Source organism: Stenotrophomonas sp. YJH_SMC_43, from assembly GCF_059372535.1.
The window spans coordinates 1,235,398-1,291,696 of the sequence record NZ_JCAFVQ010000001.1; the positions used below are offsets into that span (position 1 = coordinate 1,235,398).

The 56,299-nt window shown below is 66.4% G+C and carries 57 protein-coding genes (2 of these 57 running past the window's edge); 49 read left to right on the top strand and 8 right to left on the bottom strand.

All coding sequences use genetic code 11. The features are described 5' to 3' along the window. Both trxB and AC5QAH_RS05780 read left to right on the top strand, forming a co-directional pair. Positions 1-13 carry the 3' end of a thioredoxin-disulfide reductase gene (gene trxB, locus AC5QAH_RS05775; protein WP_014037154.1) on the top strand. Its footprint begins 959 nt before the window's first position, so 13 of the gene's 972 nt are visible here — the last part of the coding sequence; the start codon falls outside the window, past its left edge; its stop codon occupies positions 11-13. 102 nt (positions 14-115) lie between these two features. Next, on the top strand, positions 116-1,240 hold the full coding sequence (locus AC5QAH_RS05780; protein ID WP_235651724.1) for a GNAT family N-acetyltransferase: 1,125 nt from the start codon (positions 116-118) through the stop codon (positions 1,238-1,240). Positions 1,241-1,363: 123 nt separating this feature from the next. On the opposite strand, the gene AC5QAH_RS05785 is transcribed toward AC5QAH_RS05780, so the two are convergent. Then, positions 1,364-2,632 (bottom strand): hypothetical protein, encoded by a 1,269-nt coding sequence (locus AC5QAH_RS05785; RefSeq protein ID WP_495232181.1) that lies wholly within the window; start codon positions 2,630-2,632, stop codon positions 1,364-1,366. A 72-nt stretch (positions 2,633-2,704) separates the two neighbouring features. Between AC5QAH_RS05785 and aat the strand changes: the two genes are divergently transcribed. The 4 genes from aat to AC5QAH_RS05805 all read left to right on the top strand — a co-directional run bounded on the left by aat (position 2,705) and on the right by AC5QAH_RS05805 (position 4,701). Then, the gene (gene aat / locus AC5QAH_RS05790) at positions 2,705-3,445 is read left to right on the top strand and encodes a leucyl/phenylalanyl-tRNA--protein transferase (protein WP_495232195.1); all 741 of its coding nucleotides are present in this window, start codon (positions 2,705-2,707) and stop codon (positions 3,443-3,445) included. A gap of 86 nt (positions 3,446-3,531) precedes the next feature. Then, entirely contained in the window at positions 3,532-3,750 is a 219-nt protein-coding gene (gene infA, locus AC5QAH_RS05795) for a translation initiation factor IF-1 (protein WP_005409596.1), read from the top strand. A 171-nt stretch (positions 3,751-3,921) separates the two neighbouring features. After that, the gene (locus AC5QAH_RS05800; RefSeq protein ID WP_019337443.1) at positions 3,922-4,194 is read left to right on the top strand and encodes a hypothetical protein; all 273 of its coding nucleotides are present in this window, start codon (positions 3,922-3,924) and stop codon (positions 4,192-4,194) included. A 129-nt stretch (positions 4,195-4,323) separates the two neighbouring features. Then, complete coding sequence (locus AC5QAH_RS05805; RefSeq protein WP_495232196.1) at positions 4,324-4,701, top strand: hypothetical protein; 378 nt, start codon at positions 4,324-4,326, stop codon at positions 4,699-4,701. Positions 4,702-4,769: 68 nt separating this feature from the next. On the opposite strand, the gene clpA is transcribed toward AC5QAH_RS05805, so the two are convergent. Next, the gene (clpA, locus tag AC5QAH_RS05810; RefSeq protein ID WP_049481282.1) at positions 4,770-7,055 is read right to left on the bottom strand and encodes an ATP-dependent Clp protease ATP-binding subunit ClpA; all 2,286 of its coding nucleotides are present in this window, start codon (positions 7,053-7,055) and stop codon (positions 4,770-4,772) included. A 138-nt stretch (positions 7,056-7,193) separates the two neighbouring features. Here clpA and AC5QAH_RS05815 point away from each other — a divergent pair, with 138 nt between their 5' ends. Further along, the gene (locus tag AC5QAH_RS05815; protein WP_311069164.1) at positions 7,194-8,006 is read left to right on the top strand and encodes an APH(6) family putative aminoglycoside O-phosphotransferase; all 813 of its coding nucleotides are present in this window, start codon (positions 7,194-7,196) and stop codon (positions 8,004-8,006) included. Positions 8,007-8,110: 104 nt separating this feature from the next. On the opposite strand, the gene clpS is transcribed toward AC5QAH_RS05815, so the two are convergent. Continuing rightward, entirely contained in the window at positions 8,111-8,437 is a 327-nt protein-coding gene (gene clpS / locus AC5QAH_RS05820; protein WP_019337429.1) for an ATP-dependent Clp protease adapter ClpS, read from the bottom strand. A 112-nt stretch (positions 8,438-8,549) separates the two neighbouring features. Between clpS and AC5QAH_RS05825 the strand changes: the two genes are divergently transcribed. The 8 genes from AC5QAH_RS05825 (at position 8,550) to AC5QAH_RS05860 (ending at position 14,120) form a co-directional block, all read left to right on the top strand. Further along, positions 8,550-9,023: a hypothetical protein gene (locus tag AC5QAH_RS05825; protein ID WP_010485859.1), complete on the top strand. Its 474-nt coding sequence runs from the start codon at positions 8,550-8,552 to the stop codon at positions 9,021-9,023. 1 nt (position 9,024) lies between these two features. Beyond that, positions 9,025-9,486, top strand: a complete 462-nt coding sequence (locus AC5QAH_RS05830) for an NUDIX hydrolase (protein ID WP_126561112.1) — start codon at positions 9,025-9,027, stop codon at positions 9,484-9,486. Continuing rightward, the gene (gene mnmA / locus AC5QAH_RS05835; RefSeq protein WP_010485863.1) at positions 9,483-10,625 is read left to right on the top strand and encodes a tRNA 2-thiouridine(34) synthase MnmA; all 1,143 of its coding nucleotides are present in this window, start codon (positions 9,483-9,485) and stop codon (positions 10,623-10,625) included. Before AC5QAH_RS05830 ends, mnmA begins: the two co-directional genes overlap by 4 nt. Beyond that, positions 10,622-11,236 (top strand): high frequency lysogenization protein HflD, encoded by a 615-nt coding sequence (hflD, locus tag AC5QAH_RS05840; protein WP_010485865.1) that lies wholly within the window; start codon positions 10,622-10,624, stop codon positions 11,234-11,236. Before mnmA ends, hflD begins: the two co-directional genes overlap by 4 nt. A gap of 163 nt (positions 11,237-11,399) precedes the next feature. Then, entirely contained in the window at positions 11,400-12,590 is a 1,191-nt protein-coding gene (locus AC5QAH_RS05845) for a methyl-accepting chemotaxis protein (protein WP_010485867.1), read from the top strand. Between the two features lie 98 nt (positions 12,591-12,688). Next, positions 12,689-12,904, top strand: a complete 216-nt coding sequence (locus tag AC5QAH_RS05850) for a hypothetical protein (RefSeq protein ID WP_495232182.1) — start codon at positions 12,689-12,691, stop codon at positions 12,902-12,904. Between the two features lie 113 nt (positions 12,905-13,017). Continuing rightward, entirely contained in the window at positions 13,018-13,482 is a 465-nt protein-coding gene (locus tag AC5QAH_RS05855) for a hypothetical protein (RefSeq protein WP_019337427.1), read from the top strand. A 131-nt stretch (positions 13,483-13,613) separates the two neighbouring features. Next, positions 13,614-14,120, top strand: coding sequence for a hypothetical protein (locus AC5QAH_RS05860; RefSeq protein ID WP_019337426.1), 507 nt, complete (start codon positions 13,614-13,616; stop codon positions 14,118-14,120). A gap of 143 nt (positions 14,121-14,263) precedes the next feature. On the opposite strand, the gene AC5QAH_RS05865 is transcribed toward AC5QAH_RS05860, so the two are convergent. Continuing rightward, positions 14,264-17,023: a bifunctional diguanylate cyclase/phosphodiesterase gene (locus tag AC5QAH_RS05865; protein ID WP_049408904.1), complete on the bottom strand. Its 2,760-nt coding sequence runs from the start codon at positions 17,021-17,023 to the stop codon at positions 14,264-14,266. 131 nt (positions 17,024-17,154) lie between these two features. Between AC5QAH_RS05865 and AC5QAH_RS05870 the strand changes: the two genes are divergently transcribed. Together AC5QAH_RS05870 and AC5QAH_RS05875 are read left to right on the top strand one after the other, a co-directional pair. Continuing rightward, the gene (locus tag AC5QAH_RS05870; protein ID WP_191862403.1) at positions 17,155-19,257 is read left to right on the top strand and encodes a sensor histidine kinase; all 2,103 of its coding nucleotides are present in this window, start codon (positions 17,155-17,157) and stop codon (positions 19,255-19,257) included. Between the two features lie 4 nt (positions 19,258-19,261). After that, positions 19,262-21,034 (top strand): EAL domain-containing protein, encoded by a 1,773-nt coding sequence (locus AC5QAH_RS05875; protein WP_019337423.1) that lies wholly within the window; start codon positions 19,262-19,264, stop codon positions 21,032-21,034. A gap of 17 nt (positions 21,035-21,051) precedes the next feature. On the opposite strand, the gene AC5QAH_RS05880 is transcribed toward AC5QAH_RS05875, so the two are convergent. The 4 genes from AC5QAH_RS05880 to flgA all read right to left on the bottom strand — a co-directional run bounded on the left by AC5QAH_RS05880 (position 21,052) and on the right by flgA (position 23,736). Next, entirely contained in the window at positions 21,052-22,272 is a 1,221-nt protein-coding gene (locus tag AC5QAH_RS05880; protein ID WP_019337422.1) for an ATP-binding protein, read from the bottom strand. 91 nt (positions 22,273-22,363) lie between these two features. Next, positions 22,364-22,702, bottom strand: a complete 339-nt coding sequence (locus tag AC5QAH_RS05885) for a flagella protein (RefSeq protein WP_010485882.1) — start codon at positions 22,700-22,702, stop codon at positions 22,364-22,366. After that, complete coding sequence (gene flgM, locus AC5QAH_RS05890) at positions 22,699-23,004, bottom strand: flagellar biosynthesis anti-sigma factor FlgM (RefSeq protein ID WP_019337421.1); 306 nt, start codon at positions 23,002-23,004, stop codon at positions 22,699-22,701. Before flgM ends, AC5QAH_RS05885 begins: the two co-directional genes overlap by 4 nt. A gap of 75 nt (positions 23,005-23,079) precedes the next feature. Then, complete coding sequence (gene flgA / locus AC5QAH_RS05895) at positions 23,080-23,736, bottom strand: flagellar basal body P-ring formation chaperone FlgA (RefSeq protein ID WP_010485884.1); 657 nt, start codon at positions 23,734-23,736, stop codon at positions 23,080-23,082. Positions 23,737-23,916: 180 nt separating this feature from the next. Here flgA and AC5QAH_RS05900 point away from each other — a divergent pair, with 180 nt between their 5' ends. From AC5QAH_RS05900 to fliM, 32 genes are all read left to right on the top strand, one after another. Continuing rightward, complete coding sequence (locus AC5QAH_RS05900) at positions 23,917-24,861, top strand: chemotaxis protein (protein ID WP_010485887.1); 945 nt, start codon at positions 23,917-23,919, stop codon at positions 24,859-24,861. 156 nt (positions 24,862-25,017) lie between these two features. Continuing rightward, a complete protein-coding gene (gene flgB / locus AC5QAH_RS05905; protein WP_010485889.1) occupies positions 25,018-25,413 on the top strand; it encodes a flagellar basal body rod protein FlgB in 396 nt (131 codons plus the stop codon). A gap of 3 nt (positions 25,414-25,416) precedes the next feature. Continuing rightward, positions 25,417-25,824: a flagellar basal body rod protein FlgC gene (gene flgC / locus AC5QAH_RS05910; protein WP_010485892.1), complete on the top strand. Its 408-nt coding sequence runs from the start codon at positions 25,417-25,419 to the stop codon at positions 25,822-25,824. A gap of 23 nt (positions 25,825-25,847) precedes the next feature. Then, positions 25,848-26,531 carry a flagellar hook assembly protein FlgD gene (locus tag AC5QAH_RS05915; RefSeq protein ID WP_043395609.1) on the top strand — a complete coding sequence of 228 codons (684 nt, stop codon included), beginning with the start codon at positions 25,848-25,850 and terminating at the stop codon, positions 26,529-26,531. A gap of 32 nt (positions 26,532-26,563) precedes the next feature. Further along, positions 26,564-27,787 (top strand): flagellar hook protein FlgE, encoded by a 1,224-nt coding sequence (gene flgE / locus AC5QAH_RS05920; RefSeq protein WP_019337419.1) that lies wholly within the window; start codon positions 26,564-26,566, stop codon positions 27,785-27,787. 32 nt (positions 27,788-27,819) lie between these two features. After that, positions 27,820-28,569 (top strand): flagellar basal body rod protein FlgF, encoded by a 750-nt coding sequence (locus tag AC5QAH_RS05925; protein ID WP_019337418.1) that lies wholly within the window; start codon positions 27,820-27,822, stop codon positions 28,567-28,569. Positions 28,570-28,671: 102 nt separating this feature from the next. Then, a complete protein-coding gene (gene flgG / locus AC5QAH_RS05930) occupies positions 28,672-29,457 on the top strand; it encodes a flagellar basal-body rod protein FlgG (RefSeq protein WP_005409571.1) in 786 nt (261 codons plus the stop codon). A gap of 22 nt (positions 29,458-29,479) precedes the next feature. Then, positions 29,480-30,172: a flagellar basal body L-ring protein FlgH gene (flgH, locus tag AC5QAH_RS05935; RefSeq protein ID WP_019337417.1), complete on the top strand. Its 693-nt coding sequence runs from the start codon at positions 29,480-29,482 to the stop codon at positions 30,170-30,172. 2 nt (positions 30,173-30,174) lie between these two features. Continuing rightward, positions 30,175-31,317, top strand: a complete 1,143-nt coding sequence (locus AC5QAH_RS05940; protein WP_019337416.1) for a flagellar basal body P-ring protein FlgI — start codon at positions 30,175-30,177, stop codon at positions 31,315-31,317. Between the two features lies 1 nt (position 31,318). Continuing rightward, positions 31,319-32,518 carry a flagellar assembly peptidoglycan hydrolase FlgJ gene (gene flgJ / locus AC5QAH_RS05945; RefSeq protein ID WP_019337415.1) on the top strand — a complete coding sequence of 400 codons (1,200 nt, stop codon included), beginning with the start codon at positions 31,319-31,321 and terminating at the stop codon, positions 32,516-32,518. An 8-nt stretch (positions 32,519-32,526) separates the two neighbouring features. After that, on the top strand, positions 32,527-34,407 hold the full coding sequence (gene flgK / locus AC5QAH_RS05950) for a flagellar hook-associated protein FlgK (protein ID WP_019337414.1): 1,881 nt from the start codon (positions 32,527-32,529) through the stop codon (positions 34,405-34,407). Next, positions 34,404-35,606, top strand: a complete 1,203-nt coding sequence (gene flgL, locus AC5QAH_RS05955; protein ID WP_019337413.1) for a flagellar hook-associated protein FlgL — start codon at positions 34,404-34,406, stop codon at positions 35,604-35,606. The genes flgK and flgL overlap by 4 nt, the downstream gene beginning before the upstream one ends. Positions 35,607-36,002: 396 nt before the next feature. Continuing rightward, positions 36,003-37,229: a flagellin gene (locus AC5QAH_RS05960; protein WP_019337412.1), complete on the top strand. Its 1,227-nt coding sequence runs from the start codon at positions 36,003-36,005 to the stop codon at positions 37,227-37,229. A 72-nt stretch (positions 37,230-37,301) separates the two neighbouring features. Beyond that, complete coding sequence (locus AC5QAH_RS05965; RefSeq protein WP_197619338.1) at positions 37,302-38,504, top strand: flagellin; 1,203 nt, start codon at positions 37,302-37,304, stop codon at positions 38,502-38,504. Positions 38,505-38,590: 86 nt separating this feature from the next. Next, positions 38,591-39,808 (top strand): flagellin, encoded by a 1,218-nt coding sequence (locus AC5QAH_RS05970; RefSeq protein ID WP_019336595.1) that lies wholly within the window; start codon positions 38,591-38,593, stop codon positions 39,806-39,808. A gap of 439 nt (positions 39,809-40,247) precedes the next feature. Continuing rightward, positions 40,248-41,666 (top strand): flagellar filament capping protein FliD, encoded by a 1,419-nt coding sequence (fliD, locus tag AC5QAH_RS05975; protein WP_019336596.1) that lies wholly within the window; start codon positions 40,248-40,250, stop codon positions 41,664-41,666. A 128-nt stretch (positions 41,667-41,794) separates the two neighbouring features. Beyond that, the gene (gene fliS / locus AC5QAH_RS05980) at positions 41,795-42,211 is read left to right on the top strand and encodes a flagellar export chaperone FliS (RefSeq protein WP_019336597.1); all 417 of its coding nucleotides are present in this window, start codon (positions 41,795-41,797) and stop codon (positions 42,209-42,211) included. Next, positions 42,208-42,501 carry a hypothetical protein gene (locus AC5QAH_RS05985; protein ID WP_019336598.1) on the top strand — a complete coding sequence of 98 codons (294 nt, stop codon included), beginning with the start codon at positions 42,208-42,210 and terminating at the stop codon, positions 42,499-42,501. Before fliS ends, AC5QAH_RS05985 begins: the two co-directional genes overlap by 4 nt. Further along, positions 42,498-43,076, top strand: coding sequence for a PilZ domain-containing protein (locus tag AC5QAH_RS05990; RefSeq protein WP_019336599.1), 579 nt, complete (start codon positions 42,498-42,500; stop codon positions 43,074-43,076). Before AC5QAH_RS05985 ends, AC5QAH_RS05990 begins: the two co-directional genes overlap by 4 nt. A 91-nt stretch (positions 43,077-43,167) precedes the next feature. Next, on the top strand, positions 43,168-43,800 hold the full coding sequence (locus tag AC5QAH_RS05995; RefSeq protein ID WP_010485918.1) for a response regulator: 633 nt from the start codon (positions 43,168-43,170) through the stop codon (positions 43,798-43,800). Positions 43,801-44,123: 323 nt separating this feature from the next. Then, a complete protein-coding gene (rpoN, locus tag AC5QAH_RS06000; protein ID WP_019336601.1) occupies positions 44,124-45,533 on the top strand; it encodes an RNA polymerase factor sigma-54 in 1,410 nt (469 codons plus the stop codon). Between the two features lie 14 nt (positions 45,534-45,547). Then, positions 45,548-45,925: a response regulator gene (locus tag AC5QAH_RS06005; RefSeq protein ID WP_010485922.1), complete on the top strand. Its 378-nt coding sequence runs from the start codon at positions 45,548-45,550 to the stop codon at positions 45,923-45,925. Then, positions 45,922-47,427 (top strand): sigma 54-interacting transcriptional regulator, encoded by a 1,506-nt coding sequence (locus tag AC5QAH_RS06010; RefSeq protein WP_019336602.1) that lies wholly within the window; start codon positions 45,922-45,924, stop codon positions 47,425-47,427. Before AC5QAH_RS06005 ends, AC5QAH_RS06010 begins: the two co-directional genes overlap by 4 nt. A 569-nt stretch (positions 47,428-47,996) precedes the next feature. Continuing rightward, a complete protein-coding gene (gene fliE / locus AC5QAH_RS06015) occupies positions 47,997-48,362 on the top strand; it encodes a flagellar hook-basal body complex protein FliE (protein WP_005409552.1) in 366 nt (121 codons plus the stop codon). A 13-nt stretch (positions 48,363-48,375) separates the two neighbouring features. After that, positions 48,376-50,022 (top strand): flagellar basal-body MS-ring/collar protein FliF, encoded by a 1,647-nt coding sequence (gene fliF / locus AC5QAH_RS06020; RefSeq protein WP_010485928.1) that lies wholly within the window; start codon positions 48,376-48,378, stop codon positions 50,020-50,022. Between the two features lie 7 nt (positions 50,023-50,029). Further along, positions 50,030-51,016: a flagellar motor switch protein FliG gene (gene fliG / locus AC5QAH_RS06025; RefSeq protein WP_024958226.1), complete on the top strand. Its 987-nt coding sequence runs from the start codon at positions 50,030-50,032 to the stop codon at positions 51,014-51,016. Further along, on the top strand, positions 51,013-51,654 hold the full coding sequence (locus AC5QAH_RS06030) for a FliH/SctL family protein (RefSeq protein ID WP_019338565.1): 642 nt from the start codon (positions 51,013-51,015) through the stop codon (positions 51,652-51,654). Before fliG ends, AC5QAH_RS06030 begins: the two co-directional genes overlap by 4 nt. Further along, on the top strand, positions 51,651-53,036 hold the full coding sequence (locus AC5QAH_RS06035) for a FliI/YscN family ATPase (protein ID WP_010485933.1): 1,386 nt from the start codon (positions 51,651-51,653) through the stop codon (positions 53,034-53,036). Before AC5QAH_RS06030 ends, AC5QAH_RS06035 begins: the two co-directional genes overlap by 4 nt. A gap of 3 nt (positions 53,037-53,039) precedes the next feature. After that, positions 53,040-53,507, top strand: coding sequence for a flagellar export protein FliJ (gene fliJ / locus AC5QAH_RS06040; RefSeq protein WP_010485935.1), 468 nt, complete (start codon positions 53,040-53,042; stop codon positions 53,505-53,507). Beyond that, entirely contained in the window at positions 53,507-54,652 is a 1,146-nt protein-coding gene (locus tag AC5QAH_RS06045) for a flagellar hook-length control protein FliK (RefSeq protein WP_248854713.1), read from the top strand. Before fliJ ends, AC5QAH_RS06045 begins: the two co-directional genes overlap by 1 nt. A 173-nt stretch (positions 54,653-54,825) precedes the next feature. Further along, complete coding sequence (locus tag AC5QAH_RS06050) at positions 54,826-55,341, top strand: flagellar basal body-associated FliL family protein (RefSeq protein WP_019338982.1); 516 nt, start codon at positions 54,826-54,828, stop codon at positions 55,339-55,341. 10 nt (positions 55,342-55,351) lie between these two features. Continuing rightward, positions 55,352-56,299, top strand: partial view of a flagellar motor switch protein FliM gene (fliM, locus tag AC5QAH_RS06055; protein ID WP_010482429.1) — the 5' portion only. Its footprint extends 57 nt past the window's final position; only the first 948 of its 1,005 coding nucleotides appear in the window; its start codon is at positions 55,352-55,354; its stop codon lies off the right edge, out of view.

Genomic DNA, 56,299 nt, shown 5'->3' on the forward strand with positions numbered 1-56,299 from the left:
CAAGGCCAGCTGAGAGGCTGACCCGCTCCTGTAGGGTCGCGCCACGCCCGACTCCGGATGATAGGCCGACGCCAGTGCGTCGGCCTTTCTGTTTCATCTGCCCTATCCTTCCCCCATGTCTTCCCCCCGCTTCCTCGACTCCCTGCAGTCCATTGCCGCGACCGACTGGGATGCCCTGCACGACGGCCGCAACCCCTTCGTCAGCCACGCCTTCCTTTCCGGGCTTGAACAGCACGGTTGCCTGCGCGAGGACTGGGGCTGGCAGCCCCGGCACTTCACGCTGTGGGAGGGCGGCACGCTGGTCGGCGCCATTCCGGGTTACCTGAAGACCAATTCGCACGGCGAGTTCGTGTTCGACCATGCCTGGGCCAACGCGTATGCCCGTCATGGCCGCGACTACTATCCGAAGTGGCTGGGTGCAGTGCCTTACTCGCCAGTCACCGGCCCGCGGCTGCTGGCCCGTCACGATTCAGGGCGCGTCACGTTGCTGTCGGCATTGCGCGAGGCGCTGCCAACGCTGGACGTGTCCTCGGCCCATATCAACTTCCACACCGCAGTGGACGAGGCGGTGTTCGGCGATGACTGGCTGCTGCGCGAAGACGTGCAGTTCCAGTGGCAGAACCCCGGTGACTGGGCGACATTCGACCAGTTCCTCGGTGCGATGAACCACAAGCACCGCAAGAACATCCGCCAGGAACGGGCCAAGGTCACCCGCCAGGGCATCACCTTCCGCGTGGTGCACGGCGATGAAGCCAGCCGCGCAGACCTGCAGGCGATGTACCGCTTCTATCTGCAGACCTTCCTCGAATACGGCAACGCCCCGGCGCTGACCGAGGCCTTCCTGCGCCATCTGGCCATTTCACTGGGCCGCGGGCTGGTGCTGTTCCTGGCCGAACAGGACGGCGAGCCGATTGCCGGCGCGCTGTGCCTGCGTGGTGGCGATACGCTGTACGGCCGCTACTGGGGCGGCGCCACCCTGCCCGGCCTGCATTTCGAAGCCTGTTACTACCAGGGCATCGAGTACTGCCTGCGCGAAGGCCTGAGCCGTTTCGAGCCCGGCGCACAGGGCGAGCACAAGCTGGCACGTGGCTTCCTGCCGACCCTGGTGCGCAGCCGACACTGGGTGGCCGATCCGGATTTCGCAGAGGCACTGCAGGACTGGTGCCGACAGGAGCGGCAGAGTGTGCGGCGGTACCAGCAGGAGTTGCAGGGGCATGGGCCGTTCCGCGCAGAGCCGTAGCGTCGAGCTTGCTCGACTTGCGCGGTGCGGAAAAGCGTGCCAACCAAGGTTGGCACCTACCGGGGCAATGAGGCGTGCCAACCGACGTTGGCATCTATCAGAGCAATAGCGATGGCGCTGTGCTCAGGTGCACTGCCAGAAGTGCCCGCTCACCCGGCACTTCGCACACCAGAACGTGTAGAGCATGCCGCCACTGCCCCATAGCAGCGCGCCTCCACCGGTGGTCGGCAGCGTCGAATCCAGCTGCATCACGAAGGGCATCTCCTCACAGCAATCGATGCACGCCGGATACCAGGCACTCTGCACCCAGCTCGGTGCGCCGCCCACGCGCGACAGGTTCTGCCGATGATTGGACTGTCCCCAGTCCTGCTGTTCCCACCGCCTGGTGTCCATGGCGACCAGGCCGACCTCGGCCTGCATCAGATCACCACTGTCGGTCGGCGTGGCCGGCACCTCCCGATGCTGGCTGGGGTGGCAGCTGGGCAGGCCGGCGGCATCGTGGCGATAGAAACGCACGGGCGGATCTTCCCAGCCGCAGCAGTCCAGGCACAGGCCCAGCGTGATCTCACCCGCCGCGCCCGGCTGCAGCGCGGCAGCGTCGGTTCGCAGCAGGCGCTGCAGCGGTGCATGGCAGCTGCCACACAACGATTCCAGCGGCCCTCCCATCTGCCCGGCGTACTGTACCTGCCCGCCATTCCAGGTCGGGTGCAGGCGCCAGATGCGCTTGCGCCAGCTCGGTTCGTCCGCCTGCTGCGCGCGATGCTGCTCGCGGCCGAAGCGGATGTGCAGCGGCCGCTCCCCATGCAGGCGCCGCGGCTGCGGTCCGTCCGCGACGCCGGCCCAGTGCGCCCAGACCTCAGCATCCAGCGCGCCCCAGTCAGCGAGGTAGCCGCGGGCAACGGCATAGCTCTCGGGCTGCGCCGCCAGCAGCAGCGCCCTGGCCCGCGCCATCTCGCGATCGTCGTCGGCCTCAACCAGAATCTGCGCCCACTGCACGGCAATGACGGAGGGCAGGCCCTGCCATACCTGCGAAGCCAGCTGCAGCTCGTCTTCGGTGGCCAGCGCCAGCAAGGCCTCCCAGTCGTCCTGCAGCACCTGCGGCGCCTGGTAGCTGGTGAATTCGATCACGCTGGCCAGCAGTTCGCCGCGCTCGCCATCCCGATAGCGGCGCCAGGCCTCGGCACAGACCGGCACAATCGCTTCATCGGGCAGCAGATCCAGCGCCATGTCGAGAAAGGCCGAGCTGGGTGAACGCCGGGCAAGGGCCAGCAGCATCAGCGCACCGAGCTGGCCGGGCTGTTCAGTGGCCAGCGCCAGCAGCATGCCCTGGCTGTCGTTGCGCGTGCGCGGGATATCGTGCACATCGAGGATGGCGGTGATCGCGTCACTCATGCGTGGGCTCCTTGCCGTTGGACGCTGATGGTGCCAGACATCAGCGATCGCCACGACGAATACAATGGCGGCATGACCCGCCAGCTGCCCTGGCGCCTGGCCGATGCGCCGGACGCTCCCTTCCCTCCAGCTGAAACCGCACTGCGCCAGCCCGACGGCCTGCTCGCGGTGGGCGGCGACCTGCATCCGGTGCGCCTGCTCAATGCCTACGCCGGCGGTATCTTTCCTTGGTTCAGCGAGGGCGAGCCAATCCTGTGGTGGTCGCCGGACCCGCGCATGGTATTCCGTACCGAGGGCGTGCACCTGTCCAGCCGCTTCCGCCGCCAATCGCGCGGCAGCACGTGGGAGATCACCGCCGACACCGCTTTCAGTCGTGTGATGCGTGCCTGCGCCGCGGCACCGCGACCGGGCCAGGACGGTACGTGGATCAGCCCGGCGATGGTCGAGGCTTACAGCCAGCTGCACGACCTGGGGTTTGCCCACTCCTTCGAGGTCTGGGACCGGCAGACGCTGGTCGGCGGCATCTATGGGGTGGCGATCGGATCGATGTTTTTCGGCGAAAGCATGTTCAGTGGCGCCAGCGGCGGCTCCAAGATCGCCCTGGCCGCCCTCGCATCCACCCTGCGTGACTGGGGCTGGGAACTGATCGATGCCCAGGTGGAGAATCCGCACCTGCTGCGGATGGGCGCCGAACACCTGCCGCGCACGGACTTTCTGGAGCACGTCCGTCAGGCCGTACACCGTGACGGCCGTGAAGGCCCCTGGACCCAGGCGGTCGGACGCTTGCCAGCACGGCGTTTGGCCGGGGGTTAACACAAACTTTGCAAGCCGGGCCCATCACGCGTAAAATACCGCGCCTTAGGCCCAGCGTGGCCGTTTTCTGAACCGCACAGGACTACATGTCGAAAGACGATTCCATCGAGTTCGAGGGCACCGTCAGCGAGACGCTGCCGAACACCACTTTCCGCGTTCGTCTGGAAAATGGGCACGAAATCATCGCCCACATCTCCGGCCGCATGCGCAAGAACTACATCCGCATCCTCACCGGTGACCGGGTCAAGGTTGAAATGACCCCGTACGACCTGACCAAGGGCCGTATCACCTACCGCATGAAGTAAGCGGTCGGCGCAATGCGCCACTCCGACAGGGCCGGCCTCGCTGCTGGCCCTTTGTCGTGCGCGGAAGAAAATGCGCGGCACCGAGATCGTTCGATTTTCGTCCTTGTCTGAAATCCGGCATCGCGCCGGGACTCTAGACTCAACGCGTTCTTCACAGAAGGCGCTGCGCGCATGACCTACCTGATCGTCCTGGACCCGCAGTCCGTCACCAGCCGCTGCTACGCCAGCAAGGGCCCGGACGGCACTTGGTTCGGCCAGCCCTGCCTGGTCTGTACCAGCATGGACGCATCCCACCCACTGTATCTGGCCGTGCAGCGCGAGGTCCCACACATGGGCAGCACACTCAAGCAGCGACTGCACATTCCGCATGAAGCGGTCGCATTCGTCATCGAGGATGGCGGCAACCAGGGGCGCCAGCAGGGATTCCGTTCGATCGCCGCCTGATGCGCCAAAGGTCATCGTGACCGATCTCACCGTGACGTCGGTCAGCCCTGCTTGCGGCAGATTCGCATTTGCAGCGGCGGCGGCATCCTGGGATCCGATCCAGTCCGGATCGCCGCCCCCTGCCCCGCCATGAACCTCTCTTCCCTGCTCATCCCCCTGGCTTTGTCTGCCGTCACCCTGCTGGCATCATCCGCCCATGCCGCCGACATCCCACCGGCGCAGTGCGTACCACTGACCGGCGAACAGCAGATCGTTCGTGCCGGCGCCGACAAGAACATCCTGCTTCGCTCCGGCGAAGACCACTATGTCGTGCATTTCCGCAACAGCTGCCCTTCTGCCGTGCTGGCCACCCGCCTCGACTTCAAGACCGACGGCAAGGAGGCTGGCGAGCTGTGCAGCGAGGGCCGAAGCGCTCTGGACACCGGTCGCGGCAGCTGCGAGGTTGCGCGCATCGAGCCGATCGATGCCGAGCGGTTCAAGCGCGAAGCACGCCGCCGCAGCCGCTGACCCCGGACAGGACAAGGGCGGCCGAAGCCGCCCTTGTTGTTTCCAGTCTTTCACGCCAAGCCTTCAGCTCACTCCACCGTAACCGGCAGCAGCCGCTCCGGCTCAGCCTGGGTCTCGACCACCAGCTCGTCGTCGCGGACATCGATGCTGACCTTGCCACCGTTGACCAGCTTGCCGAACAGCAGCTCGTCGGCCAGCGGGCGCTTGATCTTGTCCTGGATCACGCGGGCCATCGGGCGCGCACCCATCAGTGGGTCGAAGCCGTGGTGAGCCAGCCAGTCGCGCGCGGTCGGGGTGGCCGACAGGCTGACGTGCTTGTCCTGCAGCAGCATCTCCAGCTCGATCAGGAACTTGTCGACCACGCGCAGGATGTGCTCGAAGCCCAACGCCTGGAACTGCACCACCGCGTCGAGGCGGTTGCGGAATTCCGGGGTGAAGCTGCGGCGGATGGTCTCCATCGCGTCGGTGGCATGGTCCTGCTTGGTGAAGCCGATCGAACGCCGCGAGGCCTGCGCCGCGCCGGCATTGGTGGTCATCACCAGCACCACGTTCTTGAAGTTCGCCTCACGACCATTGGTATCGGTCAGCACGCCGCGGTCCATCACCTGCAACAGGATGTTGAAGATGTCCGGGTGCGCCTTCTCGATTTCGTCCAGCAGCAGCACGCAGTGCGGCGTCTTGACGATCTTCTCGGTCAACAGGCCGCCCTGGTCGAAGCCGACGTAGCCCGGAGGGGCACCGATCAGGCGGCTGATCGAATGCGGCTCCATGTACTCGGACATGTCGAAGCGGACCAGCTCGATGCCCAGCTGCAGCGCGAGCTGCTTGGTCACCTCGGTCTTGCCGACACCGGTCGGACCGGCGAACAGGAAATTGCCGATCGGCTTTTCCGGATTGCCCAGGCCCGAGCGGGCCAGCTTGATCGCCGAGGACAGCGTCTCGATGGCCGGGTCCTGGCCGAAGATCACCATCTTCAGGTTGCGCTCCAGGTGCTGCAGCACATCCTTGTCGGTGGCACTGACCTGCTTGGCCGGGATCCGCGCCATCTTGGCCACGATTGCCTCGACCTCTTCAACGTCGATCAGCTCCTTGCGCTGCTCCTCGGGCAGCAGGCGCTGGCGGGCACCGGCCTCGTCGATCACGTCGATGGCCTTGTCCGGCAGCAGGCGGTCGCCGATGTGCTTCACCGACAGGTCCACTGCGGCCTGCAGGGCCTCGTCGGAGTAGGTCACACCGTGATGCAGCTCGTACTTGGACTTCAGGCCCTGCAGGATCTCGTAGGTCTCGCCCACCGTCGGCTCGACGATGTCGATCTTCTGGAAACGGCGGGCCAGCGCCCGGTCCTTCTCGAAGATGCCACGATATTCCTGGAAGGTGGTCGAGCCGATGCAGCGCAGCTCGCCCGACGCCAGCGCCGGCTTGATCAGGTTGGACGCATCCATGGTGCCGCCCGACGCCGAACCGGCACCGATGATGGTGTGGATCTCGTCGATGAACAGCACCGCGTTGGGCACCTTCTTCAGTGCCGTCAGCACGCTCTTCAGGCGCTTCTCGAAGTCACCACGGTACTTGGTACCAGCCACCAGTGCGCCCAGATCGAGCGAATAGATCACCGCATCGGCCAGCACCTCAGGCACCGAACCTTCGACGATGCGGCGGGCCAGGCCCTCGGCGATCGCGGTCTTGCCCACGCCGGCCTCGCCCACGTACAGCGGGTTGTTCTTGCGGCGGCGGCACAGGACCTGGATGGTGCGCTCGATTTCGTCGGCACGACCGACCAGCGGGTCAATGCGACCGGCCCGGGCCTGTTCGTTGAGGTTGCTGGCGAACTCGGTCAGGGCATCGCCCTTCGGCTCGCCCTCCCCGCCTTCAATGCGGCCTTCGCCCTCGGAGGAGGAGGACGGCTGCTCGCCTTCTTCGCCCAGCTTGGCGATGCCATGGGACAGGTAATTGACCACGTCCAGCCGGGTGACGTCCTGCTGGTTGAGGTAATAGACGGCGTGGGAGTCCTTTTCGCCGAAGATGGCGACCAGCACATTGGCGCCGGTGACCTCCTTCTTGCCCGAGGACTGCACGTGGTACACGGCCCGCTGCAGCACGCGCTGGAAGCCCAGGGTCGGCTGGGTATCGCGGCCGTCATCTTCGGCCAGGCGGGACACGGAGGCCTCGATGGCCTGCTCCAGCTCCTGGCGCAGGCGTTCGGCGTCGGCGCCACACGCCTTCAGTACGGCCTGGGCGGACGGGTTGTCGAGCAGTGCCAACAGCAGGTGTTCGACCGTCATGAACTCATGCCGGGCCTCACGGGCGCGCTTGTAGCACTGGCCGATGGTGTGTTCGAGGTCTTTGCTGAACATGGATTACTCCGGCGGCAGATGGGGACAATATGCGGCCTGACTACGCGATTTCCATCACCCTAGCGGATTGCTGCGTTCAGATGGCGTTAGCAGTACACATCGCTTGATCTTCATTCACTCCAGGACAGCCCGCCCAGCATGAGCGAACCCTACCTGAGCCGCTGGCGATTGCGGCGTGATGGCGCAGCCATCGAAACGCCCCATGCCCAGCTCTGGCCAGTGCTGACCATCGCCGGCGAGCCGGCCATGCTGAAGATCAGCAGCGAAACCGAAGAGCAGAACAGCCATCGCCTGCTGCGCTGGTGGGAGGGCGATGGCGCCGCCCGCCTGCTGGCCCACGAGGGACCGGCGATCCTGATCGAGCGTGCCGGCGGCGACTCGCTGCGGCAACGCTCGATCGAGGGCGACGATGACGCCTGCACCACGATCCTGTGCCAGGTCCTGCAGCGGCTGCACCGGCCACGGAACGCGCCGCCAGCGGAACTGGTCTGCCTCCGTAGATGGTTCGCCGACCTGCTGCAGCCAAGGGCTGCGTTGCCGCCACTGCTGGAACAGTGCAGATCACTGGCGGAGGCGTTGCTGCAGGAAGAGCGCGAGATCCGGCCGCTGCACGGCGACCTGCACCACGACAACGTGCTCGATTTCGGCGCACGTGGCTGGCTGGCGATCGACCCGAAGCGGCTGCTGGGTGATCGCGCCTTTGATTACACGACACTGTTCAGCAACCCGGACCTGTGCGGTCCGGGCATCCACATTGCGACGCAGCCTGAGCGGTTTGCCGCCCGGCTGGAACAGGTCAGTGCACTGGCGGGCCTGGAGCGCACGCGCCTGCTGCGCTGGATCGCAGCCAGCGCGGGGCTGTCGGCAGTCTGGTTCCGGGATGACGGCGCCCCCGCCGAGGTCGACGAGGCCGTGGCGCGTATGGCGCTGGAGGCGTTGGCGGAGGCCTGATCCAGCTGCAGAGCCGAGCCTGCGCTCGGCTGCTGCTGGCAGAGATCTGGATGCCTGGGTGAACAGCAGCCGAGCGTGGGCTCGGCTCTACAGGTCGGGGGCGGTCAGGCCTTTTCCATCGTGCACAGCAGCGGGTGCTGGTTCATCCGCGAATACTCGTTGACCTGGGCAACCTTGGTCTCGGCCACTTCGCGGGTGAACACCCCGCACACGCCGCGGCCGCGGGTATGGACGTGCAGCATCACCTGTGTGGCCTTGTCCAGGTCCATGTTGAAGAACTGCTGCAGTACGTCCACCACGAAATCCATCGGGGTGTAGTCGTCATTGAGCAGCATCACCTGGTAGAACGGCGGCGGCGCCACTTCCGGGCGCGCGGGTTCCACGGCAACGCCGTGCTCGTGATGGGAATCGGGGGAAGACTCGCGGGGCATCTGCTCATTATAGAGGCTCGAGCGGGCCTGCGTCGGCCCGCCGCAGATTGGACGGCACGCACGGCCGCCGTCACAATTGCATCCTCTCTCAACACTGTTTCACAGGATCTTCATGAAAAGGACCCTTCTCTCCGCCCTGCTGATCGCCCTGGCCGCCGCCGGCTCCGCCGCCGCCGAGACCCAGGCCGACAAGGCCGTGGCCCGCCACCTGGACAAGCTGGGCTACACCTACGAGGTCGACGAGGACGGCGACTACCGCATGGTGTTCGACGTCGAAGGTGACCGCACCCAGATGGTCTACGTGCGCTCGTCGGTGGAAGATTTCGGCACCCACAACATCCGCGAGATCTGGTCGCCGGCCTACAACGCCAAGACCAAGCAGTTCCCGGTGGCCGTGGCCAACCGCCTGCTGGAAGATTCGCAGGACGCCAAGATGGGCGGCTGGGTGAAGCAGGACACCACCGCCATGTTCGTGGTCAAGATCGACGCCGATGCCACGGCCGACCAGCTCAGCGACGCCATCGATGCGGCCATCCGCACCGCCGACGCCATGGAGCTGGAACTGACCAAGAAGGACGAGTTCTGAGTTGAACGCTACGCCGGACCCGCGCTGGGCACCGCACGCCACCGTCGCCACCGTGGTGGTCGACGGCGGCCGCGTGTTGCTGGTTGAAGAGACCATCGACGGCCGCCAGGTGCTGAACCAGCCGGCCGGCCACCTCGAGCCGGGCGAAAGCCTGGCCGAGGCAGCCCTGCGCGAGACCCGCGAGGAAACCGGCTGGACGGTGCAGCTGACCCACTTCATCGGCTGCTACCAGTGGACGGCCGGCGACGGCACCCCCTTCCTGCGCTTCTGCTACGCGGCGCGCCCGGTCTCGCACGACCCGGCGCAGCCACTGGACACCGGCATCGACCGCGCACTCTGGCTGACCCCGGCCGAACTGCAGGCCGCCGGCGAGCGCCAGCGCAGCCCGCTGGTCTGGCAGGTGGTGGCTGATTACCTGGGTGGCCAGCGCCATCCACTTTCCCTGGTCCGGGAGGTCGCATGAGCACTCCGCGCGTGATGGTGGGCGTCTCCGGTGGCGTCGACTCCTCGGTCGCCGCCTGGCGCCTGGTACAGCAGGGCGAGGCCGTAGCCGGTCTGTTCATGCAGAACTGGGCCGACGACGGCAGCGGCGACTGCCGTGCCGAGGACGACCGCCGCGATGCGGTGGCCGTCTGCGGCCTGCTCGGCATTCCGTTCCACTTCCGCGATTTCTCCAGCGAATACTGGCAGGGCGTGTTCGAGCACTTCCTGGCCGAGTACGCGGCCGGCCGTACGCCGAACCCGGACGTGCTGTGCAACCGCGAAGTGAAGTTCAAGCACTTCCTGGATGCCGCCCGCGAGCTGGGCGCCGAACGCATCGCCACCGGCCATTACGCACGTGTGACCCAGCGCGGCCACCAGTGGCTGCTGCTGCGCGGCGCCGACCGCTCCAAGGACCAGAGCTACTTCCTGCACCAGCTGGGCCAGGAACAGCTGGCGGCCACCCTGTTCCCGATCGGCGACCTGGAAAAGACCGACCTGCGGCGGATCGCACGTGACGTCAGCCTGCCGACCCACGCCAAGAAGGACTCCACCGGCATCTGCTTCATTGGTGAGCGCGACTTCCGTGAATTCCTCGGCCGTTACCTGCCGGCCAAGCCCGGCCAGATCCTCGACCCGGCCGACGGCAGCGTCATCGCCGAACATCCGGGCGTGTTCTATTTCACCCTGGGCCAGCGCGAAGGCCTGAACATCGGCGGCGTGCGTGGACGTCCGGCCGCGCCGTGGTACGTGGTCGGCAAGGATGTGGCCAGCAACGTGCTGTACGTGGATCAGGACCGCGACAGCAAGTGGATGCTGTCCGATCGCCTGCGCTCGGAAACCGCGCACTGGATCGCCGGCGCGCCGCCGGCACGGCGCTTTGAATGCACCGCCCAGACCCGCTACCGCCAGCCCGACGAGCCGTGTACGGTCGAGGTGCTGGACGATGGCAGCGTGCTGGTCACCTTCGCGCGCCCGCAGCGCGCCGTTACCCCCGGTCAATCACTGGTGCTGTATGACGGTGACGTGTGCCTGGGTGGCGCGGTGATCGCCGCCACCGATGCGCCGCTGGAACAGCGCCTGCGCACCACCCCCTCCCCTTTTGAGGTAATCGCTGCATGAGTTTCACTGTCGACGACCGCGTCCTGGCCCTGGCCGGCATTGCCCAGGCCCTGCAGCAGGTACGCCGCATCGCCGATACCGGCCATTCCGACGCCGCCGCCGTGCGCACCGCCGTGGACAGCGTGTTCCGTGTCGATGCGTCCTCGCCGCAGGAGGTGTTCGGTGACCGCCATGCACTGAAGGCCGGCCTGCGCCTGCTGCACAACTACTTCCGCAGCCAGGGCCAGGATCCGATCCTGCCCAAGCTGGCCCTGTCGGTGCTGCAGCTGGAGCGTCGCTTCGTGCAGGACGGCGCCACCGTGAACAAGGTCGCCTCGGGCATCGAGCGCGCCCAGCGCCAGGCCACCGAGCTGGGCGACAGCGGCCATCCGGACGTGCTGGCCAACCTGGGCGGCCTTTACGCGGACACCATCAGCCACCTCAAGCCGCGGGTGATGGTGCAGGGCAACCCGCACTATCTGGGCCAGGCTGGCGTTGTGGCCGAGATCCGCGCCCTGCTGCTGGCCGCGGTGCGCTCGGCGGTGCTGTGGCGCCAGCTGGGCGGCAGCTACTGGGACTTCCTGTTCAGCCGCAAGGCGATGATCGAGGCCGTGGACCGGCAGCTGGCCTGAGGCCATGGGGTCGGATCCCTTTCCGGCACGGAAAGGGCTCTGACCCTGAAGCCGCCAAGGCGCCGGAAAACCGGCGCATTCAGAATGCACTTCCGGGCACATCGACGTTAAAGAGAAAGGGGGTACGGCCGATACATCCTCCGTGCACCTCCCGAGAACGTCCATGTACTCACGCATTTTCATCCGTCTGGCCGCCCCCCTGGCTCTGACCCTGCTGCTCCCCTTCGCCATCGGTTTCGAATGGCCGGCCGCCCTGCGCTGGGCGATCCTGACCACGATGACGCTGAGCTGGCTCGGCTTTGCGTGGTGGACCACCCGCGCCCAGGCGCACCGTTCCCCGGAACACGCCCGTGTCCTGCGTGAGCAGGACCAGCTGCTGACCGAACTGCGCAACTTCGTCGGCAACGAGATCGACGGTTCGCGCGGCGAGGTGGAACGCGCCCGTGACCTGATCCGCCAGGCGGTCTCCAGCCTGGGCGGCAGCTTCGATGCCATGAACCGCAAGTCGCGCCAGCAGAGCCAGGCCCTGTCGCGCATCGTCGACCGCGCCGGTGATGAAGGCAATGCCGGCCTCGACGTTGCCCGTTTCGCCCAGCACGCCAGCCACCGCATGGAACAGCTGGTCGAAGCACTGGAACAGGTGAGCGGCCAGAGCAGCACCACCGTGCAGCACATCGACCAGATGGCGCAGCACCTGGATGGCATCTTCGCGCTGCTGGAAGACGTCAAATCGATCGCCGACCAGACCAACCTGCTGGCCCTGAACGCTGCAATTGAAGCAGCGCGTGCCGGTGAAGCCGGTCGTGGCTTCGCGGTGGTCGCCGACGAAGTGCGCAACCTGTCCGAGCGCTCGACCACGTTCAACGAGCAGATCCGCAAGCTGGCGCACAGCTCCAAGGACGCCATCGCCAAGGTGCGCGAGACGGTCTCGCACATGGCCTCGCGTGACATGGACCGCTCCCGCGAAGCACGCCAGGAAGCGGCGGCGATGCTCGACAACGTCGCGCAGATCAACGCTTCGCTGGGCGACGGCATGCGCGAAGTGTCCGAGTGCGCCCGTTCGATCGATGGCAGCGTGGCGGAGGCTGTGCGCGCCCTGCAGTTCGAAGACATCGCCACCCAGGCGCTGGGCGGCGTGCACACCCACCTGGACCGCCTGACCGCGATCAACCGCGAAGCAGTCGCCCTGCAGGAACTGCTGCACCGCAACGGCGGCGTGTTCGACGAAGAGATCGCCACCGCCCTGCAGCGCACCGGCAGCCGCCTGCGCGAACTGCGCAGCGAATGGGAACGCCCGCCGCACAAGCCGGTTGCCCAGCAGAGCATGGGCGCCGGCACCGTCGAGCTGTTCTGATCCTGATGTCCGCTGCCCTCGCCGGCAGCCCGCAAGGCCCCGGTTCCTCCGGGGCCTTTGCCTGTGACCCGCCGTTGGATGCATCCTGTACGCGCACCATGACCCTGATCCACGCCCTGCCCTCCCTCACCAACACCGAGCGCCCGCGCAACGCGAACGTGCGTGAGCAGCTGCAACAGCTGGAGGATGTGGCACGCGAGGAGATCCGCGAGCTGCAGCAGCTGGCCGATGCGCGGCCGGCGCCGTCCCGCGCGGACGAGGCGCTGCTGGGGCTGGCGTGGGACCTGGGGCTGGATGGGGAAGCGCTGAAGTAGATCCACGCCATGCGTGGATGAAATGGCAGCGGCCACCCACCATTTCAGATTTGTTGCATGGTCTGAATCACCGGCTCCGGGCACACTCATCGCTCTCCCTCCTTGACAGCGTCATGGCATTCAATCCGGAAGAAGCGCAAGAAGCCTTCGAACAGTTTCTGATCATCATGGACGATCAGATTGAATGGCTGATCGAGCAGGCGCAGCAGCGCGGCGTCGACCTAGACGGTAGCCTGGAGAGCCTTGATCGCCTCGAAACCCTGTACACGTTGATGGCCGCAACGTTATCGAAGGACGAGCAGGCTGCCTTGAGAGTTGTGTTTGCACGATATCTTGGGGAAACCGTGTGTCAGCATCACGGCGGCAAATGGACTCTCCCACTGGATGATCCCAAGGACATCAGTTTCAACATGCCGGTTATCGTGGGGCATTCATCCTGCCCGTGGCTGGAGTTCAATCCCATCCACACGATGCGAGCCTATTCACTTCGGCCCAAGCCCGGAATGATCCAAAGCGTCGTTGCGCACAGTGTTGCTCCACGGATTCTGGATCTTAGCGATCTGGTGGAAGAGGACTGACGCCAAGAGGCTGCTTGAGTCGCTGGGCGGCCCCACCCGCATGGTGGCTCGGACCGCCTGCCATCCACGCATGGCGTGGATCTACTGTCCGGGCAGTGGCATGATCCACCGATCCCGATCATGGAAGACCGATGGCCATCGCCCTGATCGCACTCCTGCTGATCGAGACCGTCCTTCTGATGGCCTGGGTGGCCGGTTATTTCAGCTGGGGCATCACCGTGTTCAACGAACGCATCGCGGCGTCACCGGCCATGCAGGCCCGGCTCTCGCTGGGCAGCCTGGAACGTGACCTGCCGCGGGACAAGTGGCTGCGACTGGCCTTCCATGCGCTGCCTGACGGCAGCATGGCGTTCCGCGAGAGCTTCGCGCCGAGCTTCGGCCTGCGCTACTTCCCCGTGATGCGCGGTCGCATCGTACTCAACACGCGACGGCACGAGGTGCGGGTGATCGGACTGTGCAGCTGGTTCGTGGCCATCCTGTCGCTGTTGCTGTTGCCGCTGGTGGCGATGCGCCCGATGGTGGCGCCCATGCTGCTGGTGCTGCCGCTGTTCCTGGCCAGCTATCTGGTCCAGAAGCGGCGCTATGCGGCCATCGTCGAAGCGCTGCGCATGCAGTTGAAGGCGGAGTTCCCAAGGTAGATCCACCCCATGCGTGGATGGTCGCGCGTGCAGGAGGCATTCGTGCCGACCAAGGTCAGCAGCCACCAAAACGGGTTGCGGTAGATCCACGCCATGCGTGGATAGACACAGCAGCCAAGGTCAGTTCCAACCAGTGCAGCTGATCAGCGCGCCAGCACCACTTCCCCGCTGGCATCGGTACGCAGCGAAACCGGCTGTGGCTGGCGCAGCCACTGCGCCAGGTCGCGCGGGCTGAGCGGGCGCGAGTACAGGTAGCCCTGGATCTCGTCGCAGCCCTGGCGGCGCAGCATGTCTTCTTCCTGGTGTGTTTCCACGCCCTCGGCCACCACCTTCATGCCCAGCGCGTGGCCCAGGTGCACGATGGCCTGGGTCACTTCGGCCGTGCCCGAATCATGCAGCATGCCCTGCACGAAGCTGCGGTCGATCTTCAGGCGGCCCACCGGGAAGCGGTTGAGATAATTGAGGTTGGAGAAGCCGGTACCGAAGTCATCCACCGCCAGCGGCACGCCGTGCCGTTCCAGCACATCGAAGCAATGGCGCAGGATGTCGGTGTCACGGATCAGTGCCGACTCGGTCAGTTCCAGTTCCAGTCGCTGCGGTGGCCAACCATGGGCGTGGCAGATCTCGATCACGCGCTCGGCGAAACCACGGTCACGCAGCTGCACCGCGGAGACATTCACCGCGATGCGGTCGAAGCGCAGGCCGGCGCGGTCCCAGGCGGTGGCCTGGCGGCAGGCTTCATTCAGTACCCAGTCGCCGATGCGCACGATCTCACCGCACTTCTCGGCAATCGGAATGAACTCGGCCGGGCTGCAGTAGCCGATCCCGGGCCGGTGCCAGCGCAGCAGCGCCTCGATTGCAGGTGGCTCGCCGTGGTGGGCATGCAGCAGCGGCTGGTAGGCCAGGCTGAACTCTTCGCGCTCGATGGCGCCGTGCAGGGCGTGCTCAAGCTCCAGCTTGCGCTGGATGCGGGCCAGCGCGTCCTGACTGTAGTACTGGTAGGTATTGCGCCCGGCTTCCTTGGCCGCGTACATCGCGGCGTCGGCAGCACGCAGCAGGGAATCAAAGTCGGTCTGCGCATCGCCCAGCATCGCGATGCCGACGCTGGCGCCGACCTTCAACGTGGTCTCGCCACGGCGCAGCGGCTCGGCCAACGAGGCGATCAGCTTGCGCGCCACGTGGCCGGCGTCTTCCGGCTCGGCCAGGTCGCGCAGCACCACGATGAACTCGTCACCACTGAAGCGGCCAAACAGGTCGTTGTTGCGCAGGTTCTGGTGCAGGCGCGTCGCAGCGGCCTTCAGCAGCGCATCACCGGTGGCATGACCGAAGCTGTCGTTGATGGTCTTGAAACCGTCCAGATCGATGAACAGCATCGCCAGCGAGGTGCCACGGTCGCGCGCTTCCTCGATGGCTTCTGCCGTCTGTTCGCCGAGCAGCACGCGATTGGGCAGGCCGGTGAGCAGATCGTAGTGGGCCAGCAGCTCGATGCGCTCATTCGCCTCGCGCTCGCGGGTGATGTCACGGAACAGCACCACGAAGCGCGGCGGCAGTCCGTCGCGACGGTCCAGCTCGATCAGCACCTGCACCCACACGCGCAGACCGGACTGACGGTAGAAGCACAGGTCCAGCTGTTCGGGCAGCCCGCCGCCGGCAATCCGGACCAGCGCGGCGTCGAAGGCATTGCGCGAATCTTCGGTGTACAGCGCCAGCGCCTGGTCGAGGGTGATCGGCTCCTTGCGCAGGCCGTGGATGCGATAGCACTCCTCGGTCCACTGCATGTGCCGGGTCTGCACCTCGATCTCGCAGCCGCCGATGCGGCCCAGCGCGGAGACGCGGTTGAGCAGCTCGGTACGCCAGCGGATCAGCGCATCGGTCTGGTGCTGCTCGGTGATGTTCTGCACCTGGCCGAGCAAGCGCTTGGGCTGGCCATCCATGTCCAGCAGCGGCTGCATCCACAGCCGCAGATGCTGCGACGGTTCGTGGCCGCGGGTCAGTTCCAGTTCGATGTTGGCGGCCCGGCCATCACGCCACAGACGCCGCCAGGCTGCACGCAACGCACCCCGCGAGCGCGGATGCAGCTGCTTCAGCCAGCGGCGCTGGCCGGGCGCGCTGCCCTGCTCCAGCGCCAGCATCGAGCGCAGTTCCGGCGACCACCAGAAATGACCACTGTTGGGGTCGAACGACCAGCTGCCCATGCTGGCGATGCGCTGGGCCTCGCTCAGGTGCAGCTGCTGTTCCTGAAGCAGCCCTTCCAGCTGCTTCTGTTGTTCGATATCGGTATGCGTGCCGACCATGCGCAGCGGCTGGCCATCGGCGGTGCGCGCGACCACGCGCCCGCGGTCCAGTACCCAACGCCACTGGCCATCGGCCTGGCGGAAGCGGAATTGTGCGCTGTACTGCTCGCTCAAGCCACGCAGATGCTCGTCCAGTGCGACCCGCACCTGGGCGATATCCTCGCTGTGCACGCGGGCCAGGATCTCGGTGGCGGTTTCGTCACCCAGCGCCGGGGTGCGCACCACACGGTCGCTGGGAATGTCCCAGTCCCAGAGGCTGTGCCCGGCACTGTCCAGCGCCAGCTCCCAGCGCCCACCGCCGCCAAGCGGCACCGGTTCGGGAATGCTCAGCGTGAAGGCCAGCAGATTGCCGGCGCCATCGTGCACGGCCCGCAGGTGGCCGTCGTAGTGCCCGTGCGGGCCACCCGGCAGCGTGCAGGCCACGATGCCGCCATCGGCGGCCATCAGGCGCAGATCTTCCAGCATCGGCGCATACGCAGCCACGGTAGCCGGCAAGCCGTGCTCGCGCGCAGCCGGATTGGCCGCCAGCGGGCGGCCCGTGCGGTCGACGATGACCAGCGCCGACGCAAGCGGGTGCTGCAGCAGGCTGGCGATGATCCCTTGGTCCACGCGATCTTGCTCCGGATGACACGCCCGTCAGCGGGGCACGCAGTGGTTAACGGCGCCTGCGGCGGATAATTGAGTGGTCTGGGCGCACCTGCGCGGTAAGATGGCCGGCGCCCCTTTCTTCCGCCCTGTCCATGCCCGCAGAACCGACCGGCAACGCCCCAGTTCCCGACCCGCGGATGGCGCAGGCGCTGAGCCGCGACCGGCGCCGGGTGGTGCTGAGCTACCTGGCGATGGCGCTGGCCTGGATGATCTCCACCGACAGTGCGGTGCAGGCACTGGTGCCTGACCCGCAGCAGGCGGCCTTGTGGCAGGGCCTGAAGGGCTCGTTCTTCGCCCTTGCCAGTGCGGGCCTGCTGTATCTGCTGCTGCGCCCGCTGGCCGAGCACGTGCTGCACACCCATGCACGCCAGCAGGCCTCGGAGCTGCGCCTGCGGCAGATGTTCGAAGGCAACCCCGGCCCGATCCTGGTCTATGACCTCGATACGCTGGCGATCCTCGATGCCAATCCGGCGGCCTGCACCGCCTTCGGCTGGGACCGTGACGAACTGCTGGAGCAGACCATCGACGCGTTGTGGCCGCCAGGCCAGGACCAGGCACTGCAGACCAAGCTGGAGGCGATCCGCGAGGCACCAGAGGAACTGTGCATCCTGCGTACCCAGCTGCAGCTGCGTGACGGCTCGCTGCGGCAGATGGAGCTGCGCTCCAACGCCATCAGCTACGACGGCCACAACGCCCGCTTGTTGATTGCCATCGACCGCACTGCGGAGGATCTGGCGCAACTGCGCCGCGACCAGGCGCTGGCCCGGGTGGAAGAAGCCCACGAGCTGGCCCGCATCGGCGCCTGGGAGCTGGACCCGTCCACCGGGCTCGGCCGTTATTCCAATCAGGTCTACCGCCTGCTGGGTCGCCGCCCGCCCGAGGCCCGGCGCTGGCATCGCTTCGACGAACTGCTGGTGCCGGCCGATCCGGCCACCGCTACCCAGACCGAACAGCTGCTGGCCGAACTCTGCTCCGGCGATCCCGTGCACGTGGACGTGCTGCTGCCGCTGTTGTCGATGGATGGCCGCGCCTTGATGGTGCATCTGCGTGCTGCCAGCGGCATCGACGAGGCCGGCCGCAATCGCGTGCTGGGCACGCTGCAGGACGTGACCGAGCGTGAGCAGTCGCGACGCCTGCTGCGCGAGCGTGAGGAGCAGTTCCGCGAGCTGGTACGGGTACTGCCCGATGGCGTGGTGATCCTCTCCGAAGAACACGTGTTGTACGCCAATGCCTGGGCCGCCAGCCTGTTCGGCTATGGCAGCCACACCCTGCTGGGCGAGCCGCTGTCGGCACTGGTGGGCAACGCCGATCTGTCCCGCGTGCGCAGCCAGCTGCGTGCCGGCCAGCCCCACCTGGGGCCCGGTCACAGCAGCGTGGTGGCGATGCAGCGCGCTGATGGCCGCAGCTTCCATGCCGGCCTGGCGGTAGGTGAAGTGCGTTATGGCGGACGCGACTGCAAGCTGCTGATCGTGCGCGACCTGAGCGATTCCGAGCGGACCCGCAGTGCGTTGGAAACCAGCAACCGTGAACTGCAGGCGATGGCCGGCCGCCTGTTCTCGCTGCAGGAGGATGAACGCCGCGCGATCTCGCGCGATCTGCACGACGACATCGGCCAGGCGATCACGGCGATCAAGTTGTCCGCCTACGCAGCACAGGACGAAGATGATCCGCAGCGCCGCGCCGAGGATCTGGCGCAGATCGTCAGCCTGGCCGATACCACGGTGGCCAAGCTGCGCGACATCTCTACCCTGCTGCGCCCGCCGCAGCTCGACGCGCTGGGCCTGGAAGCAGCCTTGAGCTGGCAGGCACGGGTACTGTTCCGTTCGTCGCCGGTGGAACTGCTGGCCGAGATCGAGCCCCTGCCGCACCGTCCCGACAACAGCATCGAGCAGGCCTGCTTCCGTATCGCGCAGGAAAGCCTGACCAACGTATTGCGCCACGCCCGTGCCAGCCAGGTGCAGCTGCAGCTGCGCGATGTCGGCCAGCGCGGCCTGCACCTGCAGATCCGCGACGATGGCGAGGGTTTCGACCCCGATGGTCCGCGCGGGCTGGGCCTGATCGTGATGCGTGAGCGCGCGCAGAGCGTCGGTGGCCATGTGCGGATCGAATCCGCGCACGGCGAAGGCACGCTGATCGACGTCCACCTCCCCTACCAGGCGGCCAGCATGGCCGCCGCTGAGTCACCGGAATACTGAGCCTATGTGGAATCCCAACCAGCCCCCGGTCAGCATCGATGATGCGCCTGATCGCCTTGGCGCCGGCAACCCCGAGCTGCAGGTAATGGTCGCCGAGGCGGCCTCGGGCGGCACCGCACTGATGCTGATGCATGTCGACATCGACCACTTCGCTTCGGTCAACGAAAACATGAGCGCCGAGGTGGGTGACCAGGCCCTGGCGCTGGTGGCGCAGCGGTTGCAGTCCTACCTGCGCGGGCGCGGCAAGCTGTGGCGCCACGGCAGCGATGAGTTCCTGATCGCCGTGCCACGCACGGCCGACGTGCCGCTGCCGGAGGACTTTGCCGAGGAGATCCGGCAGCAGATGGAGCTGCCCCTGTCGGTGCTGCCGTATACGTTGTTCATGACCGGCAAGCTGGGCGTGAGCCTGTGCCCGGACCATGCAAGCAGCGCCTCACGCCTGCTCGATCATGCCGAGGATGCGCTGTACCAGGCGGCCCGCGAAGGCGGCAACGCGGTGCGCATCCACGCCGTGGACACGCCGCCGAGCGCGCACAGCGAGAGCATCATCGCGCGCCAGATCGTCGACGCGATCCCCAATGGCGAGCTGAAGCTTCGCTACCAGCCGCTGGTCAGTGCCCGCGACGGCCACGTGGTGGGCATGGAGGCGCTGCTGCGCTGGCAGTCGCCGACGCTGGGCATGCTGGTGCCGGAGCGCTTCATGCGCACCGCCGAACGGCTGGGCATCATCGTGCAGATCGGCACCTGGGTGCTGGAGGGCGCGCTGAAGCAGGCCCGCCTGTGGCGCGACCAGGGCTTCGACGACTTCACCATCGCCGTGAACGTCTCCACCCTGCAGTTGCTGCGGCCCAACTTCTTCGCAGAAGTCATGGGCCTGATCCAGGCGGCGGGCGTGCCGGCGCAGATGCTGACGCTGGAGATCAACGAAAGCGCGCTGACCAACAACGTCAACTTCGTGCACGAGACGCTGGCCAACCTGCGCAACGAAGGCATCAGCCTGAGCCTGGACAATTTCGGCACCGGCGATTCCAGCCTGAGTGCGCTGGTGCGCTACCCGGTGGACAAGCTGAAGATCGACCGCAGCTTCATCAAGAGTGCGCCGGCCGGTAACCGCGAAGCGGCCATCGCCCGTGCGATCATCGCCATGGGCCACCAGCTGGGCATGACCGTGATCGCCAACGGCGTGGAATCGCAGGCGCAGCTGGGCTTCCTGCGCCGCAACGACTGCGACGTGTTCCAGGGCTACCTGTTCGGCGAACCGATGTCGGCCGATGCCGCCGGCATGACCCTGCGCCGCCGCTACCTGCGCCCGGAGGCCTTTGCCGAGACCCGTCCCGACCGCACGCTGCTGTTGCTGGACGACGAGGAGAACGTGCTGCGCTCGCTGGTGCGCCTGTTCCGTCGCGATGGCTACCGCATCCTGGCCGCCGGCAACGTGCGCGATGCGTTCGACCTGCTGGCGATCAACGACGTGCAGGTGATCCTGTCCGACCAGCGCATGAGTGACATGAGCGGCACCGAGTTCCTGGGCCGGGTGAAGATGCTGTACCCGGACACGATCCGCCTGGTGCTGTCCGGTTACACCGATCTGAACACCGTGACCGACGCGATCAACCGCGGTGCGATCTATCGCTTCCTGACCAAGCCGTGGAACGACGACGAGCTGCGCAAGCACATCCACCAGGCGTTCCGCACCTATGAGGAGCAACGCCGCAGCAACGCCGGTCCGGCGCCGGTGGAAAGCGGAGATGGCGGTGAGGATCGTCCGCTGCGGTGACCCACATGTAGAGTCGATCAGCGCGGCTGCTTCACCGGCAGCACCACGCGGAAGCGCGAGCCCACGCCCGGGGTGCTGTCCAGGTCGATGCGGCCGTGGTGCTTGTTGATGATGCTGTAGGAGATCGACAGGCCCAGGCCGGTGCCGCTGCCAACGGGCTTGGTGGTGAAGAACGGATCGAAGATGCGCTGGCGCAGTTCCGGCGAGATGCCGCCGCCGGTGTCCTCGAATTCGACCCACACGTGATCGCCATCAACGCCGGTGCGCACCGTGATCGTGCCGCGCTCGGCGATGGCATGGCCGGCGTTGAGCAGCAGGTTCATGTAGACCTGGTTCAACTCCGACGGCAGGCATTCCACCAGCGGTAGCTGGCCGAACTCCCGCACCAGGGTGACCTTGTACTTCAGCTCGTTCCAGATGATGTTGATGGTCGATTCCAGGCCTGCGTGCAGGTCGACCAGCTTCCACGATTCGTCGCGGCCGGAATACGAGAAGTCCTTCAGGTCACGCACGATGCGGGTGACCCGCTCGATGCCTTCGCGCGATTCAGCCATCAGCTGCGGCAGGTCACGGCTGATGAAATCGATGTCCAGACGGTCACGGATATCGTCGATTTCCGGAATCAACGCCTTCGGGTCCGGCGCGCGCAGGGCGCGTTCGTAGGCTTCGATCACCGTGAACAGGCTGCGTAGGTATTCCTGCAGGCTGCCCAGGTTGGAGTGCACGTAGCCGATCGGGTTGTTGATCTCGTGCGCGACGCCGGCAGCAAGCTGGCCGATCGAGGCCATCTTTTCCGACTGCAGCAGCTTTTCCTGGGTGCCGTTCAGGCGCAGGTAGGCCTGGCGCAGCTCGGCATGGCGCTGCTGCAGCTCGCGCTCGTAGTCTTCCTGCCCCTCGATATGGCGGAACAACGCCAGGAAGTGCCCCTGGCCCACCGGGCCGTGGTGATACAGATGGGCGATGACCACGCCCTCGCCCAGCGGCAGGCTGCCATTCCAGTGACCATGCTGGCGCGCCTGTTCCAGGGCATCGGGCGGCAGCAGTTCACGCAGGCGCTGCGGTGGTGGCAGACCGCCACCCTCGCCGCTGGCCAGCAGGTTCTGCGCGGCCGGATTGGCCAGCGCCACCTGCCCGTCTTCAGTGAACAGCAGCAGCCCTTCGCGCAGGCGCTCAAGCAGGGCCTGCAGCACCGGCTGTGGCGGAAGGGGGGCGGTAACCAGGGCGTTGGCAGCGGACACGGCGACTCGGGGCATTCGAACAGGCGCCCAATATACGCGGTCACGCAGCGGGCTTCAGCCCGCAGGAATGGGTTGTGCGACCGCCGTCGCGTCAGGCGACGGCGAGTGGACGGCGCGCAGTGACGGTGTGCGCCTGGCCCTTGGCATCGTAGGCCGAGGCATCTTCGGTGCGGCCGAGCTGGCGCAATGCCCAGTTGACCTCGCGGCGGCGGCGCGACAGCAGTACGCCGTTGGCGCGGTTGCGCTCGGCCAGTTCCTGCAGCTGTTCGCCCTCGCCCACCGGCGGCGCGCCTTCCAGCGCACGCAGCGCCTCCAGCTTGGCGCCGGTGGCCCGAATCAGGGCGTGCACGTCGTGCTCGACCAAGGCCTGGCGTTCAACGTCCAGGGCCTGGGCAAGGCGCTGCAGCGGCTCGCTCATCGCCGCGGTCATCCGTGCAGCTGCTGGTCCAGCTCGAGCATGCGCGATGCGATCGCGTCCGGATTGATCTTGTAGGTGCCGTTCTGCAGCGATTCGCGCACGGCGGCCACGCGCTGGGCGTCGATCGCCGGGGCGGTGGTCAGCTCACGCTCGATGGCCTGCAGATTGGTGGCCTCGCCGGTCAGGCGCAGGCTGTCGGCCGCTTCGACCGGACGTGCTGCCGCATCGGTGCTGACGCCGGGCTTGTTGGCCGGGGTCGTCACGCTGCGCAGTGCCTGGGGGACCTGCAGGTTGCCGTCGATTTTCTGGCTCATGGGGTGTCCTGGAGTTGCCGTTCACAAGGGATAACGGCCGCAGGGCCGTGATCTTTAGGGATATTTTGCGGTAAATCAACGCGCCACGATTACGTCACCGGCGGCATCGACCGTGCCTTGCACGATCCGCCGCGAGGACAGGTTCTCTACCGAGACCCGTTCGTTTTCACCGGCATCGCCCATCGCGCGACCGGCAATGCGGACCTCGACCGAGCCGCGACGCGATACCAGGGCCACATTGTCTCCCCTCTTGATGAGACGCTGCACCACCAGATCGTTGTTCGACAGCAGGGCTCCGGCCTGCAACGGACGGCGGGCGATGCGGCCGATCGCCGCGTTGGGATCGGCCAGCACTGCACCGGCAATCCGGGCGGCGTCACGCTGGGCAGTGGTGATATCGGCGGCGGTGAGGGTTTCTCCAGTGCCGATTCCACGATTGAGCACCAGCACGGTCTGGTTGCGCCGTACCTTCACCGGCACGAACAGGCGCCAGCCACCGGCATCGGGGCAGCTGACTTCGACCGTGGTGTTGGCGGTGGGCTGCACCTGCAGCGCGCCACCACACCTGGGCAGGCGCAGCGCATCGGCCACCTGGGCCTCGCCCTCGCTGCCGGCCGGCAGCGTCGACAACGCCGCGGCGCGAATGCTGGCCACCGGCTGCCAGTCGGCGGCAACCGCCCACGGCGAGGCCAAGGCCAACGCGATGGCGAAGAGAGATGTGACCCGGCGCATGGCGCCTCCTGTCGATGGGATCTGGCCCTGGTGCGTGCAAGGGGTGTGCCAGATGGGCAGAGCTGCGTTTTGTAGAGTCGAGCCTCGGTCGAACATGGCGCGACGCCACAATTGCGGTGCGGACCACGCGGGCGGCAGAGCGCCCTCAAGTTCCGCCACTGCGGCGCCGATACAGCAGCCATGTCCCATGACCTGCTCAACCGGATCGACCAGCGGACCCGACTGGCCGGCCACAATCGCCTGGCGCTGCTACTGTTCCGTCTCGGCGGACGTCAGCTTTTTGGCGTCAATGTCTTCAAGGTGCAGGAGGTCCTGCGGCGCCCGGAGCTGTTCCAGGTGCCCGGGCTGCCCAGCCAGTTCTCCGGCGTGGCCGACGTGCGCGGCCGTTCGGTGCCGGTGCTGGACCTCGGGCTGGCGATCGGCCATCCCGAGCGCGAGCCCGATGCGGACACCTCGCCCGGCTATCTGGTCGTCACCGAATTCAACCGTTCGATCCAGGGCTTCCTGGTCAGCGGCGTGGAGCGCATCGTCAACATCGCGGTGGAAGACATCCACCCGCCGCCGGAACTGGGCGCCGAATCGAGCTACCTGACCGCGGTGACCCGCTTCCAGGGCGAGCTGATCCAGGTGATCGACGTGGAAAGCGTACTGGCCGACATCGCCCAGGTCCGTGGCGAAGCGGTGCTGGACCCGACCATGGCAATGCCGGCCGACGGCCCGCAGCTGCAGGTGCTGGTGGTGGACGACTCGCGCGTAGCCCGCCAGCAGATCCGCAGCGTGCTGGACCAGCTGGGGGTGGGCGCCACCCTGCTTTCCGATGGCAAGCAGGCACTGGACCACCTGCTTCAGATCCATGCCTCCGGCGAGAACCCGGCCGAGCGCTACGCCATGGTCATCTCGGACATCGAGATGCCGGCCATGGACGGCTATACGCTGACGACGGAAATCCGGCGCCATCCGGGCCTGGCCGGCCTGTACGTGCTGCTGCACACCTCGCTGTCGGGCGTATTCAACAATGCGATGGTCGAGCGCGTCGGCGCCAACGCCTTCGTCGCCAAATACTCGCCTCACGAACTGGCTGACTTCGTGCTGGACCGCCTGCGCAAGGTCGCGATGGCGGCGTAGGGCCGCGTCACGGGTCTCCGCCGGGCATGGCCCGGCGCTACCACAACCTCCCCGACCCCTGGGCTAGCGCCGGACCATGCCCGGCGGACGCGATGTCGCGCGTGCTTTGGCACACCCCTTGCAGCTTCCCGGGCAACGTTCCCGTGGGAGTGCACCGTGCGCAACCTGATTACCGACTACCTGGGCGTCCACGCCCAGGCCATGCCGTTGCGCGAACAGCGGATGAAGCTGATCGCCAGCAACCTCGGCAATGCCGACACTCCCGGCTACAAGGCCCAGGACCTGGACTTCGATGCCGCCCTGCGCCATGCCCAGGGGCAGGATGCCAACGGCCTGATGACCACCACCAACGAGCAGCACTACGAAATCAGTAGTGGCCTGAATCCGTTCCAGATCGCGCGCGACGGCGTACAGCCCAGCCTGGACGGCAACACCGTCGATCCCGATGCCGAGCGTGCCGCCTATGGCCGCGCCGCACTCGAATACCGCGCTTCGCTCAGCTTCGTCGAGAGCAAGGTGCGTTCCATGCTGACCGCGATCACGGGGCAATAAGCCATGAGCAACCTGCCGATCTTCGATATCGCCGGCTCCGCGCTGCAGGCGCAGTCGGTGCGCATGAGCACCATCGCCTCCAACCTCTCCAACGCCGACACCGTCGCCGGTTCCGCCGACGCCGTGTACAAGCCGCTGGAGCCGATCTTCCAGGCCGTGACCAGCAAGAACGATCCGAACATCACCTCGGTGAAGGTCAAGGAGATCACCCAGAGCGAGGCCGCGCCGATCAAGCGCTATGAGCCGGGCCACCCGCTGGCCGATGGCGATGGCTACATCTACCAGCCCGACGTCGATCCGGTGGCGCAGATGGTCAACCTGATCTCGACCTCGCGTAACTACCAGGCCGGCGTGGAGATGCTGACCACCGCCAAGGAACTGGCCCTGGCCACCCTGACCATGGGCCGCTGAGGCCCGCAGTACCGGATACCGCCATGACCACCGCCGTCAACAACCAGACCAGCCAGGACGTCTACGCCGCACTCGGCCTGAACGCCCCGAACAGCAACGCTACGAAAAAGAAGAACACGCTGGACCAGGCCGACTTCCTGCGCCTGATGACCGAGCAGCTGCAGCATCAGGATCCGCTGAAGCCGATGGACAACACGCAGATGGTCGCGCAGATGGCGCAGATGTCCACCGTGCAGGGCATCACCGATCTGAACAAGACGGTGAAGGGCTTCCAGGAATCGATGGCCAGCGACCAGGTACTGCGCGGTGCCGCGCTGGTCGGTCACCAGGTGCTGGTGCCGTCGGAAAAGCTGGTATTGGAAAAGGAAGGCAGCGTCGAAGGCACGGTGGCCGCACCCTCGGCCGGCATCGTAACCGTCGACATCACTGACGCCAACGGCACCAAGGTCACCTCGCTGAGCGTAGAAGCCAAGGCCGCTGGTGAAACCGCGTTTCAGTGGGACGGCAAGGACGCCAACGGCAAGCGCATGGAACCGGGCAAGTACTCCATCGTCGCCAACCACGTCGACACCACAGGGAAGAGCACCAAGTTGTCCACCTTCGTGCAGGCCCCGGTGGAGAGCGTGACCGTCGGTTCCGACGGTCTGTACCTGAACCTCAAGGGCCTGGGCACGGCCCCGATTGACTACGTGCTCCGCGTCAGCTGAGCCGCACATTCCGCATCAACCAGGAGCATCCCATGGGCTTCAACGTCTCTCTGTCCGGCATCAATGCCGCCAACACCGACCTGAGCGTCACCGCCAACAACGTCGCCAACGTCAACACCGCCGGCTTCAAGCAATCGCGCGCCGAATTCGCCGACCTGTTCGCCTCCACCAGCTACGGCCTGTCGAAGAACCAGACCGGCTCGGGCGTCCGTGTTTCCAATGTCGCCCAGCAGTTCATCCAGGGCCACAATGAACAGACCGGCCGCAGCCTGGACATGGCGATCTCCGGTGAGGGCTTCTTCACCATGAACATGAACGGCTCGCGCGTGTACTCGCGTGCCGGCAATTTCCAGACCGATTCCGCCGGTTACGTGATCAACCCGCAGGGCGCGCGACTGCAGGTGTTCGCGCCGAATGCCGATGGCACCAACTTCGATGCAGGCCGTCTGGTCGACCTGCAGCTGCTGACCACCGACAGCCCGCCGAAGCAGACCAGCGAAGTGAAGGTCGGCTTCACCCTGCCGGCCAACGCCAAGCAGCCGACGGTCGCAAATTTCGATCCAACCGACTCCAACAGCTACAACCATTCCAGCGGTGGCATCACCGTGTACGACTCGCTGGGCGTCAGCCATATCCAGGTCTCGTACTTCGTGAAGGGCGCCAATCCAAACGAGTGGACCGTGCACAACTACGTGGACGGCCAACCGGCCGGCACCCCGACCGCGGTCGCCTTCGATAACAGCGGCAAGCTGACCACTCCGGCCAACGGCAAGGTCAGCCTCGGCACGTTCACCCCGACCACCGGCGCCGGTCAGCTCAACATGACGCTGGATATCAGCGGCTCGACCCAGTACGGAGAGAAGTTCGCTCTGCGCAACACCCAGCAGGACGGCTATGCCGCCGGCAAGCTCAACGAGATCACCGTGTCGGAAACCGGCGTGGTCTATGCCCGCTATTCCAACGGTGACGACAAGCCCCTCGGCCAGGTCGCACTGACCACCTTCAACAACCCGCAGGGCCTGGAGCAGAAGGGCAACAACCTGTGGGTGGAGACGTTCGAGTCGGGTACGCCGCGCACCGGCATGCCGGACACCTCCAACCTCGGCAAGATCCAGGCCGGCTCGCTGGAAGCGTCCACCGTCGACCTCACCGAGCAGCTGGTCAACATGATCACCGCGCAGCGCAACTTCCAGGCCAACGCGCAGATGATCACGACCCAGGATCAGATCACCCAGACCGTCATCAACATCCGTTGATGACGCGCTGACCCTGTCACGGAACTCCCCGCATGGATAAAGCCCTTTACGTGGCGATGACCGGTGCCCGCGCCTCCCTGCAGGCGCAGGGCACGCTCAGCCACAACCTCGCCAACTCCGACACCCCCGGCTTCAAGGAAGCGCTGGCCAACACCGAAGCCTTCCCGATCCGTGGCCCGGGCTTTGCCTCGCGGGTGGATGCGCTGCATGTCGACGCCGGGTTCAACCGCACGCCCGGTTCGCAGCACATCACCGGCAAGCCGCTGGATCTGTCCCTGCAGACCGGCACCTGGCTGGCCGTGCAGTCCAGTGACGGCAGCGAGGCCTACACGCGCGGCGCGGCGTTGTCGGTGACGCCGAACGGCCAGCTGGTGACCTCCAGCGGCCGTCCGGTACTGGATGACAACAACAACCCGATCGCCATTCCGCCCTACCAGGCGATGGAGATCGGTGCCGACGGCACGCTCTCGATCATCCCGCAGGGCGAAGGCCCGCAGACCATGGCACAGATCGGTCGCATCAAAGTGGTGCAGGCACCGGATGAACGCCTGGAGCGTGGCTTGGATGGCCTGTTCCGCAACACCGACCCACGCCAGCCGTTCGCACCGGCACAGGGCACGGCCGTGCACAGCGGCCAGCTGGAAGGCAGCAACGTGGACGCCGCTGGCGCGCTGGTGCAGATGATCCAGCTGCAGCGCCAGTACGAAATGCAGGTGCAGGTGATCAAGCACGGCGACGAGAACGCGCGCAGCGCCAACAGCATGCTGCGCCTGGGCAGCTGACGGAATTCCGGCGCCGGCTGATGCCGGCGCTGGCACACCGCTTGCACACCCGCATTCAAGGGCCGCACCACGCGGCCGGCTTCACCAGACAGGACACCGAAGATGAACCAGGCATTGTGGATCGCGAAAACCGGACTGGATGCGCAGCAGATGCGCATGTCGGTGGTTTCCAACAACCTCGCCAACACCAACACCACCGGCTTCAAGCAGGACCGTGCCAGTTTTGAAGACCTGCTGTACCAGCAGGTGCGCCAGCCCGGCGGCTCTTCGTCGGCGCAGACCCAGTTGCCGACCGGCCTGCAGCTCGGCACCGGCGTGCGCGTGGTCGCCACCGCCAAGAATTTTGAACAGGGCGGCCAGCAGCAGACCGGCCGCGCCCTGGACGTGATGGTCAACGGCCGCGGCTTCTTCGAAGTTCAGATGCCTGATGGCAGCTCGGCCTACACCCGTGATGGCTCGTTCAAGATCAACCAGGACAGCGAACTGGTCACCAACAGCGGCTACCCGGTGCAGCCTGGCATCCAGATTCCCGAAGGCGCGCAGTCGGTGACCATCGGTACCGACGGCACCATCAGCGTGAAGATGGCCGACGGTGCGGCGTCGGTGGAAGTGGGTGCGCTGACCCTGACCGACTTCGTCAATCCGGCCGGCCTGCAGGCTCGCGGCGAGAACCTGTTCCTGGAGACCACCGCTTCCGGTCCGGCACAGAACGGCAACCCCGGGCTCAACGGCCTCGGCACCGTGGTGCAGGGCGCGCTGGAAGGCAGCAACGTCAACGTGGTGGAAGAGCTGGTGTCGATGATCGAAACCCAGCGCGCCTACGAAATGAACGCCAAGGCGATCTCCACCACCGATTCGATGCTCGGCTACCTCAACAACAAGCTCTGACCGGCCAAACCGGGAAACCGCCATGTCGCCCATTTCCAACTTCGCCCGCACTGCCCTCGCCTGCGCCGTGGCCGCCCTGCTCGGTGGCTGCGTGATCGCCGGCGACGTGCGTCCCTACCCGACGATGGCGCCGATCCAGCCGATCATGCCGCCGCAGGCCCAGCCGACCGCGGGTGCCATCTATGCCGCCGGCCCGACCATGCAGCTGTATTCGGACCGCCGCGCACGCGATGTTGGCGACCTGCTGACCATCACCCTGCTGGAAAACACCACCGCGCAAACCAGTGCGAATACCGCAACCAACAAGGAATCGAACCTGAGCCTGGGCACGCCGTCCATTCTCGGCGCGCCGGTCACCCTCGGCGGTAAGGACATCCTGAGTGCCACGGCCAAGGGCGCGCGTGACTTCACCGGCAAGGGCAACAGCGCGCAGAGCAACCGCCTGCAGGGCAGCGTCACGGTCACCGTGGTCCAACGCCTGCCCAACGGCAACCTGGTGGTACAGGGGCAGAAGAACCTGCGGCTGAACCAGGGCGATGAACTGGTGCAGGTGCAGGGCATCGTCCGCCCGGGCGACATCAGCCAGGACAACACCATTCCGTCCAGCCGCGTGGCCGAGGCCCGCATCGTCTACGGCGGCCGTGGCCCCGTCGCGCAGTCCAACGCGATGGGCTGGCTGAGCCGCTTCTTCAACTCCGGCCTGACGCCGTTCTGAGTATGGGCATGAAACTCTTCTCCTCTTCCTCCTGGCAGCGACGCATGGCGTCGCTCTACTGTGGCGTGCTCATGGTCTTCGCAGTGGTTGCCCCGGCCAGCGCCGAGCGCATCAAGGACCTGGCCCAGGTCGGCGGCGTGCGCGGCAATGCGCTGGTGGGCTATGGCCTGGTGGTCGGCCTGGATGGCAGCGGCGACCGCACCAGCCAGGCCCCCTTCACCGTGCAGAGCCTGAAGAACCTGCTTGGCGAGCTGGGCGTAAACGTGCCGCCGAACGTCAACCCGCAGCTGAAGAACGTGGCCGCCGTGGCGATCCACGCCGAACTGCCGCCATTCGCCAAGCCGGGCCAGCCGATCGACATCACCGTATCCTCCATCGGCAATGCGGTCTCGCTGCGTGGCGGTTCGCTGCTGATGGCGCCGCTGCGTGGTGCCGACGGCCAGATCTACGCGATCGCCCAGGGCAACCTGATCGTCGGCGGCTTTGGTGCGCAGGGCAAGGATGGTTCCCGTGTCTCGGTGAACGTGCCCAGCGTCGGCCGCATTCCCAACGGTGCAACCGTGGAACGTGCCCTGCCCGATCCGCTGGCCAATGGCGGCGACATCACCCTGAACCTGCACAACAACGACTTCACCACGGTCTCGCGCATGGTCGCCGCGCTCAACAACGCCTTTGGCGAAGGTGCCGCGCGTGCGGTCGACGGCGTGACCGTGGCGGTCACCGCGCCGACCGATCCGGGCGCACGCATCGGCCTGCTGGCGCGCATCGAGAACCTGGAACTGACCCCCGGCAGCGCCCCGGCCAAGGTGGTGGTCAATTCGCGCACCGGCACCGTGGTCATCGGCCAGCAGGTGCGGGTCGGCCCTGCCGCGATCTCGCATGGTTCGCTGACGGTGACGATCCAGGAGAACACCAACGTCAGCCAGCCCAACGCGCTGTCCGGCGGCCGTACCGTGGCCAGCCCGCAGTCGACCATCACCGCCACCAACGATGGCAGCCGCATGTTCAAGTTCAGCGGCGGCACCACCCTGGACGAGATCGTGCACGCGGTGAACGCCGTGGGTGCAGCACCAGGCGATCTCATCGCGATCCTGGAAGCCCTGAAGCAGGCCGGCGCCCTGAGTGCCGAGCTCGAGGTGATCTGATATGCGCATCAATCCCGCATTCGATCTGCACCCGGCGCAACAGAACGATCCGGCCAAGATCGACAAGGTCGCGCGCCAACTGGAAGGCCAGTTCGCGCAGATGCTGGTCAAGAGCATGCGTGACGCCAGCTTCGGCGACTCGCTGTTCCCCGGCGAGAACAAGATGTTCCGCGACATGTACGACCAGAAGATTGCCGAGGCGATGACCCGCGGCAAGGGCCTGGGACTGTCGGGCATGATCAGCCGGCAGCTGTCCGGGCAGGCCGCCGAGGGTCCGGCGCTGGATACCCGCGTGGACCCGGCCAAGGCCAGCCGTGCTTACCAGCTCAATGCACCGGCCAAGCCGGCACCGTCGCTGCCATTGGAAGATGGCAGCCAGGCCGTGCGCCTGCTGCAGCAGCTGGCCGCCGGTGCACAGCAGGGTACACAGGCGGCTGTCGCGCCGATGGAGCAGGCCCTGGACCTGATCGCCGGCCGTGAGAGCAGCAGCATGCACCGCTCGCTGGGCACCGAGGATCCGTACATCGGCAGCCTGCAGGGCGAGGACTGGTCCGCCAGCAGCGACCAGTGGTCGGCTACCGCCAGCAACCGCGGCACCACGGTCAGCCCGGCCGATGCGATGGCTACCCGCACCGCCGTCGCCCAGCTGGGCGAACACACCCCGGAAGGCTTCGTCGCCAGTATCTGGCAGCACGCGCAGAGTGCGGCCAAGGAGCTGGGCGTGGACGCCCGCGCCCTGGTCGCCCAGGCGGCGCTGGAGACCGGCTGGGGCAAGCGCCACATCAAGCATGCCGACGGCAGCACTTCGCACAACCTGTTCGGCATCAAGGCCAATGGCTGGAACGGCCAGCGCGCCACGGCCGGCACCCACGAATATGTCGATGGCGTGCGCCGCAACGAGACCGCCAGCTTCCGCGCCTACAGTTCGCCGGCCGAGAGCTTCGCCGACTACGTGCGCCTGCTGAAGACCAGCCCGCGTTACCAGCAGGCCCTGCAGGCCGGCACCGACGTGCAGGGCTTCGCCCGCGGCCTGCAGCGCGCCGGCTATGCCACCGATCCGCGCTATGCGGCCAAGATCGCCGCGATCGCCGGCGGACCGACCATCGAGCGCGCCGTCAGCGCCGTCGCCGATGCCGGCTCGCGCCTTGGCCAGACCTTCGCCAGCACCGCAACCGCGGCGCTGGGTATCACTCGTCGTTGAGGAACCCCATGTCCAGCGTACTTTCCACCGGTACCGGTGCCCTGCTCGCCTTCCAGCGTGCGTTGGCGACCACCAGCCACAACGTGGCCAACCTCAATACACCCGGCTACAGCCGGCAGAAGGTCAACTTCGCCACCGCCGATCCGCAGAACTACGGCTATGGCACGGTCGGCAACGGCACCCGTATCACCGACATCCGCCGCACCGCCGACCAGCTGGCGATCTCGCGCCTGCTCGACAGCAGCGGTGAGCTGGCACGCCTGAAGCAGCTTTCCAGCATGGCCGACCGGGTCAACTCGCTGTTCTCCGACGCCGCCACCAACGTGGCCGGTGTGTGGTCGAACTTCTTCGACTCGGTCAGCGGCCTGTCCTCCAATGCCTCCGGCACCGCCGATCGCCAGAACATGCTCGACGGCGGCAAGGCGCTGGCCAACCGCTTCGTGCAGCTCAACACGCACCTTAACAACCTCAACAGCGAGGTCAACAACGGCCTGATGGCCGGTGCCACCGAGGTCAACCGCTTGGCGCAGGAGATCGCGCAGATCAACGGTGCCATCGGCACCAACATCGCCACGGCTGCGCCTGACCTGCTCGATCGCCGCGACCAGCTGATCACCCAGTTGATCGGCTACACCGGTGGCACGGCAGTGATCCAGGACGGCGGCATCATGAATGTCTACACCGCCGGCGGCAACGCGCTGGTGGTGGGTACCACGGCGACCAAGGTCACCACCGTGGCCGACCCGTACCAGCCCGAGCGCCTGCAGCTGGCTCTGGAGACGCAGGGCAATACGATCCGGCTTGACGCAAAGGCGGTCGGTGGCCAGATCGGTGGCCTGCTGGAGTTCCGCGACACCGTGCTGACCCCGGCCCAGGCCGAACTGGGCAAGCTCGCCGTGGGCCTGGCCGAAACGTTCAACCAGGCCCATCACCAGGGCGTGGACATGTATGGCCAGCTGGGTGGCGACTTCTTCAACATCGGCAACCCGCGCGTCACCGCCAACAACAGCAATACCGGCACTGCCAGCCTCAGCGCGACCTATGGCGACCTGGGCAAGCTGGACGCGCAGAACGTGGTGCTGCAGTTCGATGGCACCAACTGGAAGGCCAGCCGGGCCGACACCGGCGCCAGCGTGCCGCTGACCGGTTCCGGCACCGCTGCCGATCCGCTGGTGATCAACGGCGTCAAGATGGTGGTCGGGGGCACCCCGGCCGCCAATGATCGGTTCCTGTTGCAGCCCACCGCAGGCGTGGCCGGCAGCATGGAAGTGGCGATCACCGATCCCTCGCGCATCGCTGCGGCTGCTGCGGTGAAGGGCGCGGCCGCGACCTCCAACACCGGTACCGGCAAGCTGAGTGGGGTCACCGTCAGCGATTCGACCAACGCCAACCTGCGCAATCCGGCCGCGATCGTGTTCACCTCGGCCACCACCTACACCATCGATGGCGGCCCGCCGCAGACCTACACCCCCGGCCAGACCATCAGTGCCAACGGTTGGAGCTTCGTGCTGGATGGCGCACCGAAGGTCGGCGACACCTTCAACATCACCCCGACCCCGGCCGGCTCGTCGGACAACAGCAATGCCTCCAGGCTGGCCAAGGTGGAAAGCGCGAAGGCCTTCAATGCCGGCACCGTGACCCTGAACGGCGCACTGGGAGGCCTGACCACCCAGGTCGGTGCCGCCGCGCGCTCGGCCGAGTACTCGCTGGAGGCCCAGCTGGTGATCAACGACAAGGCGCAGGAAGCGCGCGATGAAGTGTCCGGCGTCAATCTGGACGAGGAAGCCGCCGACATGCTGCGTCTGCAGCAGGCCTACCAGGCGGCCTCGCAGCTGATCTCCACCGCCGACAGCATGTTCCAGACCATCCTGGGAGCCGTCCGCCGATGAGCAGCCGCATCTCCACCAGCATGATGTACAACCAGTCGGTGTCGCTGATGATGGCCAAGCAGGCCAAGCTCAGCCACCTGGAGCAGCAGATCGCCACCGGCAGCAAGATCGTCACCGCCAAGGACGATCCGGTCGGCGCCGGCGCTGCGGTCGGACTGGACCGCAGCCTGGCCGCACTGGACCGCATGAAGCTCAACGCCGGCAACGTGCAGAACCGGCTGGGTGTGCAGGAAAACACCCTGGCACAGGTCAACGATCTGATGGGGCGGGTCAACGACCTGACCATCCAGGCCAGCAACCCCGCGTTGAGCGCTGCCGACAAGAAGACGCTGATCACCGAGCTGAACCAGATCCGCGACGGCCTGCTGTCGCTGGCCAACGCCGAGGACGGCACCGGTCGCTATGTGTTCGGCGGCACCAACGATGGTGATCCTCCGTTCGCCAAGATCAACGGCAAGGTGGTCTATCGCGGTGACCAGACCCAGCGCCAGATCGAGGTTGGGCCCGATACCTACGTCCGCGATGCCCTGCCCGGCAGCGAGATCTTCATGCGCATCCCCACCGGCGATGGCTTCGTCGATGGCGGTGCCGCCGCCGGCAACTCCGGCAACGGCGTGCTGACCAACATCACCCGCGATGGCAGCGACAGCTGGAACGGACAGAGCTTCAGCGTCCGCTTCACCGCCGCCAACCAGTACGAAGTGCTGGATGGTGCCGGCAATGTGACCGGCACCGGCACTTACAAGGCCGGTGATGATCTGGAAGTGAACGGCGTACGTCTGCAGATCACCGGTGCGCCTGCCGCAGGCGACAGCTTCAACGTGAAGCCGGCGAGCAGCCGCGACATCTTCGACACCATGGACAAGCTGATCACCGCGCTTGACGCCGACACCGGCACCACCGCGAAGATGAGCGCACAGCAGAACGAGTTGCAGAGCGCGTTGCGCGACGTGGCACGGGCGTCGGAGCGGATGATCGACTCACGTGCGGCCGGCGGTGCGCAGCTGAAAGCCCTGGACAATGCCGCCGACATGCGTGAAGCCAACAGCGTGACGTTGAAGACCACGCTGTCGCAGATGCGCGACCTGGACTACGCCGATGCGCTGAGCCAGTACCAGCTGCAGAGCACTGCACTGCAGGCGGCACAGACGATCTTCTCGCAGATGCAGTCGATGTCGTTGTTCAACAAGATCCGCTGACGCACCTCCTGCGTCACCCCTGAAAGGCCGCGATGCCCTGCATCGCGGCCTTTTTCGTTTCTGCGGCCCGTTGCCGCCGGGCGCGCCGACCTGCCTTCCGCGGATTTTCCGTGATTGCCCATCAAGCCCAGCTGGCCCCCGCCGATACCTTCATCAGCGCTGGCTGGGCTTGCCCAGCCGCCCCTTCCGGGGTCGCCTTCACGTCCGTCGAGGGCTGGAAAACCCCGGAAAAACAGCCTCCGGCAACGAATTACGGCTTCAGCGGAATTCACGGCTAAAGGTTGTTGACAAAGCGCCGTTATTCATTTGGCAACAACGAAGCACACAGCCACACAAAAAAACAGGCGGCGCTTCGTTTCATTCACCAACGGGTTCCATATAAGAGGAGACGACCCCATGGCACAGGTAATCAACACCAATACGATGTCGCTCAACGCTCAGCGCAACCTGAGCACCAGCGGCAACTCGCTGGCCACCACCATCCAGCGCCTCTCGTCCGGCCTGCGCATCAACAGCGCGAAGGACGACGCCGCCGGCCTGGCGATCTCGGAGCGCTTCAGCACCCAGATCCGCGGCCTGGACGTGGCCATCCGCAACGCCAACGACGGCATCTCGCTGGCCCAGGTCGCCGAAGGCTCGCTGAGCGAAGTCGGCAACAACCTGCAGCGCATCCGCGAACTGGCCGTGCAGGCCTCCAATGCCACCAACTCCAGCAGCGACCGCAAGGCCCTGCAGGCCGAAGTGACCCAGCTGATCTCGGAGGTGGACCGCGTCGCCAAGCAGAGTGACTTCAACGGCACCAAGCTGCTGGACGGCTCGTTCACCAGCCAGCTGTTCCAGGTCGGCGCCAATGCCGGTCAGGCAATCGCGATCAACAGCGTCGTCGATGCCAAGGCAGATACGCTGGGTGCAGCGACCTTCGCCAACGTCTACGACACCCAGGCCATCACGGCCGACAAGGCTACAGCCGATACGACCTTCTCCGGCCTGCAGATCAGCATCACCCCCCAGGGCGCTGCCGCCCCAACCACCGTCAAGATTCCCGACTTCACTGTGAAGGCAGGGGAATCGATCACCGCCGCCACAGCTGCCGCAGTTAACAGCCGCCTCGGTGAGACCGGCGTCATGGCGAAGGTGGACGCCGGCAAGCTCTCCCTGCACTCAGCCGCAGCTGGGCAAACGTTCGCACTTTCGGTCAGCGCCACCCCGACCACCGGCGCTACCGCAGTGGACGCGAACTTTGCCAACATCGGCCTACAGCAGGTTGCAGCCGGCACCGGGGGCACGCTGACCGGCGCAACCGCACGCCACGTCGAAGACCTCAATGTGAGCACCGTTGAGGGTGCACAGCAGGCACTGTCGATCGTCGACAAGGCTCTTGAGTCGGTCAACAGCGTGCGCGCCGACCTCGGCGCGATCCAGAACCGCTTCACCTCGGTGGTGGCCAACCTGCAGACCTCCTCGGAGAACCTGTCGGCCTCGCGCAGCCGCATCCGCGATACCGACTTCGCCAAGGAAACCGCCGAACTGACCCGCACCCAGATCCTGCAGCAGGCCGGTACGGCCATGCTGGCCCAGGCCAACCAGGTACCGCAGAACGTGCTCAGCCTGTTGCAGCGCTGACATGAGCCGCCCCCGGGGCACGTCGGGGGCGTCTAACCCAACTCACGTGCAACCGCTCAAGGACCTCTCCTCATGGCACAAGTCATCAACACCAACACGATGTCGTTGAATGCTCAGCGTAACCTGAGCACCAGCGGCAGCTCGCTGGCCACCACCATCCAGCGCCTGTCCTCCGGTTCGCGCATCAACAGCGCCAAGGACGACGCCGCTGGCCTGGCGATCTCCGAGCGCTTCGGCACGCAGATCCGCGGTACCGACGTCGCCATCCGTAATGCCAACGACGGCATCTCGCTGGCCCAGGTCGCCGAAGGTTCGTTGACCGAGATTGGCAACAACCTGCAGCGTATCCGCGAACTGTCGGTGCAGTCGGCCAACGCCACCAACTCCGCCAGTGATCGCAAGGCTCTCCAGTCGGAAGTCGACCAGCTAGTCAGTGAAATTGATCGCGTCGCCAAGCAGTCCGAGTTCAACGGCACGAAGCTGCTGGACGGTTCGTTCTCCAGCCAGCTGTTCCAGGTCGGTGCCAATGCCGGCCAGGCCATCGCCATCGACAAGATCACCAACGCTCAGTCCGATTCGATTGGCTCTTCGACCTTCGCCCAGAACGGCACGTTGACCATGGGAGCTGCCACCGCTCTTACCTCTGGTGAAATCACTGGAATGAAGATCGGCGATGTTTCGCTCGGTACGATCAAGTACGACCAAGGAGCTGACGCAGCTGCCACCGTCGCGAACGCAATGAACGCTACGGTCGCCGCCATCAATTCGAAGATGGGCGAAACCGGCGTCTATGCTTCGCAGGCTGACAACGGCGCCACTCCCCCCGTTGCAACGCCCGGCGTGATCAAACTGACTTCGGTTAAGGCCGATCTGACCGCTGCGGACATCACCGCACTTGCTGTCACCGGCGGTGGCACTTCGGTAGCAACTACCACCAACATTGCCGCTGGCAGCACCGCCTCAACGCTCAAGGACGTCAAGATCACCGACGTGGCCGGTGCCCAGAAGGCCCTGGAAATCGTCGATAACGCTCTGCAGTCGATCAACAGCACCCGTGCGGACCTCGGTGCGGTGCAGAACCGCTTCACCTCGGTCGTTGCCAATCTGCAGACCTCGACGGAAAACCTGTCGGCCTCGCGCAGTCGCATCAAGGATACCGATTTCGCCAAGGAAACCGCGGAGCTGACCCGCACCCAGATCCTGCAGCAGGCCGGTACGGCCATGCTGGCCCAGGCCAACCAGGTGCCGCAGGGCGTGCTCAGCCTGCTGCGCTGATCCGCTTCCTGATCGTCTTCCGGGCACCGATTGATCCGGTGCCCGGATACTGAACCACGCATCACCTCCGCCAAAGGAAAAGCACCATGGCACAAGTCATCAACACCAACACGATGTCGTTGAATGCTCAGCGCAACCTGAGCACCAGCGGCAGCTCGCTGGCCACCACCATCCAGCGTCTGTCCTCCGGTTCGCGCATCAACAGCGCCAAGGACGACGCCGCTGGCCTGGCGATCTCCGAGCGCTTCGGCACCCAGATCCGCGGTACCGACGTCGCCATCCGCAATGCCAACGACGGCATTTCGCTGGCCCAGGTCGCCGAAGGTTCGCTGACCGAGATCGGCAACAACCTGCAGCGTATCCGTGAGCTGGCTGTACAGTCGTCCAACGCGACCAACTCGGCAAGTGATCGCAAGGCATTGCAGTCGGAAGTGAATCAGCTGGTCAGCGAGATTGATCGTGTGGCCAAGCAGTCCGATTTCAATGGCACCAAGCTGCTGGACGGCTCGTTCTCCAGCCAGCTGTTCCAGGTTGGCGCAAATGCCGGCCAAGCAATCGCAATTGATAAGATTACCAATGCCAAGACTGATTCGCTGGGCGGTACCCTGTTCTCCTCGGCGACCACCACGGCGACCACCACTACCGTTGCAGAAACACCCGCCGGTTCCGGGGTGTATGCATTTGCTGCAGGCACCGTCGCCGACTTCTCGATCTCCGCAAATGGAGCGACGGTGAACTTCAGCGGTGTGAAGTTCGACGCAGGCAGCGCATCAACGCAGGCCGCAGGTGAGGCTGCCAGCGTGGTTTCCCAAGGGAACGCCATCGCAAAGGCCATCAATCAGAAGTCGGCCGACCTGGGAGTCTCTGCCGAAGTGGACTCCGCGGGTAAGGTAACTATCAGCTCCTGGAAGGAGGGGAAAGTCGGCGACCAGATCACCGCTACCGGCGTAACCCTCGCAGACGACGCAGCTCTGGTTGCCACCGATGCCAAGCATGCCATTGACCTTGACGTCACCAGTTACGGCAAATCTCAACAGGCGCTGCAGATTGTGGACAAGGCGCTGGAGGGCATCAACAGCACCCGAGCCGACCTCGGTGCGATCCAGAACCGCTTCACCTCGGTCGTCGCCAACCTGCAGACCTCGACGGAAAACCTGTCAGCGTCGCGTAGCCGCATCAAGGACACCGATTTCGCCAAGGAAACCGCAGAGCTGACCCGCACCCAGATCCTGCAGCAGGCCGGTACGGCCATGCTGGCCCAGGCCAACCAGGTGCCGCAGGGCGTGCTCAGCCTGCTGCGCTGATCCACGGCAAGAAGGTGCCGCTACCGTCGGGTCAAACCGACGGTAGCAGCAACCCGGAAGTCACGATGCACGAAGGCGCGGGCCATGCCCGGCCCGGGATCACTCCCGAACCGGCTTGGCATCGCCCGCTCCTGCGGACCTCTCTTTCAGCGCTGTACCTTTGACTGTACGTACCGGGCGGCTTCGTCTCCCCCCGATTGTCAGTAGCCTGTGCCCTCCCCTGCATTGGGGGAGGGTTTTTTGCAGACTCCCGGCAGCCCGCGGTGATTCCTCCCGCACCCTGCCCCAACCCTCCTGCAACCTACGTGCCAGAACCTGCGCCAGACCATTGGCACGGCTCATGCATCAACGAAGTCCTCAAGACCCAGCGGCGCAGGCCGCTATTTTCGTTGACGACGGGCCAGCGCCTAGCGGCCAGGCCCGATACCAGGAGAATCACATGGCAAGCTTTGGATACGGTGGCATCGGCTCGGGCCTGAACATTTCAGACATCGTCAGCCAGCTGGTGGCGGCCGACCGCAAGCCCGCCGACAACGCGCTGAACCTGCAGCAGTCCAAGGCCAAGATGCAGCTGTCGTCGATCGGCACCGTCACCTCGGCCTTCGACAAGCTGAAGACCGCCTTGACCGCGCTGAAGGCCACGACAGCCTTCGACACCCGCACCGTAACCGCCACCGGCAAAGCACAGCCAGGCAACACCGACGATGTACTGACGGCATCGGTGGCGCTGTACGACCAAGGCACCACCAAGGCAGCGGCCGCCAACGGCACGCACCAGGTGGAGGTGAAATCCCTCGCCACGGCACACAAGCTGATTGCCAACGCCTCAGTGCCGAAGACTGACACTTTCGGCGCCGGAACCTTGACGCTGACCGTTGGTGTGGGCGACAAAGCAAAGACGATGAAGGTCGAAGTGGAGGCCGGCGACACGCTGACCACCGTGCGCAACAAGATCGACGCCGCAGGCCGCAAGGAAGGCGTGCAGGCGACCCTGATCGCTTCGGGCGACAACCAGTACTTGTCGATCGCCCAGGAGAAAACCGGCGCCGCCAATGCGATCAAACTCGAATACGGCGGCAGCGACCCGAAGTTGAGCGCACTGGTTGGCAGCCTTCAGGAGAACACCGCGGCAGCCGATGCCGAGCTGACCATTGATGGCGTCACGGTAATCAGCGACAGCAACACCGTGACCGATGCCGTACCAGGCCTGACCCTGAACCTAAAGGTCAAGGGTAAGAGCACGGTCGTGATCAGTACCGACACCACTGCAGCCACCAAGGTGATGCAGGACTTCGTCAAGGCCTACAACGATGCGATCGCCGCCATCAATACCGAGACCAAGTACGACGCCAAGACCAAGGAAGCGGCGACGCTGACGGGCGATGCGCAGATGCGCGGCGCATCCAGTCAGCTGCGTTCGATGATGGGCGCTGTACTGAAGGACCTGTCCGCGGATGGATTGGATCCGAAGAAGCTCGGCCTGCAGACCCGTGGCTATCCCAATGCCGATGGTAGTCTGGTGCTGGACGCGACCAAATTCGCAGCGGCGCTTGCCAGCCAGCCGGAGAAGATCCGCTCGGCGATCACCGGTGATACCGGCGGCGCCGGCAAGCTCTACACGATGGTCGACGGTTACGTCAGTACGACCACGGGCAAGGAAGGCGCCTTCGTCGCCCGCACCAAGGGCCTGAACACCACGCTGGACAACATCGACAAGCGCCGCAAGGACCTCGACACGCGCATGAAGAACGTCGAGGAACGCTACAAGAAGCAGTTCCTGGCGCTCGACAGCCTGATGGGCAAGCTGCAGCAGAGCAACACCGCATTGCAGCAACAGCTGGCACAGCTGAACCGCTAAAGGACTGCGTGCGACGCTCAAGTTTGACGTGTAACGCACCGATAACGGACGCAACAGCAATCATCGCCGCGCCGACGGCAGCGGTCCCCACGATCGCCCGGCGGCACCCCGCGCAAGGAGAATCACGAATGTACGGTTCCAGCCGTCAATATGCCGAGCAGTACCGCCAGGTGGGAGTGACCAGTGCGGTCGCCGACGCCGATCCGCACAAGCTGGTGGCGATGCTGCTGGCGGGCGCGCTGGAGCGCGTGCGGCGCGCCCAGGCCAGCCTCGAGCGTGGCGACCAGGCCGGCAAGGGCAAGGCGATCGGCGAAGTCTGCGCGATCGTCGGCCACCTCAACGGCTCGCTGGACCACGAGGCCGGCGGCGAGATCGCCGGCAATCTGTCGGCACTCTACGACTACGTGCTGCAGCGCCTGACCGAGGCCAACCTGCACAACGACCGCGCCGCCCTCGATGAATCCCTGCAGCTGCTGGGCGAGATCGACAGCGCCTGGAATGCGATTCCGCACGAACAACGCCGCCCGGCCGCGGTGGCACCATGAGCCTGCATGAACTGCACGCCCAGCTCGACGCCTTCGAGAAGGCCTTGGGCGAGGACGCCCTGGACCAGGCTGACAGCCTGCTCGATGGCCACGACAGCACCCTGCACGCCCTGCTCAGCCAGCCGCTGACCACGGCCGACCACGCGCCGCTCAGCGCACTGTTCGAACGCCAGCAGAATCTGCTCGGCCTGCTACGCCAGCGCCGTGATGCCGTCGCCGCGCTGATGAACGACGGCCAGCGCTCCCTTCGCGCGGCACATGCCTACCTGCAGGCAGAATCGCTGGCATGACCCAGTTGCCGACCACGTCGCTGCATCATCCGGCCGAAAGCGAGCTGTTCGACGAAACGCTCAGCTGCGAGCTGGCCCTGCCGGCCGAGTTCCAGGCAGGCAGCGCCGCTGGCCGTACCAGCAGTGCCGAGGGCCTGCTGCGCAGCCTGGCCCTGGTCGAGGACAGCCGTGTCGACGAGCACGACGACCGCAATGAGTCCAGCCTGCAGCTGCAGCGGCTGGAAGCCAAGCTGGATCTGGCGATGGTGCTGCTGGGCCGGCTGGTACGCCAGCAGGGCCAGGAACTGACCCTGCGCCCCGTACGCTGGTCACGCCGCGGCATCCGCCTGCAGCTGGGCCCGCGTAGCGGTGCCAGTGCCGGCCAGGCCGGCGTGGTACGCCTGCAGCCCAGCGACTGGCTGCCCGACCATATCGACCTGCCGGTGGAAGTGATCGCCGAAGCGGCGGACGGTGGCGGTGGTCACTACCTGTGGCTGCGTTTCCAGCGTCTTGGCGATGGCCTGGAGATGGCGATGGAGCGGCATCTGTTCCGCCTGCATCGCCGCCAGGTGGCCGAAGCACGCCGCGCCCGCTGAAACCTGCCACCATGGCGGCGGATGGGCAAGCCTTGGCGCGCCCGTTCAGCTAAGTTAAGGTGGACTCCCCTCACGGACCTCCAACGTGCCTGTGCGAGTTCTCATCGTCGACGATCACACCCTGGTCCGCGCCGGCCTGGCGCGGCTGCTGCAGGGGTTTGCCGACGTGCAGCTCGTCGCCGAGGCCAGCAATGCCGAGCAGGCACTGCAGCTGGCCCTGCAGCACGCCCCGGACGTGGTCCTGATGGACCTGTCACTCCCCGGCCGCACCGGCCTGGAAGCCCTCAGTGACATCCGCCTGCGCGCTCCCGGCACGCGGGTGGTGATGATGACCATGCACGACGACGCCGCGCACGTGCGCGATGCACTCGATCGCGGCGCGGTCGGGTTCCTGGTCAAGGATGCGGCGCCGCAGGAGCTGGAACTGGCGCTGCGTGCCGCGCACGCCGGACAGGTGTTCCTGAGCCCGCAGATCTCCGCCAAGATGCTGGCACCGATGCTCGGCCGCGAGAAACCCACCGGCATCGCCGCGCTGTCGCCACGCCAGCGCGAGATCCTGCGCCGCATCGGCAAGGGTGAGAGCAACAAGGAGATCGCCGCCGACCTCGGCATCAGCGTCAAGACGGTGGAGACCCACCGCGCACGCATGATGGAATCGCTCGGCTGCCGCCGCGCCAACGATCTGCTGCTGCTGGCCGCGCGCCACCAGCACGAGCTGGAGTGATTGCCTGCGAATGGGGTCAGATCCCTTTCTGCAGGAACGGGATCTGACCCCTGCCCGGCACTGCACCGGCGACGAATTCCCGTCACCCTGACACGCTCCGACAGGAACCCGTACACGGCGCAGCCCGGTCAATCCGGCAACCACACAGAAAATCAGCAACTTAGGCGCGATCATCGTCAACATTCCGCGCCGATGTAGGGAATACCCCTACATCCTGTCAGGACATTCACGAAGCCCCTCAGGAACCCCCTGATTCCGCCCCCGCCGGATCAAAAGCAAGATGCGTTCCACAAGGCGCCGGGGAGCGGTGCCGGGGAACCACGATGAAGGCTGCACTCTCGACCCAGCTGGGCCAACAACTTCACCTTACCCCGCAGTTGCTGCAGTCGATCCGGCTGCTGCAGCTCGATGGGCTGCACCTGGAACAGGAAATCCAGCGCCTGCTGGACTCCAATCCGTTGCTGGAGATCGAAGAGGCCGAAGCGCCCGCAGCCGATGCCACCGAGGCCAGCGCCACGACGATGGACACCGCCGCCTTCGACGAGCTGCCGGAGTCTTCGATGTGGGACGTGGCCGGCGCCAGCTGGCAGGACGGCGACGACGACCGCATGGCGCGCATCGCCGCCGGCGAATCGACCGACCCGCAGCTGCGTGTGCTTCAGCGCCTGTCGCTGGATATGGACGACCGCGAACTGGCGGTGGCCGCGTTCTGGCTCGATCACTGCGACGAGGCCGGCTACCTGCAGGCACCGCTGGACCAGCTGCAGTTGCTGGCCAGCGCCCAGTTCGATATCGCCGCCGACGGCGTCGAAGCCATCCGCCAGCAGCTGCTGCACGGTGAGCCCGCCGGCATGGCTGCGCAGGACCTGCGCGAAGGCCTGCAGGCGCAGCTGCGCAGCCTGCATGGCGCAGTTCCCGCCCGCCATCTGGCCACCCGCATTCTCCACGGCGCACTCGAAGCACTGGCCGCACACGACTACCCCGCCCTCGCCCGCCTGCACGACGCCGAGATCGACGACGTGCGCGAAGCCGTGCGCCTGATCCTGTCGCTGCAGCCGCGCCCGGGTGACAGCCTGCTGCCCGAACGCAATGCCGTGGTGGTACCGGACGTGGTCGCCTGGCACGCCGACGGCCAGTGGAAAGTTGCCCTCAACCCGGCCACCAGCCGCCGGGTCTCGATCAACAGCCAGTACGAACAGGCCTTGGCCGAGACCAGCGAGGCCGCACCGGCGCTGCGCGAAATGCTGCAGGAAGCGCGCTGGTTCAGCCGCGGCCTGTCGATGCGCTACGACACCCTGCTGCGCACCGCGCGGGTGATCGTCGAGCGCCAGGCCGCGTTCCTGGTGCGAGGCGAGGAAGCCATGGCGCCGCTGACCCTGAAGGAAGTGGCCGAGGAAATCGGCATGCACGAGTCCACCGTCTCGCGCATCACCACCGGCAAGTTCCTGCAGACCCCGCGCGGCACCTTCGAACTGAAGCACTTCTTCGCCGTGCGCCTGGAAGGCGCCAGCGTCTCCGGCCAGGCCGTGAAGGCCATGGTCCGCCGCCTGATCGACGCCGAACCGGCCGGCCGGCCGCTGGCCGACGAGGCCATCGCCGGCCTGCTGTCGCGCCAGGGGGTGAACATTGCCCGCCGAACCGTCGCAAAATACCGAGAACAACTGGACATCGCCCCGGCCCGTGAACGGCGCCGGCTTGGCGCCAGGCAACCGCAGCTGGCCCGGGTGGGCTGAAAAGGATGTTGGACATGAACAAGCTCACGGTCCTGTTGGTCGATGACCACGAGGGCTTCATCAATGCGGCGATGCGCCATTTCCGCAAGATCGACTGGCTGCAGATCGTCGGCAGTGCCGGCAACGGCCTGGAAGCGATCGAGCGTTCGGAAACGCTGCGCCCGCAGGTCGTATTGATGGATCTGGCCATGCCGGAGATGGGTGGCCTGCAGGCCACCCGCCTGATCAAGTCGCAGGACGATGCACCGTACATCGTGATCGCCAGCCACTTCGACGACGCCGAGCACCGCGAACACGCGCTGCGCGCTGGCGCCGACAATTTCGTCAGCAAGCTGTCCTACATCCAGGAAGTCATGCCGATCCTGGAAGGCCTCAGGGAGGATCGATCGTGAGCGAATCGCGCATCCTGGTGCTGGACAACGACGCCGTGCGCGCAGAGCGCACCGTTGCCCTGCTGGAATTCATGGACTTCAACCCGCGCTGGGTGTCCGACGCGGCCGACTTCGACCTGGGTCGCCAGCGCCAGAACGACTGGATGGCCGTGATCGTCGGCAGCCTGGACGACAACGCCGCCAGCACCGCACTCTACAACTGGCTGGGCGGCAGCAGCCTGCCACCGCCGGTGCTGCTGGCCGATGGTGACGGGGTAACGTTTGCCCGCCAGCACGGCCTGCACGAAGCCAACATCTGGCCACTGGAAACGCCGCTGCGCCATGCGCAGATGGAAGCCCTGCTGCGACGCGCCAGCCTCAAGCGCCTGGACGCCGAGCACCAGGCCGGCGCCGCGCAGGAGCAAGGCCCGACCGGCAACGGCCCGGCGGTGACTGCGTTGCGCACCATGATCGAGCAGGTCGCCGCGTTCGATACCACCGTACTGGTGCTGGGCGAATCCGGTACCGGCAAGGAAGTCGTGTCGCGTGCGATCCACCAGCGCTCGCCGCGCCGTGATGGCCCATTCGTGGCGATCAACTGCGGCGCCATTCCGCCGGACCTGCTGGAAAGCGAACTGTTCGGCCACGAAAAGGGTGCGTTCACCGGCGCACTGACCGCCCGCAAGGGGCGTTTCGAAATGGCCGAGGGCGGCACCCTGCTGCTCGACGAAATCGGCGACATGAGCCTGCCGATGCAGGTAAAGCTGCTGCGCGTGCTGCAGGAACGCAGCTTCGAGCGCGTCGGCGGCAACCAGACCATCCGCTGCAACGTACGCGTCGTGGCCGCGACCCACCGCGACCTGGAGACCCGCATCGCCGAGGGCAAGTTCCGCGAGGATCTGTTCTACCGCCTCAACGTGTTCCCGATCGAAGTGCCCGCGTTGCGCGAGCGCCGTGAGGACCTGCCGGCGCTGGTGGAAACCATCGCCGCGCAGCTGGCCCGCACCGGCCGTGGCGAAGTGCGCTTCACTCCCGAAGCGCTGCAGGCGCTGTCCAGCTACGAATGGCCGGGCAACGTGCGCGAGCTGACCAACCTGGTCGAGCGCCTGGCGGTGCTGCATCCGGGCGGTTCAGTACGCGTGCAGGACCTGCCGGCCCGCTACCGTGGCGATGCCGCACTGGCAGCGGTGGCTGCACCGGCACCGGCAGCTACGGTTGCCAACGAAGAACGCCTGGACCTGCGCAGCTTCTCGTTCCACACCCCCGGCAGCGGCAACCAGCCGGCGCTGGAGCACGGCATCGCCGTCAATCGCCCGGCGGCACCGGCCGCCCTGCCCGACGAAGGCATGGACCTGCGCAACCACATGGCCAACATCGAACTGGGCCTGATCAACGAAGCACTGGAACGCACCCAGGGCGTGGTCGCCCACGCCGCCCAGCTGCTCGGCCTGCGCCGCACCACCCTGGTGGAAAAGCTGCGCAAGTACGGTATCGAACGCGAGCAGGCCGAACTGGCCGGCTGAAGCGCGCTACCAGCATGAAGGGGGCACGAACGCCTGGGCTTGCCCGGGCGTTCGTGTTTCCAGAACCCGGGGTCGGAGCCCTGCGCATCTACAGCGCCGGAACGTCGGCCGCTGGACACCGCAGCCGTAGGCCAGAAAACCGACGCCGGTTAAATGGCGCGTCACGGCCCAGAATCGCGCCATCTATCTATCCATGCCGTGGATCAAGCGTGTCGACCAAGGTCGACACCCACCAGGAGCAGCATGCCGACCAACGGTCGGCACCTACCAACAGCAGCGGCCAACTGTCGGAGGCGGGGTGGGTCTGGTTGCGGGGGTGTCCGCGGCATGGATGCCGCGGCCAAGCCCCCAAGGACGGGTTTACGGCGTCCCCCGCAACCGGACCCACCCCGCCAACCCACAGATGCCCCGCCTTTGACGTTGACGTTGACGTTGCTTCGGCGGGTGCAGGGCGCAGCCCTGCCAGCACACCCAACCTCCTCACTTCACTGAATCGAAAACCGGTTTCGGCACGGCACTTGCACTGGCTCCAGCAGACAACCCCATCCCTGTTTCTGGAACCGTTGCAGATGTCCCACTCCGTCACTTCGATCCTTTCGCAGATCCGCTCCTATCAGACCCAGATGGGACAGCCGGCGCTCAACCCGCTGGGCGAAACGCCGCGCAGCAACGCCCTGCCGGGCACGGTGCTGGACGCACCGCAGGCCCAGCCGGCCAGCTTCACCGAAACCCTGCGTGGTGCGATTGCCGGCGTCAACGATGCGCAACAGAAATCCGGCGCCCTCGCCAAAGCCTTCGAAATGGGCGACCCCAGCGCCGACCTCGCCAAGGTGATGGTCGCCTCGCAGCAGTCCCAGATCGCCTTCCGCGCCACCGTGGAAGTCCGCAACCGTCTCGTCCAGGCTTACCAGGACGTGATGAACATGCCGCTGTAAGGAATAGAGACGCATGGCACTGACGCTCTCCAAGGACAGCCTGAACGCCGAAAAGGCCGGGCAATGGTTCGACCGCCTGCAGAGTCTGCAGATCACCCGTCGGCTGGGCCTGATGGCGATGATCGCGGTGGCGGTGGCGGCAGGCCTGTCCGTGTTCTTCTGGTCGCAGAAGCCGGGCATGGTCCCGCTGTACACCGGCCTGGACCAGAAGGCGACCGCTGAAGCGACCGACCTGCTGCGCGCCGCGCAGATTCCGTTCGCGCTCGACCCGGCCACCGGTGGCATCACCGTGCCGGAAAAGAACCTGCACGACGCGCGCCTGAAGCTGGCCGGCTCCGGCCTGACCGACAGCGGCAAGCTCGGCTTCGAGCTGATGGAGCGCGACCCGGGCTTCGGCGTCAGCCAGTTCGTCGAAAGCGCGCGCTACCAGCATGCGCTGGAAACCGAGCTGTCGCGCACCATCAACACGCTGCGCCCGGTGCGCGATTCGCGCGTGCACCTGGCCATTCCCAAGCCCAGCGCCTTCACCCGCCAGCGTGACGTGGCCAGCGCCTCGGTGACCCTGGAACTGCGTGGCGGCCAGCAGCTGGAACGCAGCCAGGTGGACGCCATCGTGCACATGGTCGCGGCCAGCATCCCGGATCTCGCCCCGGAACGGGTGACCGTGGTCGACCAGAGCGGGCGCATGCTCAGCGTCAGCGACCCGAACAGTGAGGCGGCGGTCAACGCTGCCCAGTTCGAACAGGTGCGCCGCCAGGAAACCTCGTTCAACCAGCGCATCCGCGAGCTGCTGGAACCGATGACCGGCCCCGGCCGCGTCAACCCGGAAGTGAGCGTGGACATGGATTTCTCGGTAACCGAGGAAGCCCGTGAGCTCTACAACGGTGAACCGCAGAAGCTGCGCAGCGAGCAGATGAGCGAGAACACCACCAGCACCCCGGGCCCGCAAGGCGTGCCGGGCGCGACCAGCAACAGCCCGCCGGGCCAGCAGGCCGCGCCGGCCACCGCGCAGGCGCCGACCGAAAGCAGCAAGAACGCGACCCGCAACTACGAGCTGGACCGCACCCTGCAGCACACCCGTCAGCCGGCGGGCCGCATCAAGCGCGTCTCGGTGGCGGTCCTGGTGGACAACGTGCCGCGCGCCGGCGCCAACGGCAAGGTCAGCCCGCAGCCGCTGTCGGCCGCCGAACTGACCCGCGTCGAGGCACTGGTCAAGCAGGCCGTCGGTTTCAATGCCGAGCGTGGCGATACCGTGTCGGTGATGAACGCTCCGTTCGTGCGTGATACCACGCCGGTCGAAGGCCCGGCCTGGTGGGAGCTGCCGTGGGTGCACGATGCCGGCCGCATGCTGCTGGGCGCCGTGGTGGTGCTGGCATTGCTGTTCGGCGTGCTGCGCCCGGCATTGCGTGCGATCACCGGCCAGAACAGGAAGAACGACGAACAGGCACTGGAACCGCACACCGCGGACGTGCAGCTGGTCGATGACGATGGCATGCCGCTGCCGGCGCTGGGCGCCGACCGGGCCAGCCTGGGCGGGCCGGATGCACTGGCCCTGCCGGTGGATTCATATGAGGAACGACTGCGGATGGCGCGTGAAGCCGTGAAGACCGACTCCAAGCGCGTGGCCCAGGTGGTCAAGGGCTGGGTGGCCAATGACTGAGGCACAACTGACCGGCGTGCAGCGCGCGGCCGTGCTGCTGCTGTCCCTGGGTGAGCTGGATGCAGCCGAAGTGCTGCGCCACATGGAACCCAAGGAGGTGCAGAAGATCGGCATCGCCATGGCCACCATGACCGACATCACCCGCGAACAGGTGGAACGGGTGATGGACCAGTTCGGCCAGGAACTGGGCTCGAAGACCTCGCTGGGCGTGGGCTCGGACGACTACATCCGCAACATGCTGGTGCAGGCGCTGGGCAGCGAGAAGGCCGGCAACCTGATCGACCGCATCCTGCTCGGCCGCAACACCACCGGCCTGGACGCCCTGAAGTGGATGGACCCGCGCGCGGTGGCCGATCTGGTGCGCAACGAGCACCCGCAGATCATCGCTATCGTGATGGCGCACCTGGAAACCGACCAGGCCGCCGACGCGCTGAAGCTGCTGCCGGACCGCACCCGCGTGGACGTGCTGCTGCGCATCGCCACGCTCGACGGCATTCCGCCGAACGCACTCAATGAACTCAACGAGATCATGGAGCGCCAGTTCGCCGGCAACCAGAACCTGAAGTCGTCCAACATCGGCGGCGTGCAGTGCGCGGCCAACATCCTGAACTTCATGGACAGCGGCCAGGACCAGGCGATCCTGGGCGAAATCGCCCGCATCGATGCGCCGTTGAGCAACCGCATCCAGGACCTGATGTTCGTGTTCGACGACCTGGTGGACCTGGACGACCGCGAGATGCAGCTGGTGCTGCGCGAAGTGAGCGGCGAGCGCCTGGGCCTGGCCCTGCGCGGTGCCGACATCAAGGTGCGCGACAAGATCACCCGCAACATGTCGCAGCGCGCGGCCGAGATCCTGCTGGAAGACATGGAAGCCCGTGGCCCGGTGCGCCTGTCCGACGTGGAAGGCGCGCAGCGCGAGATCCTGGCCATCGTCAAGCGCATGGCCGATGAAGGCACCGTCACCATTGGTGGCAGCGCGGAGGCCATGCTGTGAGCAACGTCGTGCGCTGGCTTGCCCCGGACCTGCTGGCCCAGCCCGACCCGGTGCTGGATCAGGAGGATGCGTTCGAACTCACCGAGCCGGACCCGGAACACGAACCCGAGCCACCGCTGCAGCTGCCGACCCTGGAGGAAATCCAGGCCATCCAGGACAGCGCCGAGAAGGAAGGCTTCCAACACGGCCATAACGAAGGTTACGGCCAGGGTCAGGCGGAGGTGCGTCGCCTCGCCGCGCAGATCGAAGGCATCCTCGACAACTTCAGCCGACCGCTGGTGCGGCTGGAGAACGAAGTGGTCGGCGCACTGGGCGAACTGGCGGTACGCATCGCTGGCGCGCTGGTCGGCCGCGCCTACGAAGCTGACCCGGCACTGCTGGCACAGCTGGTCGGTGAGGCGATCGACGCGGTGGGCGGCAGCACCCGCGAGGTCGAAGTGCGACTGCACCCTGACGACATCGCCGCCCTCGCCCCGCTGTTGAGCCTGCCGCCACAACAGCGCCTGGTGCCAGACACCAGCCTCAGCCGCGGCGATCTTCGCGTGCACGCCGAAGCCGTGCGCATCGACGGCACCCTGGAAGCCCGCCTGCGCGGCGCGCTGGACGCGGTGATCCGCCAGACCGGAGCCAATGCATGACCCCCGATCCGCAGCCGACGCCGCCACCGGCCGACTGGGCCATCGCCCGCAACCTGCGCCTGGCCCGTCGGCTCGATGGCCTGCGCGTGGATACCGCCCATGGCCGTGGCCTGATCCGCGAAGGCGTGCTGCGCCGCGCGGTCGGACTGACCCTGGAAGCGGTCGGCTGCGAAGCGCCGCTGGGTGCCAGCTGCAAGGTGGAAGTGGTCGATGGTGGCTGGGTCGATGCCGAAGTGGTCGGCTTCGCCGGCGAGCGCACTTACCTGATGCCGAGCGCGGAACTGCACGGCCTGCTGCCCAATGCGCGGGTGGTGCCGTCCGCACGCCGTGGCGGCGTTGAAGTGGGCGAAGGCCTGCTCGGCCGCGTCATCGACAGCGACGGCGTGCCGCTGGACGGCAAGGGCCCGATCCGCGCCGAGGGCCATGTCGGCATGGCCGGCGTGTCGATCAATCCGCTGGCACGTGAACCGATCACCCAGCCGCTGGACGTGGGCGTGCGTGCGATCAACGCGCTGCTGCCGATCGGCCGCGGCCAGCGTGTCGGCCTGTTCGCTGGTTCTGGCGTCGGTAAGTCGACGCTGCTGGGCATGATGACCCGCTACACCGCCGCCGACGTGATCGTGGTCGGCCTGATCGGTGAACGTGGCCGCGAAGTCCGCGATTTCGTCGAGACCACGCTGGGCGAAGAAGGACTGCGCCGCGCCGTGGTGGTGGCCAGCCCCGCCGACCGACCGCCACTGGCGCGCCTGCACGGCGCCTACCGTGCCACCGCCATCGCCGAATGGTTCCGCGACCAGGGCCTGAACGTGCTGCTGCTGATGGACTCACTGACCCGCTTCGCCCAGGCGCAGCGCGAGATCGGCCTGTCGGTCGGCGAGCCGCCGACCACCCGTGGTTACCCACCGTCGGTGTTCGCCAAGCTGCCGGCACTGGTCGAACGCGCCGGCAACGGCGCCAAGGGCCGTGGCTCGATCACCGCGTTCTATACGGTGCTGACCGAAGGCGATGATCCGCAGGATCCGATCGCCGATGCAGCGCGCGCGATCCTCGACGGCCACATCCTGCTCTCGCGGCGCGTGGCCGACAGCGGCCTTTACCCGGCCATCGACGTCGAATCGTCGGTCAGCCGTGTGGTCACGGAAATCGCCGACGAGCCGTGGCGCCTGCGCATCCGCAAGTTGAAGCGACTGGTCTCGGCCTACTCGGCCAACCGCGACCTGATCGCCATCGGTGCCTACCAGCGCGGCAACGACGCGGCCACCGACGAAGCCCTGGAACGCTGGCCGGAAATCATGGAGTTCCTCGGCCAGGACGTTGCCAAGGCCGCAGATCTCCCGCACAGCCAGGCGGCGCTGCAGCGCCTGGTGGAACAAGAGAGTTAAGCCATGAACCAGTCCAAGCGCATCGATCCCCTGCTGAAGCGGGCCCAGGAACACGAGGACGCGGTGGCCCGCGATCTGGCCGAACGCCAGCGCGTGCTCGATACCCATCTGTCGCGACTGGACGAACTGCGCCGCTACGCCGAGGAGTATGCGAATGCGCAGATGGCGGCGACCAGCCCGGCGCAGCTGCTGAACCGGCGCGCGTTTCTCGACCGCCTCGACAGTGCGGTCGAACAGCAGCAGGCCACGGTCAATGGCAACCGCGAGAAGGTGGAAGCCGAGCGCGCCCGGCTGATCCTGGCCAGCCGTGACAAGGCCGTGCTGGAACAACTGGCCGCCAGCTACCGCGCACAGGAGAAGGTGGTGACGGACCGCCGCGACCAGCGCGAGATGGATGACATCGGTGCCCGCCGCGCCCGCCTGGTACAGATCGAAGACCAGGACGGCGCCGAGCAGGGAGGCCGCTCGTGATGCCCGCGCCATTGACCAGCAGCGCCAACGCGCAGCCACAGAATTCCGGCAGCAGCGCAACGCGCGCGCCACGCGGTGAGGGCAGCAAGGATTTCAGCCAGCTGCTGCAGGGGGGTGCGCCGGGCGCCGATGGATCCTCCAGGCCCTCGAACATGCCCACGTCGCCTGCACAGGGGCCGGCATCCGACAGCAATGGCCAGTCCAGCGCCGAGCGCAGGCCGGACAGCGCTGCCGTACCCGAAGAGACCGCAGCGACGGTGCCCCCGGTGCAAGCCAGGCCCGCTGCCGAAAAGGACGCCTCGGCCACGACCGAGGAAGCCCCATGGCCGCCGCTCGGCCTGGCAGGACTGGTACTGGCGGTACCGACACCTGCCGATCCTGCCGCCACTCTGCCAGCAGTGGCGACGGCCACCGATGCAGACGGCAACGCACTGCCCTCGCCCGCTGCACTGCCGGTCGCAGCAGCCCTGCCCTCCACAGCAGCGGCGACCGCTACGGCCACCGCCGAAGGCGACGCCCCCAATGGGGCCGACCAGGCGACCACTCTGCCGTTGCCTGAGCTGGTGCTGCCCGGCAAGCGCGGCGAGCGCGGTGAAGGCAGCGACGCAACCCTCATCGGCGACCGCGCCACGGCGCCGCTGCTGCATGCACCGGGCAACGCGGCTGTGCAGGATCTGAAGGCCGCGCTGGCCACGGGCAATGCCATCTTCAATGGCGAACCGACACCGAAGCCGGTGCTCGGCGACGATGGTTTCGACCAGGCCATTGGTGCGCGCCTGGGCTGGCTGGCCGACCAGAAGATCGGCCATGCCCACATCCGCCTGAGTCCGGACGACATGGGCCCGGTCGACGTGCGCCTGCAGTTGAACGGCGACAAGGTGCATGCCAGCTTCAGCAGCCCGCACGTGGATGTACGCCAGGCACTGGAAAGCAGCCTGCCGCGCCTGCGCGAACTTCTCGGCGAGCAGGGCTTCCAGCTGGCTCATGCCGATGTCGGCCACCAGGCCCCCGGTGGTGACGGCAATGCGTCGGGCCAGTCCGGTGGCGGCGGCATGGCAGGTGACGGAGAACCGTCGCCAGGCGACGCCAGCCTGTCGTCCGCGCAGTTGATCCGTCAGCGCGGGTTGCTGGACGCATACGCCTGACACCGCGCGAGCGGGTAGCGCCGGGCCATGCCCGGCGGAGCCCCAACCCTCCGCCGGGCATGGCCCGGCGCTACCGATACAGGCATCCGACGGAATTCCGTCGCATCCCTCCGCCCCGGCTCCGGCACACCCCTTGCATATCCCGGTGAAGCAACCCTCAGGAGCTTCACCCCGTGGCCGCAGCCGCTGACAAAACCAAGAAGACCGCCGAGAAGGACAAGGCCGCCAAGCCGCGTAGTCCGATCCTGATCACCGCACTGGTGGCCGTACTGGCCGCCGCTGCCGCCGGTGGCGGCGTCTGGTTCTTCATCCAGTCCAAGCACGAAGAGAAGACCGCGCAGGCCCCGAAGAAGGCCAGCACTCCGGCACCGGCGCAGTACTTCGCGCTGGACCCCGCGTTCGTGGTCAACCTCAACGGCCCGGTCGACGGCCCGCGCTACCTGCAGCTGGAAGTGCAGCTGATGACGCGTGACCCGACCGCGCTGGAAGCGATCAAGACCCATGCCCCCGCCATCCGCGCACGCCTGCTGATGCTGTTCTCGCAGGTCAGCCCGGACCAGATCGCCGATGTCGCCGGCAAGCAGAAGCTGCAGGCCGCTTCGCTGGCCGAAGTGCAGAAAGTGCTCAAGGCCGAGACCGGCAGCAACGGCGCCGACGATCTGCTGTTCACCAGCTTCGTGACCCAGTAAGGGCCCACCGATGAATGACCTGCTGTCCCAGGACGAGATTGATGCCCTGCTCCACGGCGTGGACAGTGGTGCGGTCGAGACCGATCCGGAACCGCCATCAGGCGAGGCGCGTTCGTACGACTTCGCCAGCCAGGACCGCATCATCCGTGGTCGCATGCCGACCCTGGAAATGGTCCACGAGCGCTTCGCGCGGCTGTGGCGGATCGGCCTGTTCAATCTGATCCGCCGTTCGGCCGAACTGTCGGTGCGCGGCATCGAGCTGATCAAGTTCAACGACTACATGCACTCGCTGTATGTGCCGACCAACCTGAACCTGATCCGCTTCAAGCCGCTGCGCGGTACCGGCCTGATCGTGTTCGAACCGACCCTGGTGTTCGCCATCGTCGACAACTTCTTCGGCGGCGACGGGCGCTACCCCACCCGCATCGAAGGCCGCGAGTTCACCGCCACCGAAATGCGGGTGATCCACCTGCTGCTGAAGCAGACCTTCGCCGACCTTCGCGAAGCCTGGGCACCGGTGATGGATGTCGACTTCGAGTACATCAACTCGGAAATCAACCCGCACTTCGCCAACATCGTGACGCCGCGCGAGTACGTGGTGGTGTGCCGCCTGCACGTCGAGCTCGACGGCGGTGGCGGCGACATCCACGTGACACTGCCGTACTCGATGCTGGAGCCGATCCGCGAGCTGCTCGACGCCGGCATCCAGAGCGACCGCAATGACCGCGACGAGAGCTGGGGCCAGACCCTGCGCGAACAGCTCAACATCGCCGAGGTGACCCTGTCCAGCGTACTGGCCAGCAAGCGCATGACCCTGCGCGACCTGACCCAGCTGAAGGTCGGCGACATCCTGCCGATCGAACTCAGCCCGCAGGTGCCGCTGTGCGTGGAGAACATTCCCGTGTTCACCGGCGAGTTCGGCATCGCCAACGGCATGAACGCCGTGAAGATCACCGCT

Bases quoted from the DNA above. Each gene is read 5' to 3' on its own strand.
- AC5QAH_RS05780 (WP_235651724.1), top strand. From the start codon at position 116: ATGTCTTCCCCCCGCTTCCTCGACTCCCTGCAGTCCATTGCCGCGACC.
- AC5QAH_RS05785 (WP_495232181.1), bottom strand. From the start codon at position 2,632: ATGAGTGACGCGATCACCGCCATCCTCGATGTGCACGATATCCCGCGC.
- aat (WP_495232195.1), top strand. From the start codon at position 2,705: ATGACCCGCCAGCTGCCCTGGCGCCTGGCCGATGCGCCGGACGCTCCC.
- infA (WP_005409596.1), top strand. From the start codon at position 3,532: ATGTCGAAAGACGATTCCATCGAGTTCGAGGGCACCGTCAGCGAGACG.
- AC5QAH_RS05800 (WP_019337443.1), top strand. From the start codon at position 3,922: ATGACCTACCTGATCGTCCTGGACCCGCAGTCCGTCACCAGCCGCTGC.
- AC5QAH_RS05805 (WP_495232196.1), top strand. From the start codon at position 4,324: ATGAACCTCTCTTCCCTGCTCATCCCCCTGGCTTTGTCTGCCGTCACC.
- clpA (WP_049481282.1), bottom strand. From the start codon at position 7,055: ATGTTCAGCAAAGACCTCGAACACACCATCGGCCAGTGCTACAAGCGC.
- AC5QAH_RS05815 (WP_311069164.1), top strand. From the start codon at position 7,194: ATGAGCGAACCCTACCTGAGCCGCTGGCGATTGCGGCGTGATGGCGCA.
- clpS (WP_019337429.1), bottom strand. From the start codon at position 8,437: ATGCCCCGCGAGTCTTCCCCCGATTCCCATCACGAGCACGGCGTTGCC.
- AC5QAH_RS05825 (WP_010485859.1), top strand. From the start codon at position 8,550: ATGAAAAGGACCCTTCTCTCCGCCCTGCTGATCGCCCTGGCCGCCGCC.
- mnmA (WP_010485863.1), top strand. From the start codon at position 9,483: ATGAGCACTCCGCGCGTGATGGTGGGCGTCTCCGGTGGCGTCGACTCC.
- hflD (WP_010485865.1), top strand. From the start codon at position 10,622: ATGAGTTTCACTGTCGACGACCGCGTCCTGGCCCTGGCCGGCATTGCC.
- AC5QAH_RS05845 (WP_010485867.1), top strand. From the start codon at position 11,400: ATGTACTCACGCATTTTCATCCGTCTGGCCGCCCCCCTGGCTCTGACC.
- AC5QAH_RS05850 (WP_495232182.1), top strand. From the start codon at position 12,689: ATGACCCTGATCCACGCCCTGCCCTCCCTCACCAACACCGAGCGCCCG.
- AC5QAH_RS05855 (WP_019337427.1), top strand. From the start codon at position 13,018: ATGGCATTCAATCCGGAAGAAGCGCAAGAAGCCTTCGAACAGTTTCTG.
- AC5QAH_RS05860 (WP_019337426.1), top strand. From the start codon at position 13,614: ATGGCCATCGCCCTGATCGCACTCCTGCTGATCGAGACCGTCCTTCTG.
- AC5QAH_RS05870 (WP_191862403.1), top strand. From the start codon at position 17,155: ATGCCCGCAGAACCGACCGGCAACGCCCCAGTTCCCGACCCGCGGATG.
- AC5QAH_RS05875 (WP_019337423.1), top strand. From the start codon at position 19,262: ATGTGGAATCCCAACCAGCCCCCGGTCAGCATCGATGATGCGCCTGAT.
- AC5QAH_RS05885 (WP_010485882.1), bottom strand. From the start codon at position 22,702: ATGACCGCGGCGATGAGCGAGCCGCTGCAGCGCCTTGCCCAGGCCCTG.
- flgM (WP_019337421.1), bottom strand. From the start codon at position 23,004: ATGAGCCAGAAAATCGACGGCAACCTGCAGGTCCCCCAGGCACTGCGC.
- flgA (WP_010485884.1), bottom strand. From the start codon at position 23,736: ATGCGCCGGGTCACATCTCTCTTCGCCATCGCGTTGGCCTTGGCCTCG.
- AC5QAH_RS05900 (WP_010485887.1), top strand. From the start codon at position 23,917: ATGTCCCATGACCTGCTCAACCGGATCGACCAGCGGACCCGACTGGCC.
- flgC (WP_010485892.1), top strand. From the start codon at position 25,417: ATGAGCAACCTGCCGATCTTCGATATCGCCGGCTCCGCGCTGCAGGCG.
- AC5QAH_RS05915 (WP_043395609.1), top strand. From the start codon at position 25,848: ATGACCACCGCCGTCAACAACCAGACCAGCCAGGACGTCTACGCCGCA.
- flgE (WP_019337419.1), top strand. From the start codon at position 26,564: ATGGGCTTCAACGTCTCTCTGTCCGGCATCAATGCCGCCAACACCGAC.
- AC5QAH_RS05925 (WP_019337418.1), top strand. From the start codon at position 27,820: ATGGATAAAGCCCTTTACGTGGCGATGACCGGTGCCCGCGCCTCCCTG.
- flgG (WP_005409571.1), top strand. From the start codon at position 28,672: ATGAACCAGGCATTGTGGATCGCGAAAACCGGACTGGATGCGCAGCAG.
- flgH (WP_019337417.1), top strand. From the start codon at position 29,480: ATGTCGCCCATTTCCAACTTCGCCCGCACTGCCCTCGCCTGCGCCGTG.
- AC5QAH_RS05940 (WP_019337416.1), top strand. From the start codon at position 30,175: ATGGGCATGAAACTCTTCTCCTCTTCCTCCTGGCAGCGACGCATGGCG.
- flgJ (WP_019337415.1), top strand. From the start codon at position 31,319: ATGCGCATCAATCCCGCATTCGATCTGCACCCGGCGCAACAGAACGAT.
- flgK (WP_019337414.1), top strand. From the start codon at position 32,527: ATGTCCAGCGTACTTTCCACCGGTACCGGTGCCCTGCTCGCCTTCCAG.
- flgL (WP_019337413.1), top strand. From the start codon at position 34,404: ATGAGCAGCCGCATCTCCACCAGCATGATGTACAACCAGTCGGTGTCG.
- AC5QAH_RS05960 (WP_019337412.1), top strand. From the start codon at position 36,003: ATGGCACAGGTAATCAACACCAATACGATGTCGCTCAACGCTCAGCGC.
- AC5QAH_RS05965 (WP_197619338.1), top strand. From the start codon at position 37,302: ATGGCACAAGTCATCAACACCAACACGATGTCGTTGAATGCTCAGCGT.
- AC5QAH_RS05970 (WP_019336595.1), top strand. From the start codon at position 38,591: ATGGCACAAGTCATCAACACCAACACGATGTCGTTGAATGCTCAGCGC.
- fliD (WP_019336596.1), top strand. From the start codon at position 40,248: ATGGCAAGCTTTGGATACGGTGGCATCGGCTCGGGCCTGAACATTTCA.
- fliS (WP_019336597.1), top strand. From the start codon at position 41,795: ATGTACGGTTCCAGCCGTCAATATGCCGAGCAGTACCGCCAGGTGGGA.
- AC5QAH_RS05985 (WP_019336598.1), top strand. From the start codon at position 42,208: ATGAGCCTGCATGAACTGCACGCCCAGCTCGACGCCTTCGAGAAGGCC.
- AC5QAH_RS05990 (WP_019336599.1), top strand. From the start codon at position 42,498: ATGACCCAGTTGCCGACCACGTCGCTGCATCATCCGGCCGAAAGCGAG.
- rpoN (WP_019336601.1), top strand. From the start codon at position 44,124: ATGAAGGCTGCACTCTCGACCCAGCTGGGCCAACAACTTCACCTTACC.
- AC5QAH_RS06005 (WP_010485922.1), top strand. From the start codon at position 45,548: ATGAACAAGCTCACGGTCCTGTTGGTCGATGACCACGAGGGCTTCATC.
- fliE (WP_005409552.1), top strand. From the start codon at position 47,997: ATGTCCCACTCCGTCACTTCGATCCTTTCGCAGATCCGCTCCTATCAG.
- fliF (WP_010485928.1), top strand. From the start codon at position 48,376: ATGGCACTGACGCTCTCCAAGGACAGCCTGAACGCCGAAAAGGCCGGG.
- AC5QAH_RS06035 (WP_010485933.1), top strand. From the start codon at position 51,651: ATGACCCCCGATCCGCAGCCGACGCCGCCACCGGCCGACTGGGCCATC.
- fliJ (WP_010485935.1), top strand. From the start codon at position 53,040: ATGAACCAGTCCAAGCGCATCGATCCCCTGCTGAAGCGGGCCCAGGAA.
- AC5QAH_RS06045 (WP_248854713.1), top strand. From the start codon at position 53,507: ATGCCCGCGCCATTGACCAGCAGCGCCAACGCGCAGCCACAGAATTCC.